The sequence below is a fragment of the Listeria rocourtiae FSL F6-920 genome (genome assembly GCF_000525975.1).
Lineage (GTDB): Bacteria > Bacillota > Bacilli > Lactobacillales > Listeriaceae > Listeria_A > Listeria_A rocourtiae.
In genome coordinates this window covers 1-57,120 of sequence record NZ_AODK01000005.1, presented here as the reverse complement: position 1 = coordinate 57,120, position 57,120 = coordinate 1, and the positions used below count along the sequence as shown (strand labels likewise).

57 protein-coding genes and 15 pseudogenes are annotated in these 57,120 nt (G+C 39.8%); 61 read left to right on the top strand and 11 right to left on the bottom strand.

What is annotated here, in order from left to right:
• Positions 1-180 precede the first annotated feature (180 nt).
• The 3 genes from greA (at position 181) to mtnN (ending at position 2,320) form a co-directional block, all read left to right on the top strand.
• On the top strand, positions 181-657 hold the full coding sequence (greA, locus tag PROCOU_RS01745; protein ID WP_036069267.1) for a transcription elongation factor GreA: 477 nt from the start codon (positions 181-183) through the stop codon (positions 655-657).
• 252 nt (positions 658-909) lie between these two features.
• Positions 910-1,545 carry a DUF1510 family protein gene (locus PROCOU_RS01740; protein WP_036069266.1) on the top strand — a complete coding sequence of 212 codons (636 nt, stop codon included), beginning with the start codon at positions 910-912 and terminating at the stop codon, positions 1,543-1,545.
• Positions 1,546-1,609: 64 nt separating this feature from the next.
• Positions 1,610-2,320, top strand: coding sequence for a 5'-methylthioadenosine/S-adenosylhomocysteine nucleosidase (gene mtnN / locus PROCOU_RS01735; RefSeq protein ID WP_036069265.1), 711 nt, complete (start codon positions 1,610-1,612; stop codon positions 2,318-2,320).
• Between the two features lie 34 nt (positions 2,321-2,354).
• Here the strand turns inward: mtnN and PROCOU_RS01730 are convergent, their stop codons facing one another.
• Positions 2,355-4,160, bottom strand: a complete 1,806-nt coding sequence (locus PROCOU_RS01730) for a M3 family oligoendopeptidase (RefSeq protein ID WP_077913288.1) — start codon at positions 4,158-4,160, stop codon at positions 2,355-2,357.
• A 169-nt stretch (positions 4,161-4,329) separates the two neighbouring features.
• On the opposite strand from PROCOU_RS01730, the gene PROCOU_RS01725 reads away from it, so the two are divergent.
• The 13 genes and pseudogenes from PROCOU_RS01725 to holA all read left to right on the top strand — a co-directional run bounded on the left by PROCOU_RS01725 (position 4,330) and on the right by holA (position 14,484).
• Positions 4,330-4,851, top strand: a complete 522-nt coding sequence (locus tag PROCOU_RS01725) for a YqeG family HAD IIIA-type phosphatase (RefSeq protein WP_036069262.1) — start codon at positions 4,330-4,332, stop codon at positions 4,849-4,851.
• A pseudogene (gene yqeH, locus PROCOU_RS01720) lies at positions 4,848-5,949 on the top strand (ribosome biogenesis GTPase YqeH). The gene PROCOU_RS01725 and the pseudogene yqeH overlap by 4 nt, the downstream one beginning before the upstream one ends.
• Before the next feature lie 19 nt (positions 5,950-5,968).
• Positions 5,969-6,791 (top strand): annotated as a pseudogene (gene aroE / locus PROCOU_RS01715) (shikimate dehydrogenase).
• Positions 6,791-7,081, top strand: a complete 291-nt coding sequence (yhbY, locus tag PROCOU_RS01710; RefSeq protein ID WP_036069260.1) for a ribosome assembly RNA-binding protein YhbY — start codon at positions 6,791-6,793, stop codon at positions 7,079-7,081. The pseudogene aroE and the gene yhbY overlap by 1 nt, the downstream one beginning before the upstream one ends.
• A gap of 15 nt (positions 7,082-7,096) precedes the next feature.
• Positions 7,097-7,666 carry a nicotinate-nucleotide adenylyltransferase gene (locus PROCOU_RS01705; RefSeq protein WP_036069259.1) on the top strand — a complete coding sequence of 190 codons (570 nt, stop codon included), beginning with the start codon at positions 7,097-7,099 and terminating at the stop codon, positions 7,664-7,666.
• The gene (gene yqeK, locus PROCOU_RS01700) at positions 7,659-8,234 is read left to right on the top strand and encodes a bis(5'-nucleosyl)-tetraphosphatase (symmetrical) YqeK (protein WP_036069258.1); all 576 of its coding nucleotides are present in this window, start codon (positions 7,659-7,661) and stop codon (positions 8,232-8,234) included. The genes PROCOU_RS01705 and yqeK overlap by 8 nt, the downstream gene beginning before the upstream one ends.
• A gap of 3 nt (positions 8,235-8,237) precedes the next feature.
• Complete coding sequence (gene rsfS / locus PROCOU_RS01695) at positions 8,238-8,594, top strand: ribosome silencing factor (RefSeq protein ID WP_036069257.1); 357 nt, start codon at positions 8,238-8,240, stop codon at positions 8,592-8,594.
• Positions 8,595-9,023: 429 nt separating this feature from the next.
• On the top strand, positions 9,024-9,755 hold the full coding sequence (locus tag PROCOU_RS01690; RefSeq protein WP_036069256.1) for a class I SAM-dependent DNA methyltransferase: 732 nt from the start codon (positions 9,024-9,026) through the stop codon (positions 9,753-9,755).
• Between the two features lie 104 nt (positions 9,756-9,859).
• Entirely contained in the window at positions 9,860-10,474 is a 615-nt protein-coding gene (locus PROCOU_RS01685) for a helix-hairpin-helix domain-containing protein (RefSeq protein ID WP_036069255.1), read from the top strand.
• A gap of 69 nt (positions 10,475-10,543) precedes the next feature.
• Positions 10,544-11,107, top strand: coding sequence for a ComE operon protein 2 (locus PROCOU_RS01680; RefSeq protein ID WP_036069252.1), 564 nt, complete (start codon positions 10,544-10,546; stop codon positions 11,105-11,107).
• Positions 11,108-11,432: 325 nt separating this feature from the next.
• The gene (locus PROCOU_RS16265) at positions 11,433-12,269 is read left to right on the top strand and encodes a ComEC/Rec2 family competence protein (protein WP_051994088.1); all 837 of its coding nucleotides are present in this window, start codon (positions 11,433-11,435) and stop codon (positions 12,267-12,269) included.
• A gap of 31 nt (positions 12,270-12,300) precedes the next feature.
• On the top strand, positions 12,301-13,377 hold the full coding sequence (locus PROCOU_RS16970) for a ComEC/Rec2 family competence protein (protein WP_244266206.1): 1,077 nt from the start codon (positions 12,301-12,303) through the stop codon (positions 13,375-13,377).
• Positions 13,378-13,448: 71 nt separating this feature from the next.
• A pseudogene (gene holA / locus PROCOU_RS01670) lies at positions 13,449-14,484 on the top strand (DNA polymerase III subunit delta).
• A 150-nt stretch (positions 14,485-14,634) separates the two neighbouring features.
• Here holA and rpsT read toward each other — a convergent pair.
• Positions 14,635-14,891: pseudogene (rpsT, locus tag PROCOU_RS01665) on the bottom strand (30S ribosomal protein S20).
• Between the two features lie 241 nt (positions 14,892-15,132).
• Here rpsT and lepA point away from each other — a divergent pair.
• The 16 genes and pseudogenes from lepA (at position 15,133) to era (ending at position 31,260) form a co-directional block, all read left to right on the top strand.
• Positions 15,133-16,958, top strand: a pseudogene (gene lepA / locus PROCOU_RS01660) (translation elongation factor 4).
• 85 nt (positions 16,959-17,043) lie between these two features.
• The gene (hemW, locus tag PROCOU_RS01655; RefSeq protein WP_036069251.1) at positions 17,044-18,171 is read left to right on the top strand and encodes a radical SAM family heme chaperone HemW; all 1,128 of its coding nucleotides are present in this window, start codon (positions 17,044-17,046) and stop codon (positions 18,169-18,171) included.
• A 135-nt stretch (positions 18,172-18,306) separates the two neighbouring features.
• Positions 18,307-19,344, top strand: a complete 1,038-nt coding sequence (hrcA, locus tag PROCOU_RS01650) for a heat-inducible transcriptional repressor HrcA (RefSeq protein WP_036069249.1) — start codon at positions 18,307-18,309, stop codon at positions 19,342-19,344.
• Positions 19,345-19,358: 14 nt separating this feature from the next.
• Positions 19,359-19,943: a nucleotide exchange factor GrpE gene (gene grpE, locus PROCOU_RS01645; protein WP_036069247.1), complete on the top strand. Its 585-nt coding sequence runs from the start codon at positions 19,359-19,361 to the stop codon at positions 19,941-19,943.
• Positions 19,944-19,996: 53 nt separating this feature from the next.
• Positions 19,997-21,839: pseudogene (gene dnaK / locus PROCOU_RS01640) on the top strand (molecular chaperone DnaK).
• 145 nt (positions 21,840-21,984) lie between these two features.
• Positions 21,985-23,126 (top strand): annotated as a pseudogene (gene dnaJ / locus PROCOU_RS01635) (molecular chaperone DnaJ).
• A gap of 74 nt (positions 23,127-23,200) precedes the next feature.
• On the top strand, positions 23,201-24,142 hold the full coding sequence (gene prmA, locus PROCOU_RS01630; RefSeq protein ID WP_036069246.1) for a 50S ribosomal protein L11 methyltransferase: 942 nt from the start codon (positions 23,201-23,203) through the stop codon (positions 24,140-24,142).
• A gap of 4 nt (positions 24,143-24,146) precedes the next feature.
• Positions 24,147-24,890: a 16S rRNA (uracil(1498)-N(3))-methyltransferase gene (locus PROCOU_RS01625; protein WP_036069245.1), complete on the top strand. Its 744-nt coding sequence runs from the start codon at positions 24,147-24,149 to the stop codon at positions 24,888-24,890.
• Between the two features lie 223 nt (positions 24,891-25,113).
• Positions 25,114-25,287, top strand: coding sequence for a 30S ribosomal protein S21 (rpsU, locus tag PROCOU_RS01620; RefSeq protein WP_036061859.1), 174 nt, complete (start codon positions 25,114-25,116; stop codon positions 25,285-25,287).
• A 20-nt stretch (positions 25,288-25,307) separates the two neighbouring features.
• On the top strand, positions 25,308-25,754 hold the full coding sequence (locus PROCOU_RS01615; protein WP_036069244.1) for a GatB/YqeY domain-containing protein: 447 nt from the start codon (positions 25,308-25,310) through the stop codon (positions 25,752-25,754).
• 227 nt (positions 25,755-25,981) lie between these two features.
• Positions 25,982-26,917: a PhoH family protein gene (locus PROCOU_RS01610; protein WP_376700382.1), complete on the top strand. Its 936-nt coding sequence runs from the start codon at positions 25,982-25,984 to the stop codon at positions 26,915-26,917.
• Positions 26,918-26,949: 32 nt separating this feature from the next.
• The gene (locus PROCOU_RS01605; RefSeq protein ID WP_036069242.1) at positions 26,950-29,085 is read left to right on the top strand and encodes an HD family phosphohydrolase; all 2,136 of its coding nucleotides are present in this window, start codon (positions 26,950-26,952) and stop codon (positions 29,083-29,085) included.
• 13 nt (positions 29,086-29,098) lie between these two features.
• A pseudogene (gene ybeY / locus PROCOU_RS01600) lies at positions 29,099-29,579 on the top strand (rRNA maturation RNase YbeY).
• Positions 29,563-29,943, top strand: coding sequence for a diacylglycerol kinase family protein (locus tag PROCOU_RS01595; protein ID WP_036069241.1), 381 nt, complete (start codon positions 29,563-29,565; stop codon positions 29,941-29,943). Before ybeY ends, PROCOU_RS01595 begins: the two are co-directional and overlap by 17 nt.
• A 13-nt stretch (positions 29,944-29,956) precedes the next feature.
• Complete coding sequence (locus tag PROCOU_RS01590; RefSeq protein ID WP_036069240.1) at positions 29,957-30,355, top strand: cytidine deaminase; 399 nt, start codon at positions 29,957-29,959, stop codon at positions 30,353-30,355.
• A complete protein-coding gene (gene era / locus PROCOU_RS01585) occupies positions 30,352-31,260 on the top strand; it encodes a GTPase Era (RefSeq protein WP_036069239.1) in 909 nt (302 codons plus the stop codon). Before PROCOU_RS01590 ends, era begins: the two co-directional genes overlap by 4 nt.
• 53 nt (positions 31,261-31,313) lie before the next feature.
• Here the strand turns inward: era and PROCOU_RS01580 are convergent, their stop codons facing one another.
• Complete coding sequence (locus PROCOU_RS01580; protein WP_077913286.1) at positions 31,314-32,015, bottom strand: DUF4352 domain-containing protein; 702 nt, start codon at positions 32,013-32,015, stop codon at positions 31,314-31,316.
• A 123-nt stretch (positions 32,016-32,138) separates the two neighbouring features.
• Here PROCOU_RS01580 and recO point away from each other — a divergent pair.
• The 9 genes and pseudogenes from recO (at position 32,139) to PROCOU_RS01530 (ending at position 42,690) form a co-directional block, all read left to right on the top strand.
• A pseudogene (gene recO / locus PROCOU_RS01575) lies at positions 32,139-32,919 on the top strand (DNA repair protein RecO).
• A 385-nt stretch (positions 32,920-33,304) separates the two neighbouring features.
• Positions 33,305-34,196, top strand: a pseudogene (glyQ, locus tag PROCOU_RS01570) (glycine--tRNA ligase subunit alpha).
• Positions 34,189-36,256 (top strand): annotated as a pseudogene (gene glyS / locus PROCOU_RS01560) (glycine--tRNA ligase subunit beta). Before glyQ ends, glyS begins: the two co-directional pseudogenes overlap by 8 nt.
• A gap of 14 nt (positions 36,257-36,270) precedes the next feature.
• A complete protein-coding gene (locus PROCOU_RS01555) occupies positions 36,271-37,095 on the top strand; it encodes a pyruvate, water dikinase regulatory protein (RefSeq protein WP_036069233.1) in 825 nt (274 codons plus the stop codon).
• Between the two features lie 139 nt (positions 37,096-37,234).
• Entirely contained in the window at positions 37,235-37,678 is a 444-nt protein-coding gene (locus tag PROCOU_RS01550; RefSeq protein WP_036069231.1) for a YaiI/YqxD family protein, read from the top strand.
• Between the two features lie 6 nt (positions 37,679-37,684).
• Positions 37,685-39,571, top strand: a complete 1,887-nt coding sequence (gene dnaG / locus PROCOU_RS01545; protein ID WP_036069361.1) for a DNA primase — start codon at positions 37,685-37,687, stop codon at positions 39,569-39,571.
• Positions 39,572-39,694: 123 nt separating this feature from the next.
• Positions 39,695-40,816 (top strand): RNA polymerase sigma factor RpoD, encoded by a 1,122-nt coding sequence (rpoD, locus tag PROCOU_RS01540; RefSeq protein WP_036069230.1) that lies wholly within the window; start codon positions 39,695-39,697, stop codon positions 40,814-40,816.
• 60 nt (positions 40,817-40,876) lie between these two features.
• Positions 40,877-41,572 carry a tRNA (adenine(22)-N(1))-methyltransferase gene (locus PROCOU_RS01535; RefSeq protein ID WP_036069359.1) on the top strand — a complete coding sequence of 232 codons (696 nt, stop codon included), beginning with the start codon at positions 40,877-40,879 and terminating at the stop codon, positions 41,570-41,572.
• Complete coding sequence (locus PROCOU_RS01530) at positions 41,569-42,690, top strand: Nif3-like dinuclear metal center hexameric protein (protein WP_036069229.1); 1,122 nt, start codon at positions 41,569-41,571, stop codon at positions 42,688-42,690. Before PROCOU_RS01535 ends, PROCOU_RS01530 begins: the two co-directional genes overlap by 4 nt.
• 244 nt (positions 42,691-42,934) lie before the next feature.
• Here PROCOU_RS01530 and PROCOU_RS01525 read toward each other — a convergent pair.
• A pseudogene (locus tag PROCOU_RS01525) lies at positions 42,935-43,931 on the bottom strand (4-hydroxy-3-methylbut-2-enyl diphosphate reductase).
• Positions 43,932-44,158: 227 nt separating this feature from the next.
• On the opposite strand from PROCOU_RS01525, the gene PROCOU_RS19185 reads away from it, so the two are divergent.
• Positions 44,159-44,422, top strand: a complete 264-nt coding sequence (locus tag PROCOU_RS19185; protein ID WP_036069227.1) for a DUF3116 family protein — start codon at positions 44,159-44,161, stop codon at positions 44,420-44,422.
• Positions 44,423-44,550: 128 nt separating this feature from the next.
• Here the strand turns inward: PROCOU_RS19185 and PROCOU_RS19180 are convergent.
• The 5 genes and pseudogenes from PROCOU_RS19180 to PROCOU_RS01500 form a co-directional block, all read right to left on the bottom strand.
• A pseudogene (locus PROCOU_RS19180) lies at positions 44,551-44,838 on the bottom strand (tyrosine-type recombinase/integrase); the annotation flags it as partial.
• A 47-nt stretch (positions 44,839-44,885) separates the two neighbouring features.
• Entirely contained in the window at positions 44,886-45,746 is an 861-nt protein-coding gene (locus PROCOU_RS01515) for a tyrosine-type recombinase/integrase (RefSeq protein ID WP_077913284.1), read from the bottom strand.
• Positions 45,747-45,823: 77 nt separating this feature from the next.
• On the bottom strand, positions 45,824-46,567 hold the full coding sequence (locus PROCOU_RS16255) for a hypothetical protein (protein WP_051994084.1): 744 nt from the start codon (positions 46,565-46,567) through the stop codon (positions 45,824-45,826).
• 1 nt (position 46,568) lies between these two features.
• Positions 46,569-46,775 carry a hypothetical protein gene (locus PROCOU_RS01505; protein WP_149023600.1) on the bottom strand — a complete coding sequence of 69 codons (207 nt, stop codon included), beginning with the start codon at positions 46,773-46,775 and terminating at the stop codon, positions 46,569-46,571.
• A 69-nt stretch (positions 46,776-46,844) separates the two neighbouring features.
• Complete coding sequence (locus tag PROCOU_RS01500) at positions 46,845-47,756, bottom strand: helix-turn-helix domain-containing protein (RefSeq protein WP_036069224.1); 912 nt, start codon at positions 47,754-47,756, stop codon at positions 46,845-46,847.
• Positions 47,757-48,113: 357 nt separating this feature from the next.
• Here PROCOU_RS01500 and PROCOU_RS01495 point away from each other — a divergent pair, with 357 nt between their 5' ends.
• Entirely contained in the window at positions 48,114-48,302 is a 189-nt protein-coding gene (locus PROCOU_RS01495) for a hypothetical protein (RefSeq protein ID WP_036069223.1), read from the top strand.
• A gap of 43 nt (positions 48,303-48,345) precedes the next feature.
• Here the strand turns inward: PROCOU_RS01495 and PROCOU_RS01490 are convergent, their stop codons facing one another.
• On the bottom strand, positions 48,346-48,603 hold the full coding sequence (locus PROCOU_RS01490; RefSeq protein WP_244266204.1) for a helix-turn-helix domain-containing protein: 258 nt from the start codon (positions 48,601-48,603) through the stop codon (positions 48,346-48,348).
• Positions 48,604-48,928: 325 nt separating this feature from the next.
• On the opposite strand from PROCOU_RS01490, the gene PROCOU_RS01485 reads away from it, so the two are divergent.
• Genes PROCOU_RS01485 through PROCOU_RS17660 form a run of 7 tightly spaced genes read left to right on the top strand, consistent with a single transcriptional unit; the run spans position 48,929 to position 50,725 of the window.
• Complete coding sequence (locus tag PROCOU_RS01485; protein WP_036069222.1) at positions 48,929-49,126, top strand: helix-turn-helix domain-containing protein; 198 nt, start codon at positions 48,929-48,931, stop codon at positions 49,124-49,126.
• Positions 49,123-49,560, top strand: a complete 438-nt coding sequence (locus PROCOU_RS16250) for a Rha family transcriptional regulator (protein ID WP_051994082.1) — start codon at positions 49,123-49,125, stop codon at positions 49,558-49,560. The genes PROCOU_RS01485 and PROCOU_RS16250 overlap by 4 nt, the downstream gene beginning before the upstream one ends.
• A gap of 28 nt (positions 49,561-49,588) precedes the next feature.
• Complete coding sequence (locus PROCOU_RS16245; protein WP_149023599.1) at positions 49,589-49,894, top strand: hypothetical protein; 306 nt, start codon at positions 49,589-49,591, stop codon at positions 49,892-49,894.
• Between the two features lie 32 nt (positions 49,895-49,926).
• A complete protein-coding gene (locus PROCOU_RS01475; protein WP_036069221.1) occupies positions 49,927-50,247 on the top strand; it encodes a DUF771 domain-containing protein in 321 nt (106 codons plus the stop codon).
• Positions 50,240-50,374, top strand: coding sequence for a hypothetical protein (locus tag PROCOU_RS18745; protein WP_279586576.1), 135 nt, complete (start codon positions 50,240-50,242; stop codon positions 50,372-50,374). Before PROCOU_RS01475 ends, PROCOU_RS18745 begins: the two co-directional genes overlap by 8 nt.
• Entirely contained in the window at positions 50,340-50,543 is a 204-nt protein-coding gene (locus PROCOU_RS17395; RefSeq protein WP_133620437.1) for a hypothetical protein, read from the top strand. The genes PROCOU_RS18745 and PROCOU_RS17395 overlap by 35 nt, the downstream gene beginning before the upstream one ends.
• 20 nt (positions 50,544-50,563) lie before the next feature.
• A complete protein-coding gene (locus PROCOU_RS17660) occupies positions 50,564-50,725 on the top strand; it encodes a hypothetical protein (protein ID WP_159101170.1) in 162 nt (53 codons plus the stop codon).
• Positions 50,726-50,842: 117 nt separating this feature from the next.
• Here the strand turns inward: PROCOU_RS17660 and PROCOU_RS01470 are convergent, their stop codons facing one another.
• Complete coding sequence (locus PROCOU_RS01470; protein WP_036069220.1) at positions 50,843-51,346, bottom strand: hypothetical protein; 504 nt, start codon at positions 51,344-51,346, stop codon at positions 50,843-50,845.
• A 246-nt stretch (positions 51,347-51,592) separates the two neighbouring features.
• Between PROCOU_RS01470 and PROCOU_RS18740 the strand changes: the two genes are divergently transcribed.
• The 11 genes and pseudogenes from PROCOU_RS18740 to PROCOU_RS01420 all read left to right on the top strand — a co-directional run.
• Positions 51,593-51,727, top strand: coding sequence for a hypothetical protein (locus PROCOU_RS18740; RefSeq protein WP_279586577.1), 135 nt, complete (start codon positions 51,593-51,595; stop codon positions 51,725-51,727).
• Positions 51,728-51,832: 105 nt separating this feature from the next.
• Positions 51,833-52,770, top strand: a pseudogene (locus PROCOU_RS01465) (YqaJ viral recombinase family nuclease).
• A gap of 1 nt (position 52,771) precedes the next feature.
• Complete coding sequence (locus PROCOU_RS01460) at positions 52,772-53,599, top strand: recombinase RecT (protein ID WP_036069219.1); 828 nt, start codon at positions 52,772-52,774, stop codon at positions 53,597-53,599.
• Between the two features lie 22 nt (positions 53,600-53,621).
• Positions 53,622-54,563, top strand: a complete 942-nt coding sequence (locus PROCOU_RS16240; protein WP_051994078.1) for a DnaD domain protein — start codon at positions 53,622-53,624, stop codon at positions 54,561-54,563.
• A 32-nt stretch (positions 54,564-54,595) separates the two neighbouring features.
• The gene (locus tag PROCOU_RS01450) at positions 54,596-55,012 is read left to right on the top strand and encodes a TRM11 family methyltransferase (protein ID WP_133620447.1); all 417 of its coding nucleotides are present in this window, start codon (positions 54,596-54,598) and stop codon (positions 55,010-55,012) included.
• A gap of 10 nt (positions 55,013-55,022) precedes the next feature.
• Positions 55,023-55,307, top strand: a complete 285-nt coding sequence (locus PROCOU_RS01445) for a hypothetical protein (protein ID WP_036069217.1) — start codon at positions 55,023-55,025, stop codon at positions 55,305-55,307.
• 133 nt (positions 55,308-55,440) lie between these two features.
• Positions 55,441-55,773 carry a hypothetical protein gene (locus PROCOU_RS01440; protein ID WP_036069216.1) on the top strand — a complete coding sequence of 111 codons (333 nt, stop codon included), beginning with the start codon at positions 55,441-55,443 and terminating at the stop codon, positions 55,771-55,773.
• A gap of 225 nt (positions 55,774-55,998) precedes the next feature.
• Positions 55,999-56,235 (top strand): hypothetical protein, encoded by a 237-nt coding sequence (locus PROCOU_RS01435; RefSeq protein ID WP_036069214.1) that lies wholly within the window; start codon positions 55,999-56,001, stop codon positions 56,233-56,235.
• The gene (locus PROCOU_RS01430; protein WP_036069213.1) at positions 56,232-56,420 is read left to right on the top strand and encodes a hypothetical protein; all 189 of its coding nucleotides are present in this window, start codon (positions 56,232-56,234) and stop codon (positions 56,418-56,420) included. The genes PROCOU_RS01435 and PROCOU_RS01430 overlap by 4 nt, the downstream gene beginning before the upstream one ends.
• A gap of 33 nt (positions 56,421-56,453) precedes the next feature.
• On the top strand, positions 56,454-56,639 hold the full coding sequence (locus tag PROCOU_RS01425; RefSeq protein WP_036069211.1) for a hypothetical protein: 186 nt from the start codon (positions 56,454-56,456) through the stop codon (positions 56,637-56,639).
• Positions 56,626-57,120 (top strand): annotated as a pseudogene (locus tag PROCOU_RS01420) (site-specific integrase); the annotation flags it as partial. The gene PROCOU_RS01425 and the pseudogene PROCOU_RS01420, both read left to right, overlap by 14 nt.

Below are 57,120 nucleotides of genomic sequence, written 5' to 3'. Positions count from 1 at the left end.
CTACGACTTGTAATTACACGCAAATTAAGATAAAATTTCACTATTGGACAAAAATTTGCTGGACATTCCCTGAGAATCGTGGTAATCTTTCAGGCGTAAAGTAAATACATGTTGAGGCGCGGAAAAGGAAACAGACTTCCGTGCTTTTCAAATAACATAACGATGAAGGAGAGAAAGAATTTGGCTACAGAAAAAGTATTCCCAATGACACTAGAAGGTAAAGCAAAGCTAGAAAATGAACTAAATGAACTAAAAACTGTGAAGCGCAAGGAAGTCGTAGAACGTATTAAAATTGCCCGTAGTTTCGGTGATCTTTCGGAAAACTCCGAGTACGATTCTGCTAAAGACGAGCAAGCTTTTGTCGAAGGGCGCATTACAACACTTGAGAACATGATTCGCAACGCACAAATCATCGATGCTAGCGCAATGAGCGGTGAAGTTGCGCTTGGAAATACGGTGACTTTCATAGAACTACCAAATGGTGATGAAGAAAGTTATACGATTGTAGGAAGTGCTGAAGCAGACCCATTCGAAGGTTTAATTTCCAATGATTCACCGATTGCGAAAGCTTTGTTAGGTTGCAAAGAAGGCGATGAAGTATCGATTCAAACCCCAGGCGGCGAAATGAACGTCAAAATTACGAAAATCAGCGCGTAATAGAATATAATAAATCATTTGAAGAAAATAAAGCAAAACCTCAGCGAAGCAAAAAAGGTTTATATTCTGGGAAAAGGGCAGTACCAGGTGCGGAGCGTATTTGCGTACGTTGACTGAAAACAGGGAGGAAGTAATATTCTGACCATGTGAGAAGTTATGCGAAACGTAGAGTAGAAGAGCACTGGAACGGAGCCTTTAACGACGAAGATAAACCGTTTTCGCTTCGCCGAGCTAGGTAAGGTGGTGGCATATATGGACAAGAAAACACAAAAAGAAGAGCAGCGACGCAGTGCCCAGAACCAAGTGGAAGCATCTCGCTCTAAGCAAAATAGTAAACATAAAAGAACGAGTATCACTTTAAACGTATTGATCATAATTATGAGTTTAGCAATTGTTGCTGTTTTATGGCTTGTTTTTTTTTTAACGGCTGAGGATTCGGCAGATAAAGTGGAAAAAGAGCCGAAAACGGAGCAAACGCAAAAAGCAGATGATACGAAAAAGGATGACTCTAAAGCAAAGGACACCGAGAAGCCGAAAGAGCAAACGACGGAAACCAGCGATGATCCTAATGTGTCGAAAGTGATTACGAAAGATTGGAAACCAGTCGGAACAGAACAAAAAGGTGATCATGTGAATTCCTATGAAATGGGGAGCCAGGATTGGGAAGAGAAAGTGAACGCATTTTCTGAGGCGACAGGTATTGATAATGGTGACATGACCATCTGGTATGTTGGTCGTGGAGAAGACCCAGCAACGCAATCTATTGGTACGGTTACATCAAAATCAGAGCCAGACAACGCTTTTCGAGTGTATATTACTTGGATTGACGGATCAGGATGGCAACCGATAAAAGTAGAAGTATTGAAAACAAATGATAAGAAAAACTGATAAGACTGTGTTTCGATTGGATTATCCCTTTCGAACGCAGTTTTTTTAAAGGGAAGGACGATGAATGGTGGGTAAAATCGCAATTATTGGTGCAATGGAAGAAGAAGTGACAATTTTACGTGAACAAATGGTTGGCTTGGAGGAAACGACTATAGCCGGTGCAGTTTTTTATACAGGTAAATTAGGCGGCAGCGAGATTGTTTTGCTTAAATCTGGTATTGGAAAGGTAAATGCAGCGTTATCGACGGCATTGCTATGCGATCATTATGATATTTCATTGATAATAAATACTGGTTCTGCGGGTGGGATTGGCGCGGAGTTAGAAGTGGGGGATGTCATTATTTCAGACCATTTGGCGTATGGGGATGTTGATGCGACAGCTTTTGGCTATACATATGGTCAAGTGCCACAAATGCCTGCGCTTTATCAAGGCGATGAGGAGGCAATGCGCTTGGCACAGCAAATCTATCAGGATAGCTTTTCGGAAGGGAATAAAGCAGTTTATGGGCTTGTCGTGACGACGGATTCTTTTATTCACCGACCAGATCAGCGGGAATTGATTACAACTTTCTTCCCAGAGGTCAAAGCAGTGGAAATGGAAGCTTGCGCTATTGCTCAAGTGGCGCACCAATTTGAAGTACCATTTTTAATTATTCGAGCACTTTCTGATGTTGCCGATAGTGAAGCAAGTGTTTCTTTTGATGAGTTTTTGGTGACGGCTGCAAAGAATTCGTCAGCGTGTGTTGTGAAGCTGGTCGAACAGCTATCGTATTGAAAAGCGCCCGCTAATAGAGAAGCGGGCGTTACTATTATACTAAATCATTTGTTAAATCTAGGAACTCTTCTACATCACCCACTGCAATTGCCAGTGCGCTTTCCCAGAAATCTGGTTTTGTTAAGTCGATATTTAGATGTTTTTGTGCGAGCTGTTCGGTTGTCATGGCGCCGGTATCTTGTAGTAAGGCGATGTATTTGTCTTCATAGCCACTTCCTTCTACGATAGCTTGGTGATAAATTCCTAATGAGAAGAGGTAACCAAATGTGTAAGGGAAGTTGTAAAATGGAACATCTGCAATGTAAAAATGTAATTTTGAAGACCAGAATTGTGGATGATATTCAGATAATGCATCTTGGTACGCTTCTCGTTGTGCTTCCTTCATTATTTCGTTAAGGCGATCCGCGGAAACAATTCCTTTCTTGCGTGCTTCATAAAAGCGGGTTTCAAACAGGAAACGAGCTCGAATGTCCATAAAAAATGCGATGCTACGACCAATTTTATCTTCCAATAAGATGATTTTCTCTTCTTTTGTAGCGGCTTCTTTAACGGAGGCGTCTGCGATAATCATTTCGGCGAATGTCGATGCAGTTTCAGCTACATTCATCGCGTAATTCGTATTTTCGAATGGTTCTTCGCGGATGACGTGAGAGTGAAAAGCGTGCCCTAGTTCGTGTGCAAGTGTTGCGACGGTTCCAGGAGCGCCATCATATGTCATAAAAATTCGGCTTTCTTTCTCCATTGGAATATCAGTGCAAAAGCCACCAGGACGCTTGTTATCACGATCTTCAGCTTCAATCCATTGTTGTTCAAACGCATGCTTTGCAAAACTAGCCATTTTCGGACTGAACTTCGCGAATTGCGTTAGAATAAAATCGGCACCTTCTTGATACGTGTATTTCTTCGGTTCAGAATCAAGTGTTAATGGGGCAAAAACATCATGGAAGCTTAATTTTTCTATGTCGAATAGTTGTGCTTTGCGATTTAGAAACGCAACGAATGTTGTTTTATGTTTTTCAATTACTTCCCACATCGTTGCTAAGGTTTTTTCATCTAAACGATTGATTGCAAGTGGTTCGGCGAGAACGTCATCCCACTTACGAGCCCGGTAAACAGCAAGGCGGAAACCAGCTAAATGGTTTAATGTATCACTGAACAATTGCGATTGCTCTTGCCACGCTTTTCCATAGGCTTCAAAGACTGCGACACGAACAGTCCGGTCTGGATGGCTCAACAAATTTAAGGCTTGGCCAGCAGATACTTGCTTTTCTTCGCCATCTATTACTACAGGGATGCGGATTGTTGCCACGACGGTATCGTAATGATCTGACCAGCCACGATAACCATCGACGCTTAAAGCATTGATAACAGCTTCTTCTTCCCGTGTTCCTTTTTTCTTGCGATTGTCGCGCGCTTCATTTAACACAAAGGCGATTTCACTCAAACCATTTTCTGTAAGGAGGGAAGTCCACAGCGCATCAGGAACTAAGGCAAATTTTTCATGCCATTCATTTTCGATTGTTTCTAGTTCTGACAATTGTTGATAGACACTGCCAGTTAATTCTACTGCTTTCAAATCCCGTGTGTCAGCAGAGGATAGACATTCTAGAAAAGCTGCTGCGTTCATGAGTTGTTTTGTAATATCTGCATTTTGGTTAATTAAAAGTAAAAATTCACTGACATCTTCTTTACTCCCTGGAATCGGCCAATTGCTAACCGCTTGTTTAAATAACGCAATTTCGTTCGCTGTTTCAGAAAGCGCTGTAGCTAACTCTTCGGAGCCACTGCCACCTGAATAAATCGAATCTAAATCCCAAATTAATGTATAGTTTTTTGACATCATAATCCCCCTATATTTCCGTATTTTCCATTTCATTATAGCACTTATCTCAGATTTTTTTGTAAAATACGCGGAAAGATGTTAAAATTTATAAGGATTACATGTACGCGTGATTGTTTGGCCTGCCAAAACTCGTATAAACTAATTAAATAATAAAGAGGTGCCTATTTTGCTAAAAAATTTCTCACCGGATAGAATGTTAACAACGCCTTTTGGTATCACCGCGGACCAATTGCGAAAAATGGGGAAAACGACGGTACTAACAGATTTAGACAATACGTTACTAGCTTGGGATCAACTGGACGCGACCGACGAGATTTACAACTGGTTCCGTGTGTTGGAAGAAGCGGGTATCAAAGTAATGATTGTGTCTAATAATAATGAAGAGCGTGTGAAGCGCGTTGCTGTGGCTACAAAAATTCCATACTTGGCGAAAGCGAAAAAGCCATTGGCAGCCTCATTCCAAAAAGCGCTCGCGGATCTTGGCTCAACGCCAGAAGAGACAGTGATGATTGGCGACCAAATTATGACCGATATTTTCGGTGGGAACCGCCAAAAATTGACGACTATCTTTGTTCGCCCAGTGAAGGATACAGATGGTTTTGCAACGAAGTTTAATCGATTTATGGAACGTATTATTTTGAAGCAATTAGCTAAAAAATCAGAATTAAAATGGGAGGATTCTCTGTGACCGAAGAATTAAGATGTATTGGCTGTGGAGCCGTTATTCAAACTACCGATAAAACCCAACCAGGATACGCACCAGAATCAAGCTTAGAAAAAGAAGATATTATTTGCCAGCGTTGTTTTCGCTTGAAACATTATAATGAGATTCAAGATGTACCGTTAACCGATGATGATTTCTTAAAAATCTTGAATCAGCTTGGTACGAAGCAAGCGCTGATTGTCTATGTTGTTGATATTTTCGATTTTGACGGTAGCTGGTTACCAGGTCTACATCGTTTTGTTGGAAATAACCCGGTACTGCTTGTCGGAAACAAAGCCGATTTGCTACCTAAATCATTGAAACGCGAACGCTTGACGCAATGGATGCGGGGGCGTGCTCGTGAACTTGGCCTAGCACCAACTGATTGTGTTTTAGTCAGCGCTGAAAAAGGTCACTCTTTTGATGCTTTGCTTGAAAAAATGGAAGAAGAACGCGCTGGCCGCGATGTGTTTGTTGTTGGGTGTACAAACGTTGGGAAATCAACACTTATCAATCGAATTATTAAAGTAGCCACTGGTGAAAATGATGTTATTACAACCTCCCAATTTCCAGGTACGACGCTTGATAAAATCGAAATCCCGCTTTCAGACGGTAGCGTTCTTGTTGATACGCCAGGGATTATCAATCACCATCAAATCGCGCATGTGATTGACGCTAAAACGCTAAAACTCGTATCACCAAAAAAAAGAAATCAAACCGGTAACCTACCAGCTGAACGAGGAACAGACCTTATTTTTCGGCGCGCTAGCTCGATTTGATTATACAAGTGGTGGTAGAAGATCGTTCGTTGTTTATACGTCAAATAACTTGATGATTCATCGCACGAAGCTTGAAAAAGCCGATAACCTATATGCAACACAAGCTGGAAAGCTGTTGCAACCGCCCGGTGAAATGGGTATAGAAACATTGCCGAAGTTGGTACCGTACCAGTTTGCGATTAAAGAAAAGGCGGATATTGTATTCTCAGGACTCGGCTGGATTACTGTTTTAGAAGGTGGCGCAAAAGTGACCGCTTGGGTTCCTGAAGGCGTGAGCGTAACAGTTCGTCGCTCGATTGTATAGTTAGGAGGCGATTTTGCCAATGAAAGAATTATACTGTGTTATCGGAAATCCAATCGCCCATTCGTTATCTCCAGCAATGCACACAGCATTATTGGAGCAGAATAAATTAGATGCGAGCTATGTTCCTTTTTTACTAAATGAGGCGTCCTTCACACCCGCCATAGAAGGACTTAAAGCTCTAGGTGTTAGTGGGTTCAATGTTACGAGCCCTTTTAAAGAAGCCATTCGCCCTTTTTTAGATCAATTAGATTCAGAAGCTGCGGCTTGCGGTGCTGTGAATACAGTCGTAGTTAAAGAAGGACAATGGATAGGTTATAATACAGATGGTGTTGGCTACTTGCAAGGTTTACAAAGCATTCGTCCTATCACAGAAAACGACCAAATATTAGTTCTTGGTGCGGGTGGTGCGAGCAAAGCGATTTACCATGCCCTTAAGCATCATACGAAAGCGAGTCTGACTGTCGCCAACCGGACGCTTGAAAAAGCTATGAAAATGGTGGAAGGTACGGAGCATCGGGCTATGAGTTTAGTTGAAGCGGAGTCGCAAATTGCTAAGTTTACAATCGTTATTCAAACAACATCAGCCGGACTTACGAAAGAAAATGCAGAATTACCAATCAGATTGCATGACTTAACTGCAGGCACCATTGTTTCTGATATTATCTATAATCCTGCCGAAACGCCTTTTTTTAAAAGAGGCAAAAATTTATGGAGCCATTACGCAAAACGGTTTACCTATGTTTGTCAACCAAGCAGCGATTGCTTTCCAATTATGGACAGGAATAGAAGCAGACCGTGAACTCATGCGAAACACTGTACTGAAACAATTAGGAGGAAAATAATGTTAACGAATATTCAAAAGCGTTTTTTACGCAAAGAAGCCCATGATATCGATGCCATTTTTCAAGTTGGAAAAGGTGGGGTATCTCCACATTTGATTAAGCACATTGTCGAAGCTATTGAAGTTCGCGAGCTAATCAAGGTTTCGATTTTACAAAATTGTGAGCAACCAAAAGAAGAAGTGGCGGAAATGATTAGTTCGCGCTCAGGATCAGAGCTTGTGCAAGTTATTGGCCGTACAATTATCCTTTATAAAGAATCGAAAAACAAGAAACAAATCCAATTACCATAAGAAGGTGTATCTGATTTGAAAGCGAAAATCGGCATTTTAGGTGGTACGTTTGACCCGCCACATCATGCGCATTTAATTATTGCCAATGAGGCACGTATTAAACTAGGGCTTGAAAAAATTATTTTCCTGCCTAATGCTATTCCACCACACAAAAAAGAAAGTGGGCTAGCAAGCAATGCTGATCGCCTAAAAATGATTGAACTTGCCATCTCGGACAATCCCTTTTTTGAGGTAGATGACCGTGAAATGCATCGATTTGGCAAGTCTTATACGTATGATACGATGATTGAAATGACAAAGGAGTTTCCAAATGCCTCTTTTTCCTTTATAATTGGCGGAGACATGGTTGAATATTTACCGAAGTGGTATCATATTAATGAACTGATAAAACTTGTGAACTTTGTTGGCGTTAATCGACCACATTACGATGGGGGAACAGCTTACGACATTGACACGATTGAAGTTCCAGCTATGGACATCTCGTCTTCGATGTTAAGAGAACGTTTAGCCACAGGATTACCAATCGATTATTATGTTCCCAATGAGGTTAGCGAGTATATAAAGGAGCATCATTTATATGAATAGAGAAGAAATCTTGGAAGCAGTCAAAGAAGCGATGCCTGAAAAACGTTTTATTCACACACTTGGCGTTGAAAAAACAGCGCTCGAGCTTGCGGATCATTATAAATTAGACCGAGGGCAAGTGAGCTTAGCTGCCTTGTTGCATGATTACGCGAAGTATATGGATAAAGAAGCAATGATGGCGGTTATGGTTGAGCAAAAAATGGATCCCAAATTATTCACATACAACGAAGAACTTTGGCATGCACCTATTGGGGCCTATTTTGCAGAAACGAAATTTGGTGTAGAAGATGAAACGGTTTTAAAAGCCATTGCTTGCCACACAACCGGGAATGCCGCGATGAGTATGATGGATAAAGTTATCTATCTTGCCGATTACACTGAACCGAACCGTTCATTTCCAGGCGTTTATAAGGCTCGTCGTCTCTCTTTTGACTCTTTAGATAAGGCTATGTTGTTTGCTTTGTCCAACACAATTACGTTTTTAATTACGAAAAGACAACCCATTTTTCCCGATACATTTGAAGCTTACAACTATTTTGCACGTTTACAAATTGAAGGTGAGGTATAACTATTGAAAAGTCATGATTTATTAATGTTAACCGCAAAAGCAGCGGACGATAAACGAGCAGAGGATATTATAGCGCTGAATATGCAAGGGTTATCCGCATTTGCTGATTACTTCGTCATTTGCCACGGTAACTCTGACAAACAAGTACAAGCCATTGCACAAGAAATTAAAGAACAAGCTAATAAAAATGAGGTAGAAGTGAAGCGTTTAGAGGGTTTTGATGCAGCCAAATGGATTTTAATCGATTTAGGAGACGTTATCGTTCATGTCTTCCATAAAGATGAACGTAGCTACTATAATCTTGAAAAACTCTGGGGAGATGCGCCACTTGAAGATGTCCGCGCGGCTTTCACCGTCTAATAAAAAACGATGAGGTTGAGACATAACCCAGATAAATAGGCTTTCAAGCGCTCGCATTGTTGGGGCTGTTCGAATAAAATGAATGACAGCCCCAATATGCCTATGAGCATCGCGAAAAGGCGTTCTTTCAGGATTATTTAGAATAAGGATGAAGAACAATCGAGTGGTTCTGCTGCATGCAAGAAGTTACGCTTAACTTCTTGCATGGTCGAGGAAACTACCCTCCCCCTGCTTTCAGTCATCATGTAAAGTCCCAATATACATGTGAGCGGAGCGAATATGTAATCCTTCAAAATCCCTTGAATACAAAGCTTTCGCTCGATTTGTATGAAACAAAATTTTCGTCCTACCCAAAAAAAGTGGGTAGGGCGATTTTTATCTCGTTTGGAGTTTGTCCCAAACTTTTTTATGGAAAGAGGTTGAAGTGATATGAGTTATGAATATTTTCCGAATTTCTATGATGCTCTCATGGACGAGGAGCTTTACGATAACTGGTTTTCGTTCGCCAAGCCCTATTTGCCTGAGGGTGGTGGAAAAGTGCTTGATGTTGCTTGTGGGACCGCTGAGCTTGCTGTTCGGTTGGCTAAGCGAGGATTTGAGGTTACTGGCATTGATTTGTCGGAAGAAATGCTGAGTGTGGCTAGTGAAAAAGCATTCCAAGAAGAAGTTTCATTACTATTGTTACAACAAGACATGTCCCAAATGGAGCAGTTAGGTGCATTTGATTTAGTCACTTGTTTTTGTGATTCGCTCAATTACTTAGAAACAGAAGAACAAGTTTACGGCGCATTTCACAGTGTCTATTCAAATTTGAGAGCGGACGGTGTCTTTTTGTTCGATGTCCATTCCGTATACAAAATCGATGTACTGTTCAAAGATTACAGCTATGGTGATAGCGATGAGGAAATTTCGTGTATTTGGAATTCTTTTGAAGGAGAGTATCCGCATTCTGTGGAGCATGAGCTAACTTTTTTCAAGCAAAACCAAGATGGCTGTTACGATCGCTATGATGAGCTACATAAAGAGCGTACTTTCCCAGTTGAGTGGTACAAAAAAGCGATAACCGCAGCAGGATTTCGTAAAATAAAAATTTGTGCTGATTTTACGGATTTTGAGCCTACTAAAACCAGTGAAAGAATCTTTTTCATATGTGAGAAATGACTTTTAGCAGTCGTTTCTCTTTTTTTATGTTTTGGGGTTTCGCAAGTGAATAAAGGAGAAATGAAGCGGAGGACGAATATAAATATTAAAGGCAGGTGATTAGAATGTTAGGTAAATGGCAAGCATACAAGAAGTACATTATCGGTGTAGTGGCCATAGTCGCGGCGATAGTGATCTTTTTCTTCACCCAAAATCAAGAGGAAGTCGTTCCTTCCACACCAGTTGTTGCAAAAGAAGAAGCCACAAAAAACGATGCAAAAGAGCAGGAAGTGGTGTCTACAAAGATGTTAATTGTTGATGTGAAAGGTGCGGTTAATAAACCAGGCGTGTATGAACTAGCACCAGATAGTCGAGTAAAGGACGCGATTATAAAAGCAGGTGGATTATCCGTAGAGGCAGATGTGAAACTCCTAAACATGGCGCAAAAAGTCACTGATGAAATGGTTGTTTACGCTGGAAAGGCTGGTGAAGAAGGGATGGTACCAGTCGTCACAAATGGCTCAGAAACTGCAAGTGTAGACCATGCCAAAGTCAATATTAATACAGCTGATGTAGCAACTTTGCAGACTATTCCTGGAATTGGGGCTACGAAGGCCCAAGCTATCATTGACTATCGTGAAAAAGAGGGCTTATTTACAACAAATGCTGACCTTTCCAAAGTCTCGGGTATCGGAGCTAAAACAGTAGAGCGATTAAGTGAACATATTACAGTGGAGTAATAAGCTATTGACGAAGCGAATTCGAAAAGCATATACTAAAAGCATCAATTTCTTAAAGGAGCGACAAATATGCAAAGAATAGCTTGGGATCAATTCTTTTTGGCGCAAAGCCATCTAATATCTTCTAGGAGTACATGTACACGACTTATGGTTGGGGCTACAATTGTTCGAGATAAACGTATTATTGCAGGCGGATATAATGGCTCCATAGCTGGGGGAGACCATTGCGATGAGGAAGGATGTTATGTTGTAGAAGGACATTGCATACGTACAATTCATGCTGAAATGAATGCTATTTTGCAATGCGCGAAATTTGGTGCCTCAACGGATAATGCAGAAATGTATGTTACGCATTTTCCGTGTATAGCATGTTGTAAATCAATTATTCAAGCAGGTATTAAAGCGGTGTATTACGCAAAAGATTATAAAAATCATCCGTATGCCATTGAACTTTTTGAACGCGCTAATGTTATTATCAAGAAGGTACCTTTTGATGAGCATGTTCTGAACAATACTGCCCAAATCGAGCAAACAGTTATCCAAACTGTGCAAGAAGTATTGCAACAAGAAACAATACCCGCAGAAACTATTGCTCGTCTAGAGGATAAATTGCGACAACAGTTTTTAAAATAAAGTGGGGTGAGGACTATAGAGCGTCTAGCATTGACGATTGCTGTAGCCATTATTCTCGCTGTAATGTGTGTCCTTATCTCAATGAAGATCTTTCTGTTACTAGGTGTTTTACTGGTTCTTGCGTTTCTGTTTAAATCAACGAAGTCAGTCGCATTTTTCAGTCTGACTCTTGTAGCAGGAGTTTTTTTTCTGGTTCTTTGATAATCAAAATCACTCACAGTTTCAGGTAGGTGGTCTAGAAGGAGCTGTTACGTTAAACGAGGGAATTGTTGTTGATGGGAACACTTTTCGGGCGCAAGTTTTGTATCAAGGAGAACGGTTCCAGATGAGTTACAAGCTTACTAGCGAACAAGAGCAGAAACAATTTATGCGATTAAACTATGGAGATAAATTAAATGTGAATGGCGAATTAGAAATACCCGGAAAAAATCGCAATAAAGATCAATTTAATTATCAAGATTTTCTATATCGGAAGCAAATACATTGGTTGTTAAAGGTCAATGCTATCGAGCCCCTATCTGAGAACGATGCTTCGTGGCTGCATAGAATAAAGAATTTTCGGAAATCGCAATTAGAGAAAATAGATACAGAACTAGATTCTCAAATAGCGCCATATGTAGCATCATTGATTTATGGAGACCGAACGACTATAGAAAGTTCAGTTTACGAAAGTTATCAGCGTCTAGGAGTCGTTCATTTACTAGCCATTTCGGGATTACATGTAAATTTGATTATTGCCGGTTTTCTATTATTGTTTAGGCGCCTGGGCTTTCAAATCGAAAAGACTGCAATAATCATGATAACCATGTTACCATTGTATTGTTTAATGACAGGAGCCAATGCGCCAGTTGTTCGAGCTGTGATTATGGCAATATGTTTGACGGGAGGAAGATTATTACCGATACGTGTGACATCTCTTCAAGCGCTATGTTTTAGTTTTGTTGTTGTGTTTGTATTTAATCCTTATGCTATCCTAGAAATCGGTTTTCAACTATCTTATGCGGTTTCATTCGCGATTATTCTATCTGGTCGAAAAATCTTACGGAAAGTTTCTTCTAATCTACTAAGTGCCCTTTATATTTCCCTCATTTCCACCATTTCGGGAATTGCCATCATGAGCTATCACTTCTATGAATTTTCTGTTGTAGGTGTTTTTTTTTAACATTATATATGTACCGTTATTCACTTTTATAATGTTACCGCTTAGTTTCTTAACCATCTTCCTTTTGAACCTATTACCCGCTTTGCTGTCCATCCCTTCGGTTGTTATGAAAATGGCTGTAAACATGTCGGAAGCGCTCGCCCTCATGCTACAAAAAATGCCGTTTACAACCTGGGTAACTGGTCGCCCCGGCCCCATTTTATTAATAAGTCTACTGATACTAGTTCTCTATTTTTTCTATTACTGGGAGAGAACAGGAAAAGTATGTCGCTATTTAATTCCAATCTGTCTATGTCTGTTTATAGGGACCGTTAACCTTAGTGGGAAAGTATCTATAATTGATGTAGGACAAGGTGATAGTATTCTTATTCAGTTGCCATGGAATAAGGGGGTCTATGTGATTGATGTCGGTGGGCAAATTTTTTTGGAAAAAGAGGAATGGAAAAAGCGTAAGGAGCCATTTTCTGTGGGCAAAAATATCGTTACACCTGTTTTGAAAGCTAAGGGGATTTCACAGATAGATAAATTGATTGTGACGCATAGTCATGCAGACCATATGGAGGGACTTGTCGATGTAAATAAAATGATTCGCATTAAAGAACTTATTTATGCAGAAGGTGGCGAAACAAAAGATATTATGAAAAAAGCACTACAAGCTCTTTCGAATGTGCCAACCAGAGCGGTACTAGCGGGCTACAGCTGGGTGAAAGGCGATGCTACCTTTCAAGTTATTAGTCCAGTTGAAAGGGGGGAGGGTCAGAATAATGACTCTATTGTCATCTCTGCTTTATTAGATGGGAAAAGGTGGCTATTCACAGGAGATATTGAGAAAGAGACGGAACTAGCCTTACTTGAAAATCCACTTATAGAAGCCGACATTTTAAAAGTTGGACATCATGGCAGTAAAAGCTCTACAACCCAAGATTTTGTTGATAAAGTAAAACCCGCAATATCTCTTATTTCATGTGGTGTTGGCAATCGTTTTGGACACCCTCGAAAAGAAACGTTAGACACGCTTGAATCAGCAGGAAGCCAGATTTATCGCACGGATCAGCGAGGCGAAATAATCTATACTTTCTCAAAAGGGTTTTCCTTTGGTTTAGAATGACCTTTTCCACTTGCACAAAGCCTTGTCATGATTTACGATAGGAGAGAGACGTGGAAAGGAGAGGGCTATTCATGATTTCAGAATGGAAAAAGATAGAGAAGAAAGAATTTGCACCAATTTATCTAATTATAGGGACAGAGGATTATATTATAAATGAAACAAAGAAGCGCCTAGTTGCAGGTGTTTTAGGTGAGGAAGATACTGATTTCAATTACGCTAATTTTGATTTAGATGAAACGGCAATTGAACAAGTTGTGGAAGAAGCAGAAACAATTCCTTTCTTTGGTGATCGTCGTTTAATTATTGCTTCCAACCCATCCTTTCTAACAACAGAGAAGACAAAAAGTAAAATGGAGCATCGAACGACGCGTTTAGAGGATTATTTGAAAGAGCCGGTGGAATATTCCATCTTAGTTTTTATTGCTCACGTAGATAAATTAGATGAGCGTAAAAAATTGACTAAATTGATAAAAAAGCAGGCAACGATAATCGATGCGAAAAGGCCAAACGAGGCAGAGATGCAAAAGTGGCTTCAAGCGATAAGCAATTTTAACGAATTCAAAATGGATAATTCTGCGACCGATAGGCTTATAGAGCTAACGGGTGGGCAACTAACGACCGCTATGAATGAGTTGGATAAATTAATGCTCTATAAACTAGAGGAGCGCGTTATTCTTTCATCAGATATAGAAAGTCTTGTAGTCAGGTCGCTTGAGCAAAATATTTTCTTGTTGCTGGACAAGATGATTGCTTTAGATGTTAGCGGTGCGTTAAGTATTTACTATGATTTGTTGAAGCAAAAAGAAGAGCCAATAAAAAATTTTGGCACTTATTGCAAGCCAGTTCCGATTGCTGACTCAGATTAAATTGTTAGAAAAGCAAGGATTTAGTCAACAGCAAGTAGCTCAGAAATTAAAAGTACATCCATTCAGAGTCAAGCTAGGGGCGAGACAAGCTAAAAGTTTTGCTTATCATGAGTTAACAGCAATTCTGGAAAGGCTGGCGCAAATGGATTTTGAAATGAAGACAGGTTATGGGGATAAGGCGCAGAAATTGGAATGGTTTTTATTCTCTTTGCAAGATCAGAGAAAGGTGCAAAAGTTGTAAGGGGTTAAGGTGAGGAGGTTGGTTGTGGTGGTATAGGGAGTTACTGCACACTTTGTTCTCGCTTAATGGTTGGAGCTCACTTCAATTTCGAATAGCCGTAACAAAAAAACATCGCACATTAAGTGCGATGTTTTGCGATTAAGAATCGTATTATTTAGCTAATTTTTTAGCTAAGCGAGATTTATTGCGAGCTGCATTGTTTTTATGAATTAGACCTTTGCTTACCGCGCTATCTAATTTTTTTACTAGCTTCAACATATAGTTCTTTCGCGTTGTCTGCATTGTTTTCTGCAGCTTGTTCGAATTTTTTTAACAGCTGTACGCATTGCAGTACGTTGAGATGTGTTACGGCTATTGCGAGTGTCAGTTGTTTTTACACGTTTGATTGCTGATTTAATATTTGGCATTTCATTCACCTCCGCCCAAAATTATGAGGTAGTATCTATTATATACCATACCTTCAAATTTACACTAGAACAAATGCTATTATACCTAAACACAGCGCATATTGCAATATTACTTTACTAATTTATTTATTTTTTAACGAAAAAAGTTGGAAGTGATTGAAAATAGCGAGCTCTACTGATATAATCTATCTTAGCTTACCATCGTTTTAATAAGATGAGTTCGAATTCGGGAGCTGGAGAAATGAAGAAGGAAGAAATGCTAGAAAGACAGAAGAAAATAAGAAATTTTTCGATAATAGCGCATATTGACCACGGTAAATCAACGCTTGCCGATCGTATTCTTGAAATGACGAATGCACTGACGCATCGTGAAATGAAGGCGCAATTGCTCGATTCGATGGATTTAGAGCGTGAGCGTGGCATCACTATTAAGTTGAATGCGGTGGAATTATCGTATACTGCCAAAGATGGCGAAACATATATTTTTCACTTGATTGATACGCCGGGACATGTCGATTTTACGTATGAGGTTTCGCGTAGTTTGGCAGCTTGTGAGGGTGCGATTTTGGTTGTGGATGCAGCGCAAGGGATTGAAGCCCAAACACTTGCCAATGTTTACTTGGCGCTAGATAATGATTTGGAAATTATGCCCGTTATTAATAAAATTGATTTGCCAGCTGCGGAGCCGGAGCGTGTTCGGTCGGAGATTGAGGATGTTATTGGTTTAGATGCATCGGATGCAGTACTTGCTTCTGCGAAATCTGGAATTGGGATTGAAGATATTCTGGAACAAGTAGTTTCGAAAATTCCTGCGCCGACTGGTGATGTGGATGCACCGCTAAAGGCGCTCATCTTTGACTCCGTTTTTGATGCATATCGTGGTGTTATTGCCAATATTCGTATTATGGAAGGAACGGTGAAGGCGGGAGATAAGATTCGCATGATGGCTAATGGTCGTGAATTTGAAGTGACGGAGGTTGGTGTGTTTACGCCGAAATCGACACCGCGCGATCAGTTAATGGTTGGAGACGTTGGTTATTTAACCGCTGCAATAAAAAAAACGTAAGCGATACGAGTGTTGGGGATACTATCACACTTGCGAATAATCCAGCGGCAGAAGCTTTACCAGGATATCGTAAATTGAATCCAATGGTTTATTGTGGGTTATATCCAATCGATTCCGCGAAATATAATGATTTGCGTGATGCGCTTGAGAAGCTAGAGTTAAATGATTCCGCGCTTCAATATGAGGCTGAGACGTCCCAAGCGCTTGGATTTGGCTTCCGCTGTGGGTTCCTCGGCTTGCTTCATATGGAAATTATTCAAGAACGCATCGAACGTGAATTTAATATTGACTTAATCACAACAGCGCCGAGTGTTATTTACCATGTGAATTTAACAGATGGTACTATGGTAGTTGTGGATAACCCTGCTGAGATGCCTGAACAGGGTGTAATTGATTCCGTTGAAGAGCCGTATGTAAAAGCAACAATTATGGTGCCAAACGATTACGTCGGTGCAGTCATGGAACTTGCACAAAATAAGCGTGGTAACTTTATGACAATGGAATATTTAGATGATATCCGTGTGAGTGTTATTTATGAAATGCCACTTTCAGAAATTGTTTATGACTTTTTCGATCAATTGAAATCAGGCACGAAAGGCTATGCTTCATTTGATTACGAACTAATTGGTTACCGTGAGTCGAAACTTGTGAAAATGGATATTGTGTTGAATAACGAGAAAGTTGATGCGCTTAGTTTTATTGTCCATCGTGACTTCTCTTATGAACGTGGAAAAATTATCGTTGAAAAACTAAAAGAATTGATTCCAAGACAGCAATTTGAAGTACCGATTCAGGCGGCAATCAGTACAAAAATTGTTGCGCGCTCAACAATCAAAGCACTTCGTAAAAACGTTTTAGCTAAGTGTTATGGTGGGGATGTGTCGCGAAAAAGAAAGCTGTTAGAGAAGCAAAAAGAAGGTAAGAAACGTATGAAATCCATTGGTTCTGTTGAAGTGCCACAAGAAGCTTTCATGGCCATCTTAAAAATGGATGATAAATAAAGGGTTAGTGAAAAAGCGACTTTATCTTGTTCTTGGTGAACGGAGAAGCTCGCTTTTTCTCCTTAAGGAAATGAGTGTATGAGAGATGACTGCGATTTATATTCACATCCCATTTTGCGAACATATTTGTTACTATTGCGATTTTAATAAGGTTTTTCTAGAAGGTCAACCGGTCGATAAATATGTTGATTTGCTGATTAAAGAGATGGAAATGGTGACTGAAAAGCAGGTTATGAAGCCGGTAGAGACGATTTTTGTTGGTGGGGGAACACCGACGACTTTGACAGAAGCACAGTTGACAAGGCTTTGCTCGGCTGTTCAGAGGCTGTTTCCAATCGCTAAAGAGGCTGAATTTAGTTTTGAAGCTAATCCTGGAGACCTGTCAGTAAGTAAGTTGCAGGTGATGAAAGACCATGGTGTGAACCGTTTGAGTATGGGGGTCCAAAGCTTTAATAATGAGTTATTGAAAAAAATTGGGCGTATTCATACGGTGGATGATGTGTATCAGTCCGTAAATAATGCGAAACAGGTCGGTTTTGAGAATGTAAGTATTGATCTTATTTTCAGTTTACCCGGCCAGACGGAGGCGGATTTTGAGGATACATTAACAAAAGCGTTAAATCTTGATTTGCCACATTACTCTGCGTATTCGCTTATCATTGAGCCAAAGACAATTTTTTATAATTTAATGCAAAAAGGGAAATTGCTGCTTCCAGGGGAAGATGCAGAGGCAAACATGTATGAAATGTTGATGAGTACGATGGAAAAGCATGGTCGTAGGCAGTATGAAATCAGCAATTTTGCTAAGCCAGGCTTTGAAAGCAGACACAATATTGTTTATTGGAGCAATGAGCATTATTTTGGCTTCGGTGCTGGGGCGCATGGTTATGTTGGTGAAACACGTTACGCAAATTATGGCCCACTGAAAAAATACATGCAACCGCTTGAAAAGAATGAGCTACCGATTTTTCAGCAAAAAGAGCTGACATTAAAGGAAAAGATGGAAGAAGAGATGTTCCTTGGTTTGAGAAAAGTGGTGGGTGTTGATAAAGCCCAATTTCAAGCTAAGTTTGGACAGCCTCTCGACACGACTTTTGCACGTGCAATTGAGAAAACAACTGAAAAAGGTTGGTTGGAATCTACGCAAGGAAGCATTCGGCTTACACGGCGTGGACGTTTTTTAGGGAATAATGTTTTTCAGGAATTTTTATAAAGACATTCGATTTCAGCTAATTACTACTTTAGTCTGAAATCGAGTGTTTTTTGTTGACAGCAGACGGTCAGAGTGGTAAATTTATAATTGTATTTAGCACTTAAACCTATCGAGTGCTAAAAAGAGGTGATAGATATGTTAACCGAGAGGCAATTGCTAATCTTTCGTGCCATTATCGACCATTTCATCGAGACTGTGCAGCCAGTTGGATCTAAGAATCTACTAAAGGAAAACAACTTGTCATTTAGCTCAGCCACGATTCGTAATGAGATGAGCGTGCTAGAGGAATATGGATTTATTGAAAAGACACATTCTTCATCAGGCCGGATTCCTTCTGAGAAGGGTTACCGTTTTTATGTGGATTATTTACTTGAGCCACAGAAACTGAAGAAGCAGGATATTATGTCTGTTCAATCGCTTTTTTCCGAGACTTACTTTGAAGTGGAGCAACTTATTCAAAAATCTGCGTTGATGTTGTCAGATTTGACGAATTATACTTCGATTTTACTTGGCCCGGCTTCTAAACAAAACCGATTGAGTGGTTTCCGTTTTGTACCAATTAATAGAAACCAAGCGATGCTAATTCTGATTACGGATCAAGGCCACATTGATAATCATGTCGTGACGATTCCAGAAACGATGACGCCGAGTGATATGGAGCGGGTTGTCAATATTTTAAATGAGCGCTTGGTGGGTATTCCGATTGATCAAATGAACGCGATGATTCCAGCAGAGGTATCTGATTTACTTCGTAGCAATATGGTCAATCACGAGTTAATGTTGTCGATTTTGAAAGATTCCTTCCAGCAGATTAGTAAGGAGAAAGTGTATTTTGGTGGCAAAACGAACATTTTGAATCAACCAGAATTTCATGATTTTGCCAAAGTTCGCGAATTGCTGCGGTTGATGGATCAGGAGAAGGACGTTTACCAGCTTTTCTCTGATATCCCTCAAGGCCTTCATGTTAAAATTGGTACCGAGATTAATAACCATTTGATGGAAGATTGTAGTATCATTACTGCGACATACAGCATTGCCAATGAACATGTGGGAGGTATTGTCCTCCTTGGCCCGACACGGATGGAATACGACCGCATGATGGGCTTGGTTGATTTAGTAAGTCGGGATTTAACAACCGTATTAACAAAGCTTTATCATGATAATCAAAAATAGAAGAGGTGACAAACGTGTCTGAACAAAAAAAACAAAAAAAGAAAAAAGTTGAGCAAGAAATCGAAAAAGAAGCTACTGAGGAATTGAACATCGTAGAAGAGGAGATGGAAGCTCACAATGAGCAAGTAGAGATTGAGTTAACTGAAAATGAGAAGCGTTTGCTTGAATTAGAAGAGAAATTAGCCGTATCTGAGGATCGTTATTTGCGTCTGCAAGCCGATTTTGAAAATGTGAAAAAACGCAATATTGCTGAACGTGCCGCGACTCAAAAGTATCGTTCGCAAACAATAGCGGAAGAACTTTTGCCAGCGCTCGATGCTTTCCAAAAAGCGCTTGATACGCAAAGTGATTCAGAGCAAATGGAAGCACTTTTGACGGGCATGAAAATGGTTTATAGTCAAATCAAAGTAGCGCTAGAAAAGGAAGGCATTGAAGAAATTCCTGCATTGGGTGAGCAATTTGATCCGAATTTCCATCAAGCAGTGATGCAAGACAGCGATGATTCGAAAGAAAGTAATGAAATCACGATGGAATTGCAAAAAGGATACAAGCTGAAAGACCGTGTTATCCGTCCATCGATGGTAAAAGTGAACCAATAAAACAAGAATCCAGACGTTTTCACGTGACTGGTAACAATAGGAGGAAATAAATTATGAGTAAAATTATCGGTATTGACTTAGGAACTACTAACTCAGCAGTAGCAGTATTAGAAGGTGGAGAAGCGAAAATTATTCCAAATCCAGAAGGCGCGCGTACAACACCATCTGTTGTCGGTTTTAAAAACGGTGAGCGTCAAGTTGGGGAAGTTGCGAAACGTGCAGCGATTACAAATCCGAATACAGTAGCATCAATTAAACGCCACATGGGTACGGATTACAAAGAAACAGTAGAAGGCAAAGATTACTCACCACAAGAAATCAGCGCTATCATTCTGCAATATTTAAAAGGTTACGCAGAAGACTATCTTGGTGAAACAGTTGATAAAGCGGTTATTACAGTCCCAGCTTATTTCAACGATGCACAGCGTCAAGCAACAAAAGATGCTGGTAAAATTGCCGGTCTTGAAGTAGAGCGTATTATTAACGAACCTACTGCAGCAGCACTTGCTTATGGTATGGATAAAATTGAAAAAGACCAAACAATCCTCGTTTTTGACTTAGGTGGCGGGACGTTTTGACGTTTCTATTCTAGAGCTTGGTGATGGCGTATTTGAAGTTCATTCCACTGCTGGTGATAACTTGTTGGGTGGGGATGATTTTGACCAAAAAATTATCGATTTCTTAGTTGCTGAATTTAAACGCGACAACGGTATTGATCTTTCGCAAGATAAAATGGCGTTACAACGTTTGAAAGATGCTGCTGAAAAAGCGAAAAAAGATCTTTCTGGTGTTACTAGTACACAAATTTCACTACCATTTATCACAGCTGGCGAAGCTGGACCACTTCATTTGGAAGTAACGCTTACTCGTGCTAAATTTGACGAATTAACTCATGATTTAGTAGATCGTACTATCGCTCCAACACGTCAAGCTTTGAAAGATGCTGGACTTTCTGCTAAAGATATCGATGAAGTTATTTTAGTTGGTGGCTCGACTCGTATCCCAGCAGTTCAAGAAGCAATCAAAAAAGAATTAGGCAAAGAGCCACATAAAGGTGTAAACCCAGATGAAGTTGTAGCGATGGGTGCTGCAATTCAAGGTGGTGTAATCACTGGTGATGTGAAAGATGTAGTACTTCTAGACGTAACGCCACTTTCACTAGGAATTGAAACAATGGGTGGTGTGATGACTCCACTTATCGAGCGTAATACAACGATTCCAACTTCGAAATCACAAACGTTCTCAACAGCGGCTGATAACCAGCCAGCAGTAGATATTCACGTATTGCAAGGTGAGCGTCCGATGTCTAAAGATAACAAAACACTTGGTCGTTTCCAATTAACGGACTTACCACCAGCACCACGTGGAATTCCGCAAATCGAAGTTTCTTTTGATATTGATAAAAATGGTATCGTAACAGTTCGTGCGAAAGACCTTGGAACTGGTAAGGAGCAAAACATTGTTATCAAATCTTCATCAGGTTTAACAGAGGAAGAGATTGAAAAAATGGTGAAAGACGCAGAACTAAATGCGGAAGAAGATAAGAAAAACAAAGAAAACGCAGAACTTCGTAACAATGCCGATCAATTAGTATTTACTGTTGACAAAACATTGAAAGAGCTAGAAGGTAAAGTAGACGAAGAAGAAGTGAAAAAAGCAGAAGCTGCTCGTGATGAGTTATCAGAGGCGCTTAAAGGTGAAGACTTTGACGTAATTAAAGAGAAAACAGAAGCATTAAACGAAATTGTTCAAGCTCTTTCCATGAAATTGTACGAGCAAGCAGCGGCGGAACAACAAGCGGCCCAAGGTGAAAATCCTGAAGCTGGTGCAGCGAATGACGATGTTGTAGACGCAGAATTTGAAGAAGTAAACGATGACAATCAAGAGAAAAAATAAAGATTTACTTGCGGGAAGGGAGTCAAAGTCTAACTGGCTTTGGCTTTTTCTCGATTTTTACAAGAAATCACAGTTTTACTTCGCTAAAACATGTGTTACAATACGTTAAGAGAAATACGAGAGAACAAGGAGTGAGACGCAAAAAATGGCAAAACGTGATTATTATGAAGTGCTTGGCGTTTCCAAAGGCGCCTCGGCTGATGAGATAAAAAAAAGCATATCGTAAACTATCGAAGCAATATCATCCGGATATTAACAAAGATGCTGGCGCTGATGAGAAATTCAAAGAAATATCTGAAGCATATGAGATTTTAAGTGATGAATCAAAACGAGCGCAATATGACCAATACGGACATGTCGATCCAAATCAAGGTTTTGGAGGTGGCGGTTCTTACGGAGGCGGCGGTTTTGGCGGTCAAGGCTTTGGAGGATTTGAAGATATTTTTGATACATTCTTCGGAGGTGGCGGTTCGTCTCGTCAAGATCCTAATGCACCGCGTCAAGGTAGTGATATGCAGTATACGATGCGTTTGAAATTTAAAGAAGCGATTTTTGGTAAAGAAGCTGAAATCGAAATTCCACGTGAAGAAAGTTGTGATACGTGTGATGGAAGTGGCGCAAAACCAGGAACGCACCCAGAAAAATGTTCGCATTGTGGTGGTAAAGGCTCAATTAATGTGGAGCAAAACACACCATTTGGCCGTATTGTAAACAAGCGTACATGTCAATACTGTAATGGAACTGGTAAAGAAATTAAGGAGAAATGTGATACGTGTCATGGTTCAGGCCGTGTAACGAAAACGAAAAAAAATCAAACTTAAAGTACCTGCTGGTGTCGATGATGGACAACAAATGCGCGTTGCTGGTGAAGGTGAAGGCGGTGTAAACGGCGGACCAAACGGTGATTTATATGTTGTTTTTGTTGTCGCACGCGATGAATTCTTTGAACGCGAAGGTACCGATATTTACGTCGAAGTTCCATTAACATTTGTTCAGGCGGCTCTCGGTGATGAAGTTGATGTTCCGACAGTTCACGGTAAAATTCGTTTAAAAATCCCTGCTGGCACACAAACTGGCACGACATTCCGCCTACGTAATAAGGGTGTTCCGCATCTTCGTGGTAATGGGACAGGCGATCAGCACGTTGTTGTTAAAGTTATCGTTCCGAAAAAATTGGATGAGAAACAAAAAGATATATTGCGTGAATTCGCGACAACAACTGGTGATAAAGTGGATGAAAATAGTGAAGGCTTCTTCGATAAAATGAAGCGGGCTTTTAAAGGTTAATAAAATAGTGAAAAGGGCTCAAGTATTGCATTTCTAGTCATACTGAGCCTTCTTTCTTGAAATGAGGCGAAAAAATGAAGTGGTCAGAAATTGAGATTCATTCTATAAATGAGGCGGTAGAGCCGATTACATATGCTTTAAACGATTCAGGAGCGAGCGGTGTATCGATTGAGGATTCGGCCGATTTAACACGCGAGCATGAAGATCGCTTTGGCGAAATTTATGATTTGCAAGTAGCAGATTATCCAGCAGAAGGCGTTATTATTAAGGCCTATTTTTTAACGACAGATGATTTTTTAGAGATGGTACCGGCGATTGAGGCGCGGATTCGTGGTTTAGTGGAATTTGATATTCCGTTAGGGGATTTGACTTTTCAGGTCAATGAGGTGAATGACGAAGAGTGGGCGACTGCGTGGAAGAAATACTATCATCCGGTCAAAATAACGGATCGGATTACGGTTGTGCCGACTTGGGAAGATTATACGCCAGAAAACGAGAATGAAATGATTATTGAGCTTGATCCTGGGATGGCATTCGGAACGGGAACACATCCAACGACGCAGCTGTGCGTGCAGGCGCTTGAAAAAATCGTCAAGCCCGGTGATGAAGTGATTGACGTTGGTACAGGGTCAGGAGTGCTTAGTATAGCTAGTGCAAAACTTGGTGCGAAAAGCGTTTTGGCGACAGATTTAGATGAAGTGGCAGTTCGTGCAGCTCGAGAAAATATTGCGCAAAATCATTGCGAAGATATCGTGACAATTCAGCAAAACGACTTACTAAAAGGCATTAATCAAAAAGCGGATATCGTTGTGGCTAATATTTTAGCGGAAGTCATTTTGATGTTTCCAAAAGATGTGTATGCTACGCTCAAACCAAATGGCATTTTTATCGCGTCAGGAATTATTGAACCAAAACGAGAAGTGGTGAAAGAAGCGTTGATCGAAGCTGGATTGACAGTGTATCATGTAGAGCAAATTACAGATTGGGTAGCCATTTACGCCAAGCGAGGTGAATAAAACGATGCAGCGATATTTTATTGACGAAATAAAGGGTGATACGGTACTTATAACGGATGATCATTTCCATCATATTGTTCGTGTGATGCGCATGAAGCTGGATGACCAAGTGTATCTTGTGACCCCAGATGAGCGTACGGCGATTGCTGGAATTAGTGAACTTGGAGAGGACTTTGTTCGTTTGACGGTTTTATCATGGAAGAGTGAATCTACAGAACTTCCTATCAATATCACGATTGCGAGTGGCCTACCAAAAGGGGATAAACTAGAGCTAATTACCCAAAAAGGAACAGAGCTTGGCGCGAAACATTTTTTATCGTTTCCTGCTAAACGTTCGATTTCCAAGTGGGACGCTAAAAAAGCGAAGAAAAAAGTAGAGCGCTTGGATAAAATTGCTTTGGAAGCTGCAGAGCAATCGCATCGTAGTTTTGTGCCAAATTTTCAACATTTGGATTCTTTTCAAGCGCTAATACAGACAATTCCCAATTATGATTATGTCATCGTTGCTTATGAGGAGAGTGCCAAAGAGGGGGAGGCTACTGCTTTAGCTACACTTTTTAAACAGGTGAGACATGGGGAATCGTTGCTTGCCATTTTTGGCCCAGAGGGTGGATTCTCGGTGGGGGAGATTGAGCAATTGGAATCAAATAAGGCGCTCAAAGTAGGTCTAGGACCGCGAATTCTGCGTACAGAAACAGCACCATTTTATTTTCTGGCGGCGGCTTCTTTCGCGTTTGAACTTTCTTGAAATGGGTATAGGAGAATAAATCGCCGACTGTTCTGAAAATAAATTCGTGAAAGTTAGCGATTTCATATTGACTCGCCCAGTGGATTAGTTTATAATTTTTAGTGAGTGAATGCAAATAGTATGTGCATTACTTTGGAATCATTCACAGGCTAGTCTTGTGCGAGGTTTCCAAATAGCTTAGGGCATCCTTGTCCATTTAAGTGTCGGAGGGAGGGAAAGAGAGATGTCAAAAACAGTAGTTCGTAAAAACGAATCGCTTGAAGATGCTCTTCGTCGCTTTAAACGTACTGTTTCCAAAACAGGTACAATGCAAGAAGTTAGAAAGCGCGAATTTTATGAAAAACCAAGCGTAAAACGTAAAAAGAAATCAGAAGCAGCTAGAAAACGCAAATTCTAATCGAAGGGACGAAATCAAGCATGAGTCTCCTTGACCAACTGAATGAGGATATGAAACAAGCGATGCGTGCGAAAGAGAAAGAAAAACTTTCCGTTATCCGCATGTTAAAGGCGGCTTTGCAAAATGAAGCTATTCGTCTAGGGACAGATGACATATCGCCTGAGGACGAAGTTACCATTCTTTCACGTGAAATGAAGCAACGTCGTGATTCTTTAGCTGAATTCAAAAAGGCAGATAGAGCTGACCTTGTTGAGAAGCTGGAAGATGAAATGGTGATTGTGCAAAGTTATTTGCCGAAGCAACTTTCCGAGGAAGAAGTCGCTGAAATTGTAAAGGTTACGATCGAAGAAGTTGGTGCTTCATCCCAAGCTGATTTCGGTAAGGTGATGGCCGCTGTAATGCCGAAACTAAAAGGCAAAACAGATGGAAATGTCGTTAACAAATTCGTGAAACAATATCTTTCATAAACAAAATCAAAAGAGTCAGCTTGCTGGCTCTTTTTTTGCTGGGAAGGACCGTTCACAACTTTTCGGCTGAGGCTGGCATTTGGTATTTATCTTCCCAATAATATCAAACTACATAACCACGTTGAATAATACCAAAATCCTGCGCTTTCGTGTATAATATAAACACACGAACTTAATTTTAGAGTGAAGGGGTTATTTGGATGCCAGCAGATCATGAGAATATAAAAATGGATTTAGCGGAAGGTTTTGACGCTAGAGAACTGTTTGGGAATAACGATGCACATATTGCTTTAATTGAAGACGCGTTCGAATTGCAGATTATCACTCGCGGGGAATCGATAACGTTGCAAGGAACAGAGATAAATGAGGTGCACGGGGCTGCGGTTTTAGAAGCATTAATTAGTGTCATTTTAAAAGATATCCATGTAGACGAAAGGGACGTTACACAAGCGATAAAAATGGAACAAAACGGGACAGTTGAATATTTTGCTAGTCTCTATGACGAAGAAATTACGGTCAATGCAAAAGGCAAGATGATTCGCCCAAAAACATTTGGACAGCGTAAATATGTGCGTACGATTGATAAATATGATGTTGTATTTGGAATTGGACCGGCGGGTACAGGGAAAACTTATTTGGCGGTCGTGAAGGCTGTTGCAGCTTGGAAAAAGGGCACAGTCAATAAGATTATTTTAACACGTCCTGCTGTAGAAGCTGGAGAAAGCTTAGGTTTCTTACCAGGCGATTTGAAAGAGAAGGTAGATCCTTATCTGCGTCCAGTATACGACGCTTTGTATGACATTTTCGGTGTGGAGCATACGACGAGATTGATGGATCGTGGTGTGATTGAGATTGCGCCACTTGCCTATATGCGTGGTCGGACGCTGGATAATGCGTTTGTTATTTTGGATGAGGCGCAAAATACGACAGTGGCGCAAATGAAGATGTTTTTAACACGTCTTGGTTTTGAGTCTAAGATGATTGTAAATGGCGATACAACGCAAATAGATTTACCAAAAGGTGCAACGAGTGGACTTGTAAACGCGGAGACAGTTTTACGGGATGTCAAAAATATTGGTTTTGTTTATTTTGAGCATTTTGATGTAGTGCGTCATCCACTCGTTGCTGAAATTATTAAAGCGTATGAAGGTAAGTTGAAGTAAGTGGTTAAGGCCACAAGGAAATGAGGGTACATATGAAACCTACGAAAAAATGGATGGATTGGTATTACAAAACAGGGAAAAAGTATGTAACACCAGTTATTTTAATCGTCTTTTTCATTGTTGCCTTCGTGCTTATTTGCCAAATGGTGAAACCGGAATCATATAATGTGAAATTATTTGAAGTGGCGCAGAAAACGATTCGTTCGCCACAGACGATTGAGGATACGCAAAAAACAGCGGAAGAGCAAGCGAAGGCTGCAGCTGCTGTGGAAGATGTGTATGTTTTCAATCGTGAAACAGCGCAAAATAGGGAGTCTCTTGTTCGTTCTCTATTTGCCTACGTTACCGAGGTGAACCGGGAAGCGGCATTAAACGATGCAAAAAATGATAAAATGACCTCGATTGATCAGAAACTGGATTCTTTGAAGGGAAAGCTATCAAAAAATGTGTCGGAGGATATAACAGAAGGTGTTAATGCAGCAATGCTAACAATACTTATCCAGATGAACGTGAAGGATTTACAGCAGGTTGAGAAGGAAGTTGTTAGTGCTCTTGATGTCGCAATGGGACAAAGCGTGCGTAAAGATAATATGACTGATATTAAAGTTAGCGCGCGTGACACGATTGAATTGTCTAATCTTCCTGCAAATTATAAAGGTGTTGCTAAAACAATTCTTTCTTATGCGATTGTACCCAATGAAGTGTACAATGCTGCACAGACGGAAGATCGTCGTAAGGAAGCTTCTGCCAATGTAATTCCTGTTAAAATTTTACAAGGTCAAGTTGTTGTACAAGAAGGACAGATTATTGATCGGGAAATTTACCGTCAATTGGCATTGCTGCATTTGTTGGATCAAAAAATGCCGATTAAGCAGTACGCAGGATTTGGATTACTACTGCTATCGCTAGGTATCATGCTTTATTTCTTCACAAACAAGCAGAAAAACCTAAATAAAGCACGGAAAAATCAGTATGCACTTGTATTTTCATCAGTGTATATTGCTATTTTACTGATGTTGATGATTATTCGCTTTCTAGAAGGCGCTGACATTAGTAATATTTCGTTTTTATTTCCAGCTGCATTTGGACCGATGATTATCAAGATTCTGCTCAATGAAAAATTTGCCTTTATGATGACAATTTTTACTTCGGTAACCAGTTTCTTTGTTTTTCAAAGTGATGCGACAGCCGCTGTGAATGTTACGGTTTCAACGTTTATTTTGCTCAGTGGACTGGCGAGCATTGTCGTTTTACGGGATTATAGTCGTCGCTCTGCGATTTTATTGTCGGGCTTCATAGTTGGACTGGCGAACATGGCTTTTGTTTTCTTGCTTTTATTGATTAGTAATACAGGGCTACTAACGCTTGCATTTTGGATTCCAGTTGGCTACGCTTTTTTAGGTGGGATTGGATCATTTGTGCTTGGAATTGGCGTGATTCCAATTTTTGAGACGGTGTTTGGAATACTTACGACAAGTCGGCTAGTAGAGCTTGCGAACCCGAATCATCCATTACTAAAGAAAATTATGATGAAAGCGCCTGGAACCTATCATCATAGCTTGATGGTGGCCAATCTTGCGGAATCCTGTACAGATGCGATTGGTGGCAATAGTTTACTCGTGCGAGTAGGTTGTTTTTATCATGATATTGGTAAAACAATCAGGCCTCCATACTTTGTGGAGAATCAGTTACATGGGATTAATCCGCACGACCGATTGACGCCAGAGCAGAGTCGCGATATTATTCTTGCACATACGACGGATGGTGCGGCGATTTTACGAGATAATCATTTTCCGCAGCCGATTATTGACATTGCGTTGGAGCATCATGGGACGACGCTTGTAAAGTATTTCTATTACAAGGCAAAAGAGAAAAATCCAGACGTATCTGAAGCTGATTTCCGCTATTCAGGACCGAAACCACAGACGAAAGAAATAGCGATCATCAATATCTCTGATAGTGTTGAGGCTGCTGTTCGTTCTTGTGACGCACCGACGAAGGAAAAAATTAAAGCGATTGTAGATAATATTATTGATGATAGGATGCAAGATAAGCAATTTGTAGCGTGTGATATTACATTTCAAGAGATAGAAACGATTCGTGCGACGCTTTGTGCAACACTTAATGGTATTTATCATCAACGAATTCAATATCCTGATGATAAGTAAGGAGGGGAAGTTAATGATTTTAGAGCTAGATTTAATAGATGAAACAGAAAAGTTGGAGCGAGCTGCCCTTGATTTGGTAGAAGGTTTGCTACAGTTTGCTGCAAAAAAAACTTGATATTCAAGAAGGTAGCGAGTTAGCAGTTACATTCGTTGATAATGCACGGATTCGGGAGATTAATCGTGACTACCGTGATAAAGACCAACCGACTGACGTTATTTCATTTGCGTTAGAAGAGATGGGCGATGGCGAAACAGAGATTGCTTGGGATGAAGATATGGAGGCGCCACGCATTTTGGGAGATATCATTATTTCCACGGAGAGAGCGCTAGAGCAAGCGGACGAGTACGGGCATGGATTCGACCGTGAACTTGGTTTTTTGGCGTTACATGGACTGCTTCACCTTCTAGGTTATGATCATATGGAACCTGAGGATGAAGATGTGATGTTTTCATTACAAAGAGAAGTGTTGACGGCTTATGGACTCGAAAGATAAAATCAAAGTTAAGAGCAACCGACGCTTCAGAAAATCATTTACCCATGCCGTTACGGGTGTTAAAACAGCCATTTTAGAAGAACGTCATATGCGTGTCCACATTGCTGCTGGAATGATTGTTATTATGTGTGGTGTTTTTTTCAGAGTAACAAAGATAGAGTGGCTATTTTTGATTTTTTCTATTTTTAATGTATTGACATTTGAGATGATTAATACAGCGATTGAGCGTGCGGTGGATGTCGCGACAGAAGATTTTCATCCATATGCAAAAAAAGCGAAAGATGTTGCAGCTGGAGCGGTTTTATTGGCTTCGATTTGCTCAGCGATTATTGGTCTTTTAATTTTTGTACCAAAAATATTTTAAAGGAGTTTTTTAGATGAAAGAGAATAACTTAATTGACCTAGCGAAACAGGTGCGCGAAAATGCCTATGTGCCGTATTCCAAATTTAAAGTAGGTGCTGCTTTGGTGACGACCAATGATGAGGTCGTGCTTGGCTGTAATGTCGAGAATGCTTCTTATGGTTTGACGAATTGCGCAGAGAGAACGGCAATTTTTAAAGCTGTTTCAGAAGGAAAGCATGACTTTAAAAAACTAGTGATTGTGGCGGATACAGAAGGACCGGTAGCTCCATGTGGCGCTTGCCGTCAAGTAATTAGCGAATTCTGTGCACCAGAAATGCCAGTAGTTTTAACAAATATGAAAGGCGATACTGTGGAAGTAACTGTTGGTGAATTACTGCCAGGCGCCTTTACACCGGGGGATCTTAAAAAATGAGTGATGTTTTCAAATCAGGTTTTGTGGCGATTGTAGGTCGCCCAAACGTAGGTAAATCGACTTTATTAAACCAAATCATCGGGCAAAAAGTCGCGATTATGAGTGATAAAGCTCAAACAACGCGTAATAAAATTCAAGGTGTGTATACAACGAATGATGCACAAGTGGTGTTCATTGATACGCCAGGAATCCACAAACCAAAGCATAAACTTGGTGATTTTATGGTGAAAGTGGCGTTAAATACGTTCCGTGAAGTAGACATGATTTTCTTTGTGATTGATGCGGATGCAGGATATGGTCGTGGTGATGAGTTCATCATTGAGAAATTGAAGCGAGTAGAGGAGACACCAGTTTTCTTATTGATTAATAAAATTGATTTGGTAGAACCAGAGGCGTTACTTGATTTGATTGCAAAATATAGTGAATTGCTTGATTTTGAGGAGATTATTCCGATTTCGGCGCTTCAAGGAAATAATTTGGGTACGTTACTTGAGGAGACGACGAAACATTTGAATGAAGGTCCAATGTATTATCCTGCTGACCAAGTAACAGACCACCCAGAGCGGTTCATCATTTCGGAATTGATTCGTGAGCAAGTATTGAAGTTCACGCATGAAGAAGTACCTCATTCTGTTGCCGTGGTGATTGAAGGAATTGAAGTAAATCCTGAGACGCATAAGCTACACATTATGGCCCAAATTGTCGTGGAACGGAGCACACAAAAAGGTATTTTGATTGGTAAACAGGGCCAAATGCTAAAACAAATCGGCATGCGCGCGCGTAAGGAAATTGAACTTTTGCTAGGTTCAAAGGTATATTTAGAAATTTGGGTGAAAGTACAAAAAGGTTGGCGTGATAAGGAACATTTCTTGAATGACTACGGCTTTGATCATGACGAATATTAATAGACGCAAAAACAGAACCGACTGAGCAAAAGTCCGTTCTGTTTTTTTATCGCTTATTTGATATTGCCACTCCAAGAGGCATCATAGCATGCTATATGGAAAGGCCCATCACCGTATACATCAAAATAAATCTCTTTTGTCACTTTAGTATTGGGCTTTACAACAACGCGCCAATCTTCTTTATACGCATTATCACCTTCTAAGCCATCATTATCATAAATTAGGAAATCATCGGCGTAATAGGTAGTGGAGCGGGAAGCTTTGTTTTCAATCGTTACAGTCGCTTTCACATAATAACCAGCCATGGGACTATTGAATTCTTTGTCGCCAGCCCATTTCTCCATCTTTGTGATATTGATGAACACATTATCTTCTACCTCTGCAGCTTGTCCCACTTTGTATTGGGTATAGTCATCTGAAAAATATTCATAATCTTCGTCTTCATCATAATATTCATCGTAATCGTTATATGGATCGTCCTCACCACCTGTATCATCATAGGTTGAACCATCCATTAAATCGTCATACATCATAGGATGATCTCGCATCATTGACATTCCTGGGAAGCCACTGCTTAAAATCATACTACTAACTAAAACTCCACAAAAAATAATGCCGAGAAAAGCTGAGGAAGATGTCATAATCGCCCCAAGCATCTTATTTCTTCTAACTATTAGCAGAATAATACCAACAATCAGGGCAATTAAACATAGAAATAAGAAAAACACGGAAAATAAAATTAGTGCTATCATCATGTGAAAAACGCTCCCTTTATATTATAATACTACAATTGTACAACAGTGTGATGATTAAATAAATAAAAATCTGCCATTTTTTCAAATCGATGTTGTATAATGGATGGTGAGGAGTGAACCAAGATGGAAAAATGTGAAGGAATCGTCATTCGAACGACTAATTATCGGGAATCTGATAAAATTGTTGTCATTTATTCGAGAGAGTATGGGAAAATTGGACTAGTCGCTCGTGGTGCGAAAAAAACAAAGAGTAGACTAGCTGCTGTGACGCAACTTTTTACAAATGGCGTTTTCACTTTTTATCCGAATCGTGGCTTAGGAACGTTACAACAGGGTGAAGCGATTGCCTCTTTTTCATCGATTCAAACAGATATATTTCTAACCGCTTATGCGACTTATGCGTGTGAATTGCTTGATAAGGCCACTGAGGAACAACAGGCGAGTGAACCGCTTTATAATCCTTTTTTATCAAATTATTCATCATATCGATGAGGGATACGATCCGCAAGTGTTAACACAGATTTTTGAGATGAAAATGCTCTCCGTATTGGGTTTATACCCTACGATGGACCGGTGTGCTATTTGTGGTCAGCCAGAAGGGCGCTTTGATTTTTCAGCGTATACGAATGGAATTGTATGTCATCGTTGTTTTGAGCGAGATAAATATCGGCTACATTTAACGGAGAAATCGGTGAAATTGTTGCGCCTATTTTATATCTTTCAGTTGGACCGGCTGGGTAACATCGATGTGAAGCAGGAGACAAAAGATGAGATTCAGCGTGCGATAGACACGTATTATGAGCAATATTCAGGGCTTTATTTGAAGAGTAAAAAATTCCTAAATAATATGAAGAACTGGGATGATGTTTTAAAAGATCGTCCTAAAAAAGAAGATGGTGATTGACTTTCTTCCTAAAATGCGGTAAATTTTAATGTATGAATGAATAGGTGCGATGATGGAAAAATAGTATTAAAAAGCTCTTTTCTAAGCGAGTTCGGAGACGGTGTGAGCCGAACGTGAATCTTTTTAAGAAGGCCTTCCTGAGCACAAACGAAATCAAGGTGGGATTTGAGAATACCCTTTCGTGAAAGCCATAACGCCAGACCGTTCTTTTTAAGTGGGTAGGCGCCTGTGACTTAACATAAATCGAGTGCTTGTCGCCGATTTACATCGGGTATGCTCTATCCAAGTAGGGTGGAACCGCGAGAGTACTCTCGTCCCTATGCTTTTCTTTTAGAGGCATAGAGACGAGGGTTTTTATATGCCTAATTTTACGGAGGTGGATTGGATGAATTTACAAAAAATGATTCGAACATTGCAAGATTATTGGTCTGAGCAAGGTTGTATTATGTTGCAGTCATATGATGTAGAAAAAGGTGCAGGAACGATGAGCCCTTACACATTTTTAAAAGCAATTGGACCTGAGCCATGGAAAGCTGGTTATGTGGAGCCTTCACGTCGTCCTGCTGATGGTCGTTACGGGGAAAATCCAAACCGTTTATTCCAGCATCATCAATTTCAAGTTGTGATGAAGCCATCGCCAGACAATATCCAAGAGCTTTATTTGGGATCACTTGAAAAACTAGGTATCAATGCACTAGAGCATGATATTCGCTTTGTTGAGGATAACTGGGAAAATCCATCGCTTGGTTGCGCTGGGCTTGGATGGGAAGTTTGGCTAGATGGAATGGAAATTACGCAATTTACTTATTTCCAACAAGTTGGTGGTTTGGAGTGTTCACCAGTAACGTCGGAAATCACGTATGGCTTGGAGCGCTTGGCTTCATATATTCAAGAAAAAGAGAATGTATTTGATCTGGAGTGGACAGAAGGGATCTCGTATCGTGATATTTTTTATCAGGCAGAGTATGAGAATTCGAAATATGCATTTGAAACATCAAGTGGTGATATGCTGTTATCGCTTTTTGATACGTATGAGCGTGAGGCCGGTCGTCAAATGGAGGAAGGGCTTGTTTTTCCAGCGTATGATTATGTATTGAAATGTTCGCATACGTTTAATCTATTGGATGCAAAAGGTGTTGTTTCGGTGACGGAGCGCGCGCAATATATTGCTAGGATTCGGAATTTAGCCCGTCGCATAGCCAAAACATTTTATAATGAGCGTGAAAAAATTGGGGTTCCCGCTGTTGAAAGAAAAGGAGGGCGCAGATCATGAGTAAAGATTTTCTGTTAGAAATTGGTTTAGAGGAAATGCCTGCGAAATATATTACTGCGTCTGTGAGACAATTACAAGAACGCGTGGAAAAGTGGCTTGTAGAAAATGATTTAGAGTACACAGCAACAGAAGTTTACTCAAGTCCTCGCCGTTTATCTGTCATCGTAAAAGATTTGGCTGAAAAACAAGCAGATCGCGTGGAAGAATCAAAAGGTCCAGCTAAAAAAAATTGCAAAAGATGCAGCTGGTAACTGGTCGAAAGCGGCTCAAGGTTTTGCTAGAGGACAAGGTGTTGATCCTGAAACGCTTGAATTCCGCGAAATTAATGGTGTAGAGTACATTTATTTGACGAAAGAAGTGCAAGGTGCGGCGACGGTTGATTTATTACCACAAATGCGCCAAATTGTGACTTCAATGACTTTCCCTGTAAGCATGCACTGGTCGGCCTATGATTTAAAATATATTCGTCCGATTAAATGGCTGATTGCGTTATTTGGCAATACAGTTATTCCCTTTGAGATTACGAATGTAACGACTGGAAATGAAACACGTGGACATCGCTTTTTGGGCAATTCTGCGACGGTTTCAGCCCCTGCTGACTATGAGGAAACGCTATTGAGCCAGTTTGTGGTAGCGGATGCGTCCAAAAGAAAAGCCGCGATTTTGACTCAAATTGAAGAAATTGAAGCGGTAGAAAATTGGAAGATTCCTGTGGATGAGGATCTTTTGGAAGAGGTTAATAATTTAGTAGAATATCCTACAGTTCTTCACGGCACATTTGACGAGACTTATTTGGAGTTACCAGAAGAAGTGCTCGTTACAACGATGAAGGAGCATCAACGTTATTTCCCGGTCGTGGACGATGCTAGCAAATTGAGACCTTACTTTATCACAGTTCGAAATGGGAATCATGAAAATTTAGAAACCGTGGCAAAAGGCAATGAAAAGGTACTTCGAGCACGGCTTTCGGATGCGGACTTCTTTTATCAAGAAGATTTGAAAATAACAATCGATGAGGCCGTTGCGAAATTGAATAATATCGTTTTCCATGAAAAATTAGGAACACTAACGGAGAAAATGGTTCGTGTGAAAAAAGTAGCGCTAATCATCGCGGAACAGTTGCAGATGACCGAGGCACAAAAAGCGAAAATCGCGCGTGCTGCGGATATTTATAAATTTGACTTGGTGACTAATTTAGTCGGTGAATTTCCCGAATTACAAGGAATCATGGGCGAGAAATATGCATTATTACAAGGTGAAGATGCGGAAGTGGCAACAGCGATTCGAGAGCATTATATGCCAACCTCAGCAGATGGTGAGTTACCACAAAGCGATATCGGTGCCTTGCTTGCGGTTGCGGACAAATTGGAAACCTTAACTGGATTTTTCTGTGTGAACATCGTGCCGACTGGTTCGGCTGATCCGTTTAGCTTACGTCGTAGTGCGCTGGGGATTATGCGCATTATTCAAGCGAAAAATTGGGATATTCAATTGCTTAGCGTTTTAGCAGATACAGTAGAAATCGAGCGAGCAGAAGGCTTAAATACACTCCCAAGTGAGGAAGTTTTTGAACAGGTAGAGCTATTCTTGCAAAATCGATTGCGCGCGATTCTTTCGGATCAGCAAATTCGACATGACATTATCGATGCGGTTGTTAGCACTGGAAGCAATGTTGTACCGGAGCTGATTGAACGAGCAGAACTACTAAATAAAAACCGCGATGCCGAGTGGTTCCGTCCAACAATGGAGGCTCTTGCACGTGTTATCAATATTTCCAAGAAGCATCAAGGTGATATAACCGTTAATCCAGGGCTTTTTGAAAATGAATCGGAGCAACAGCTTTTTGATGCGGTTCAAAAATTAAAACACGATTACCCGACGCTTATCATTGTGGATCGGTTGCGTGCATTTGCAGCGTTACGTACAGCGATTGATGCTTATTTTGAAAATACACTTGTCATGAGTGATGATGAAGTTGTTCGAAACAACCGTTTAGCGCTATTATTTGAACTAGCAAGTTTTATTAAGGAGTTCGCCCAAATCGAAGAAATAAACGTGAAATAAAGGAGCTAATGATTATGACGCAACCAGCAGTGTACGTCGTTTCAGATTCAACGGGAGAAACAGCAGAACTTGTAACGCGCGCAGCTTTGATGCAATTTGGTAAAAGTCAACAGTTTATTCACCGTTTTCATCATGTAGATACGCCCGATATGATTGAGGAAATTGTGGACCTAGTAGCAGTTAATAATGGGATTATCGTGCATACCATCGTTGTCGAGGAAGTGCGTGAGGAATTGAATAAAACTGCGAAAAAATTTGGAGTACCGATTATTGATATTTTCGGACCACTTTTGGCGCAATTGGAAGAAACGTATCAAATTAAGCCGCTTTCGGAGCCTGGAATGGTTCGCTCACTTGATGAAGCCTATTTCCGTAAAGTTGCTGCGATTGAGTTTGCCGTGGAAAACGATGATGGGCGTAATCCGAGGGGGCTTTTGCAAGCGGATTATGTGTTAATTGGAATTTCTCGAACATCCAAAACACCATTATCTCAATATTTGGCGCTAAAAGGATTGAAAGTAGCGAACGTGCCAATCGTTCCAGAAGCACAGGTTCCAGAAGAATTGTTCGAGATTGATCCAAATAAAATTATTGGATTAAAAATTAGCAAAGAAAAATTGAACCAGATTCGTGAAAAACGTTTGGCTTCAATTGGTCTTAGCGGTGTTGGTAATTATGCTAGTCATGACCGGATTGATGCAGAGCTGGAGATATTTACGGAGCTTACGAATAAATTAGGGTGTTATGTGTTGGATGTTACGAATAAAGCGATTGAAGAGACGGCAAACGACATTTTAATGCATATTGGCGAAATTGCTGATGAAAATTTAGAATTATAGAAGGAAAATCAGATTTTATGGCGAATATATATATTATAGCGGTTAAAACGATGGAAATTCTGGTTTTAATCGCCTATAATATATTTTTATGTATGGGTTATGCGTTTTCTCCAACCATGAAAATGAGGAGGGAAAGAGCATGAAGATATTTATTGATGCAGATGCTTGTCCTGTGAAGGATGAGATACGTGATTTGGCGAAGAAGTATGGTTTGCCGATGACTTTTGTGGCGTCTTATAATCATTATTCTGTGCATTTACCTGTGGGTGAAGTATGGATTTTTGTCGACACGGATAAGGAATCTGCGGACATGCGTATACTGAATTTAGCCAAGTCTGGCGATATTGTCGTGACACAAGATATTGGACTGGCTAGTATGCTAATTGCTAAAGACGTCGCTACCTTTTCAAATCGCGGGGAAAAATACCGTGAAAGTGAGATGGCGATGATGCTTGATATGCGCTATTTGCATGCAAAAGAACGCAGACAAGGAAAATACAGTAAAGGTCCACTAGCGATGAGTTCTGCGGACAATGCGAATTTCTTGCATAAACTGGATACGTTTATAAAAGCGAGGTTATAATTGAAGATGCAACGGATTCCAGAAGAAAAAATTGATGAGATACGTTCCCAAGCAGATATTGTAGATGTTGTTGGAAATTATGTTCAACTTAAGAAGCAAGGACGTAATTACACGGGGCTTTGTCCTTTTCATGGCGAGAAGACACCATCCTTTTCTGTGTCACCTGAAAAACAGATTTTTCATTGTTTTGGGTGTGGAAAAGGAGGCAATATTTTTTCCTTTTTAATGCAGATTGATGGTCTTTCATTTGTCGAATCGGTGAAAAAAGTAGCCGATATGACGCATATTCCGCTAGACATTGAGATAGCTAGCGGAGATGGGGCGCCTACTAACAAGCCTGATAGTCAAGAAGGTAAAATGATAGAAATCCATCAATTGACGAGTAAGTTATACCATTATTTGTTGATGGAGACCGAGGAAGGGCAAGAGGCGTTGCAATACTTGCTTGATCGGGGGATGTCAGAACAAGAATTAGATCATTTTGAAATTGGCTTTGCACCAGCTGATGCGTTGACGGTAACTACATTTTTAAAGAAGCGAGAAGTTGATTTACCGCTTGCTGTGGAATGTGGCTTGCTTACTGAACGTGATGATGGTAATATAGTAGACCGGTTCCGCAATCGAATTATGTTTCCGATTAAGAATGACCGCGGACAATTAGTCGGTTTTTCAGGACGTCTTTTTAATCAAGAGGATGGACCGAAATATTTGAACAGTCCGGAGACACCAATTTTTAATAAGCGCAATATTTTATATCATTTTTCTGATGCGAGACAGGAAATTCGTAAAAAAGAGGAAATCTTGCTGTTGGAAGGGTATATGGATGTTATTTCGGGAGTTTCAGCTGAATTTAGCAATGGTGTAGCGTCTATGGGAACATCGCTTACCGAGGAACATGTGCAGATGATTCGGCGTGTTACTAATAGAGCGGTCATTTGTTATGATGGTGACCGTGCTGGCATTGAGGCGAGCTTCAAGGCTGGGACATTGCTAGCAGAACAACATCGACTCGAAGTCTTTGTAGTGCAGTTGCCAAACGGAAAAGATCCAGATGATTTTATTCGTTCAGAAGGTGCAGAGAAATTTGCTGAAATATACGCACATCAACGGCTAAGCTGGACGGCTTTTAAGTTGCAATTTTTGAGGCGGAATCGTAATCTTCAGAATGAAACGGATAAAATTGCTTACTTGGGCGAAGCCTTGGTTGAAATCGGGAAGCTAGATCAAGCTGTGGAGCGAGAGCTTTACTTAAAGCAGCTAGGCTCGGAATTTGAACTGTCGATGGAAGCTTTGAAGCAGCAGTTGCAACAATCTGTAGCGAACACTGTGAAACCGAAGATTCATGATTATGGTGGCCCTCCACCGGAAGAGTTTGGTGAATATCCGGTGTATGACAGTGGCGGTCGGCCTGTTTATGAGAAGTTCAGTTTTCAGCAGCCCAATTTAGCGCCATCTGCGGGCTTGATTTCTGAGAAGCGACTTTTGAAATACATGTTAGAAGATCGCGATGCCTTTATTCAAATTAGGAGCATGATGCAGGAGCAGGGAATTGAATTTTATCATGATAACTATCAAGCGTTGTACACACATTTAATTGGATTTTATGCTTCTGGGAATGACGCTAATCCGCTCGCGTTGATGGACCAACTTCCTAATGAAGCATCGCGGAATCTAGTAAGTGAACTCGAAATGATGGTTGTAAACACCGAAGTTACGAATGAAGAGTATCAAGATTACATTTTTAGCTTAAGAAAAGCCGGCATTGAACGGGACATTAAAGAAAAAGAACAACAATTACAAATAGCATCACAACAAGGAGAGATAGAAGTAGCTTTGGAGCTGGCCAGAACTATCATGACAATGCGAGCTAATCTTAAGAACAACTTGTTGTAAGCAACTCACTTAAAGCAAAAGACACAGGCACCAAAGTGCAGTGGCATGAATGGTGTTTAGAAACTGGGCAATGAGGTAAGGTATATCATTGACGGTTATTTTGGAAGGAGGACGTGGCAGACTATGGCTAAAAAACCGCAAGAAACAAAACCAGAAGATTTAAACCTAGATAAGGCAAAAGAATTATTAATTGAAGATGGCAAGAAGAAGGGGTCTTTGACGTATGCTGAGATCGCTGCCAAACTTGCGCCATTTACTTTAGATAGCGATCAAATGGATGAATTTTTAGAATTGCTTTCGGTATTAACAATTGAGGTTTCGGATGACGACGAAGACGATGATCCGAACGAAGCAGAGCTAATCAAGGAAGAGACAGAAGAAATTGATTTAAACGATTTGAGTGTTCCTCCGGGCGTAAAAATCAATGATCCAGTTCGGATGTATTTGAAGGAAATAGGTCGTGTCAATCTACTTTCTGCAGACGAAGAAATTGCTTTGGCTAAACGTATCGAACAAGGAGATGTGGAAGCGAAAGGACGATTGGCAGAAGCTAACTTACGTCTCGTTGTCAGCATTGCAAAGCGCTACGTTGGTCGTGGGATGTTGTTTCTTGATTTGATTCAAGAAGGTAACATGGGGTTAATGAAAGCTGTTGAGAAGTTCGACTTTAACAAAGGATTCAAATTTAGTACGTATGCAACATGGTGGATTCGTCAAGCGATTACACGTGCCATTGCCGATCAAGCGCGTACGATTCGTATCCCAGTTCACATGGTCGAAACGATTAACAAATTAATCCGCGTGCAACGTTCTTTACTGCAAGATTTAGGACGTGATCCCTCACCTGAAGAAATCGGTGAGGAGATGGATTTACCAACAGAAAAAGTTCGTGAGATTTTGAAAATCGCGCAAGAACCTGTGTCGCTTGAAACACCAATTGGCGAAGAAGATGATTCGCACCTTGGTGATTTCATTGAGGACCAGGAAGCGACTTCACCATCGGATCATGCGGCATATGAATTGCTGAAAGAGCAACTAGAGGACGTACTGGACACATTAACAGACCGCGAAGAAAATGTACTGCGTTTGCGTTTTGGTTTAGATGATGGTCGTACGCGTACGCTTGAAGAAGTTGGCCGTGTATTCGGTGTGACGCGCGAACGTATTCGTCAAATCGAAGCGAAGGCACTTCGGAAACTAAGACACCCAAGTCGTAGTAAACAACTAAAGGATTTCTTAGAATAAAAATTTCAGAGGAGAGTGCGTAACAAGCGCGCTCTCTTTTTTACAAGAAGGATGATTTTTTTGAATGAACAACAATTGTCAAAACGATTAGAAAAGGTAGTATCTTATATTCCAATAGGGTCAAAAATTGCAGATATCGGTAGTGACCATGCTTATTTGCCGTGTTATGCAGTTCAAAAAGGACAAGTTGCGTTTGCGATTGCTGGGGAAGTAGTGGAAGGCCCTTTTCAATCAGCGACGAAGCAAGTGAAAAGTCTGGAACTAACAAAAGAAATAGCTGTTCGTAAAGGCGATGGTTTAGCGGTTATCGAGTTGGAAGATGCGATAGATGTTATAGTCATTGCTGGGATGGGCGGGGCACTAATTCGCTCGATTTTGGAAGCGGGCTCTGCAAGATTAGTAGGTGTTAAACGCTTGATTTTGCAACCGAATATTGCGGCACATCAATTGCGCGAGTGGGCAGAAATCAATCAATGGGCTCTTGTTTCGGAAGCGATTTTACGTGAAGATAATAAGACATATGAGATATTGGTTTTGGAACCAAGCGAGGAAGTAGTGGTTTATTCAGATGGGGAGCGTTTGCTAGGTCCATTTTTGATGAGAGAAAAATCGTTAGTTTTTCAGACGAAATGGGAGCACGAGTTGAGCAATTGGAAAGGAATTCAGGCTAAAATTGATGCGGGAAATACAAAAAATAAAGCAAAATTAGCAGAATTGGACGCTAAAATACGAACAATTGAGGATGTGTTACGATGAAAGTAGCAAATGGTTATGAGTACGTTGCTGTTTTAGAAGGAATTGCACCGAAGAAATACGCAATGGAAGGTGATCCAATCGGGCTTCAAATTGGTGATTTGGCTCGTAAAGTTCGTAAAATTATGTTCACGCTTGATGTGCTGGAAAACGTGGTGGATGAAGCGATTGAGAAGGGTGTCGACATGATTATCGCGCATCACCCGCTTTTATTTAGACCACTTAAAAAGATAGATTTTGCAACATCTCAAGGCAGAATTGTGAAAAAAATAATTAAGCATGATATTATCGTTTATGCGGCACACACGAATCTGGATATTGCGGATGGCGGTGTAAATGATGTAATTAGTGAGTTGTTAGGCTTGATGGATACTGAAATTATTGTGCCTACATACACAGAAAAGTATGGTAAGATCGCAGTATACACACCTGATTTTGCGGAAGAATCGATTCGATTGGCATTGGTAAACAATGGGGCTGGACAGTTTTCTGATCGTTATTCGGAATGTTCTTTTTCGGTGGAAGGTACTGGACATTTCTTGCCTAATGTTGAGGCGAATCCGACAATAGGCAAACCAGGGGATTTGGAAACGGTCCGGGAAATAAGAATTGAAGCAATTTTTCCGCGTTCAAAAATGGATCAAATCGTGAAGGCGGTTAAGCTAGCGCATCCTTACGAGGTTCCGGCGATAGATGTTTATCCGATTGAGAATGTGGCAACAGAAATGGGGCTTGGTCGAATCGGAAACTTACCAAAAACTGTTGATTTAGCGGCATTTATTGGTTTTGTTAAGGAGAAACTTTCCATTGAAAATGTGCGTGTTATTGGCGATTCAGATCGCCCTGTACGTAAAGTTGGAATTATAGGTGGGGATGGTAACAAGTTTATTCATGATGTGAAGCGTGCAGGAGCAGATGTGTATATTACTGGGGATATTTATTATCATACGGGGCACGATTTATTAGCGATTGATTTGCCAACGGTTGATGCTGGACATTATATCGAGAAGGTTATGAAAGCAAGCCTTTTGAAGCAATTTGAAGAGGCCAGTCAATTGCATGGTTATGAAGTTGACCTTATCGTATCGGAAAGAAATACAAACCCATTTACATTCTATTAAATAAAGGGTCTGGGACAAAATATATTTCTAACCAAAAATAAGCAAGATATCACGATTCCCTTTTTCGGGTAAGACGTGAATCTTGCTTCACACAAATCGAGCGAAAGCGTTTGTATTCAAGGGATTTGGCGGAATCCGGAAGCGGAGCATACTTGTGTATGTGAGAACCGGAAGTTTGCCAAATCCCTTGAATGCGAGCGCTTGTCGCCGATTTATCGGGGTTATGTCCCAGCCCCTTTTTAGGCTACTTACCGCCATTTTTGAGGTGCTCCAAACGGGCAGCACGTTGTTTTTCGATATTTTTCTTGCGAGCACGTGGTAAAATGCTGACTGGGTCAACATCATGCTTACGTTCCCATGTGGTTGCATCGTCTGGGTCATAGGAATCTAAGAATACAAGCACTTCTCGAATAATTTGAGTTGGCGTGCTAGCACCAGCCGTTACAGCCACTTTCTTTGCGTCTTTGATCCAATCTAGATTCAGCTCTTCAATGTTGGCGATTCTATGTGCTGGAACTCCGGCTTTTTCTTCGGATACTTGCGCCAAACGGTTACTGTTGTTACTTCTAGGATCGCCGACAACAATGGTAACATCCGCACCTTTCGCTTGTGTAGCAACCGCTTCTTGACGAACTTGAGTTGCCATGCAAATCTCTTGATGCTGTTCAGATTGTGGATAAACAGACTGGATATAATCCATCAAGTCCATCACGTCCCACTGGCTCATTGTTGTTTGATTTGTAACAAAAATTTTCTCATCGGTGAGTGCTAGGGAATCAATATCTTCCATCGTTTCAACGAGGTGCACAATATCGGGGGCTACACCAACGGCACCTTCTGGTTCTGGGTGGCCTTTTTTACCGATATAAATAACGTGAAAACCTTCGTGCTTTTTTTTCTAAAATTAAATCGTACGTTCGTGTCACATCCGGGCATGTTGCATCAAGCGTTGTGAGGCCTTTTTCTTTCGCACGTTTCTTTACGGCCGGTGAGACACCGTGTGCCGTAAAGATGACAGTACCACTATTGATTTGGTCTAGAATTGCTTCTCGATTTGGCCCATCCAGTGTGACGATACCAACATCTTCAAATGCTTCTGTGACATGTTGATTATGAACAATCATGCCAAGTATATGAATTGGGCGAGGTAGATTTGGATCAAGCGAAGCGTTGCGTGCAATCACCATCGCATCCACCACGCCGTAACAATAACCACGAGGGGCAATCTTAATAATTTCCAATGTTAAACCTCCTATATTTCTCAAGGTGTAGCAATAGTTGGGCAGGACAGCAGAAACACCAACTACTTTTCTATTATAAGCCAGATTCAGTAAGGTTTCAACTGGCTGAATTTTAAAATTGTGAAGCAATAGAGTTGCTTGAAACACAGAATCATTGTAACATGCTATATATTCGGAAAGTTTTCATTCATTTATAAAAATACAACAAAGGAGCGTGCATCGTAAAAATGCTTGATCCCAGCCGAGAAGCAATAAAGGAAACATTGCATTTAATCATGTATGAAGAGGATTTTACGATCTTAAAATTACAGCACAGAGAATTCCTTGAAAACTCGAAAAGTTTGAATAAGAACACGCTCATGCGAACAATCTATTGGCTAGAAATGCATGGACATGTGAAGCGGGGACCTCTCAGATTTGCAAATAAAAAATTATACCATGCGACTCCACAAGGTGAGGTTTTCTATAGATCAATCATGAAGGAATCATAATCCAATTTTTCTAGTGACTAGAGATGGTTTTATATGATATACTAACGGTTTATAACATGAAACCGCTGAAAAGGCTTGGTACAACAAGTATCAGCGGTTTCACTTTGCCTTTGCCCCTAGGTTTGCCCCTAGTTGCTAGCAGAGATAAATTTTTCGTACTGCTCGATGGTCACTTTAGCCATTTTCTCATCCGCGTGCATATAAGATTTAGTGACTACTGAATTTTTACTATGGCCGATCCGTTGCTGGATTGATATCTCTGGCACGCCAGATTCGACCAACTTTTTCACATGCGTATGTCTTAAGGCATGAATGGCATGTTTTTTATGATAGTGTACACCAGATTCTTTACATACTTTTTCGATAAATACCCGAAACTGCTCTTTATAGATATGCCGTCCGCGGTAACTGAATAAAAATAGGTGCTCTTTTTTTTAACTCAGGATGTTTCATTCTATGCTCTTTATTTTTTAAAATACGTTTTTTTCAGCATAGCGCTGGTTCTGTTATCTAGGAAAACATCCCGATTTGATGTACTTGTTTTTACAGGCACAAGAAGGGGATTACTTAGAGTTGAAAAGCTAGACAATTGTTTATCAATTGACACCTTATTATGAGTTTCTGTGTAATCCGACTCGAGCAAACCGAGTGCTTCACTGATTCTTAGCCCAGAATTGGGTAAAAAACGCAATAAGTCAGCCAATGAGGCTTTATCTGGTGCCTTTAATATTATTTTGTCTGCAGCTATAAACATCGCTTTCAAATCTTCGTCTGTGTAAAATTTATTCTTTTCCTCAGAGTTATCAAGTGATTTCTTAACAGGGATATTAATTTTCTTTGCTGGGTTATAGTCAATCAAACGTAAATCGTGTATTGCGAATTCTAAGCAACTGACCACCAAGGAGTTTATTAGCCTGATTGTCCCTTTAGTGTACATCTGCGACACTAGTTTGTTAATAAATTTTTGATAAAAAACACGATTCAATTTTGTTACTTGCACTGATCCGATTTCCGGGATAATGTGCTTTTTCATATTCCCTTCATAAGTGACGATGCTTTTGCGGGACAGAGAGCTTCTTTTACAGGTGTTAAACCATTCTATCATCAAATCCCCCAAAGTAATCTTTTTGTCGATAACGAGCATGTCTCTGGACTTTTCTTTGACTAGTTTCGCATAAACCTGAGAGCCTTCGAGTTCCGCATCGATTCGATCATTCGCTGAACCTGATTTTTCGTGCTGTTTTCCATTGAACGAGACGCGAGCGCGCCAAACCCATTTATTTCTCTTTTCATTAAACTTAACAGTGAATCCCATAATATCCATCCTTTTCCTCGGCGAAGGGGCGTAAATGGATATATTATGTTGCTTACTGTTGCATCACCTCCTAAACAATCGTGGGGTTATTGTAAATTAATAACGATGTCGTGTTCTTTTGTATCATGAGCGTTTTGGTCGCTAGATAACCATTTTAATCTCAATTCTTTTATGTTGTTAACATCATTTATTTCGGGTACAAAAAAATGGATATCACCTTCTTTTTTCACACCTTTATAAATTGAACCGCCGATGTGATCGCTGTTGTTTAAATCAGCATCTACTTGTTGACTATCGACCACCAATTCTGCTTGGTCAGGAAAAGTAGTGAAGTCGTGGGTAGAGGTGTTATCGATTGAAAAATGTACGCTCACTAAACCGTTTGTAGTTAAGTTGTTTTCGTCCATAAATTTTTGGGTAGCCTTTGCAATTAGTACATGACTAATCGTAAAATTCAAGCCGTTATAATTTTCTTTTATATTGGTATCAAATTCCTTTCTTTGTTCAGCGACCTCAGAATCATCATTTGTTGTAGCTTCATCGGATTTATTAAAAAATGATTCTGCCGATTCGGGAAGTTTACCATCAAAGTAATTATCAGATATACTTCTCATTAATTCACCAGCTTTTTTCGATAACTCACCGGCTTCTTCAGCTTTTGAAAAACCATTTTCCACTAAAATACTAAATGCTTGGGTAATTGCCTTATTATAGTCAAGTAGCGCTGCTGTAAGTTCAGGGTTAGAATTATTTTCAGCCAGTTCTTTTTTACTTGTTTCAAATAATTTAATGGACTCATTCAGCTTATTTACAATCTCGTCATCTGTCATATTATTTTCTTTTTTGATTTGTCATTAAACTGATTTTATCGAAGTAAAACTCACTATTAATCGAGTATATTTTCCAAAGATCATCTTTAGATAGTTTAGTCTCACTATTTTCATTTTGAGTACTATTTCCTTTAGCCGAGTTGTTACATCCAGCTATCCCCATGCTTAAGACCAATAAAACCCCTAGAACGATAATTATTTTCTTCACTTCAATCTCTCCCTTATCTGTATTGTCAAACATCCCAATTATACAATTTCCAATATAAAACAGCAATTGTCATTTGCTTTTGTTTTGTTCCGCTAAAAAATTCTCCCAATCTCTCAAATGATCTTTAGCTATTCTTCCGTACCTGGGGATATCATTTTTATTTTTATCTTTTAGCTCTAAACTTTCTAATGATAAATAGATACTCGTTGTACGATCGACTCTTTCCTGAGCCTGTTCATGTTCTCCCTCGATGTAATCGGAATACGCAAGCAAAAAATGAGAAGCTAGACGAAGAGTAACTTCTTGGTGATCATTCGCTAGCCTTTCAGCTGCGATTAGATGAGGTTTGCTTTTGAGATATTGACCTTCAAGGATATAGTGTCGCGAACAATTGATGAAAAATGCAATTTTGAAAAAGTGGATGTGAGGATAGTTATTATACTTTTCCAGTTGTCTTACAGCTTTTCCGATAACGTTATCTATTTGATCCACCGGGAAAATATAAAATATTTTCGTTAGCATGTAAATATCATTGTGGTACCATACCTTACGATTAGCAATTTCATTCCATTTATCATAAGCTTCCTGGTGGGTTATCTTAAAAGATTGTCTCACATTAATTTCACGATAAACATCTAACACATCTCGCAAAGACCGAATGAATGGGTCGTCTGTATTAGTTAGATATTCATCGTACGTATCTTGTAGCATTTTCATATACTCAACGTCTAGGGAGCTTTTCTGTTCGCGAAACAGCTTAAAGAGGTGATCGCGTTCGGGTAATTTAAAATTGTTTTGTATATAAAAGAATTCCAGCATTTCTATATCGAGCTCTTTTAAAATATTAATGAATAATTCAATAGAAGGTATACGGCCTTTTTCAATCGCTGATAAAGAGCTTTGCGATACGCTTTTCATATCCTCTTGCTTAATCCTCTTATTTTTACGAATTTCACGTATTGTATCACCAATTGTTTTCATGTAAAATTCTCCTTTATATCCGATATCGGGTATTTTTTTAAGGTTCCCTAGATTATCCTGTATAATAGTAGGTATATCAAACAGAAGGGAGGTACATAATATGAAGAAATCTAATGTTCTGACAGTTTTCACTGCGTTAGTAGTAACTATCGCGCCTATGATTCACCTTATTACTGGCGGTTGATTGTAAGCGTAAACTAAAAAAGCCGAAGCCTGCGCTCTCCCCAATCCCGACGATTGTGCGAAGAAAGCGTAAGCCTCGAACACACAACTAGTCTAACATAAAAATACAAAAAAATTAAAAAAGAAAAAAACGAGCAGTGAATGAACGTAATAAGATTTAGGAGTGAATAAGGGATGGAAGAAGAACATAGAATAATTTTAGAACATGCAAAAGATAACAAAGATCATTACAAAAAAATAATCGAGATGATAGATAAAGATAGAGATAGCAGGCTTGAATTAATAGCGTCTGGTTATACAGAAGATGAGGCCTTTAAAACACTGTTTATTATAAACGGTGAGTTCCTATCTACTTTGGTATAGAAAATATAAATTTGACCACCTTTTAAGGTGGTTTTTTTATTTGTCACTTTTTTTTGTTTTCAACTGTTTGAATCAAGTGTCTAATTGATTCTGCAAAGTCACTATTCTGCTCAATGTAATCAATGATATCTTGAACAGCAGGTGAGTGACTTTTTTCTGGATTGGGATTGTCTGATCTGCCTAAAAGATAATCAGTAGTAACATTAAGATAATCCGCAACTGCCTTAAGCTTGTCGCTTGTGGGCGCTTTCGTTTTCCATGCATATATTGAATTTTCACCAATATTTACACTACGAGCCAAATCTTGAAGAGAAATACCTCTATCTTTACATAATTTTTTTAATCCGTTCGAACGTTGTCATGTTAACCACCTTAGTAGCTTTAAAAAACTTTTTTATTAAATTGTATAAAAAAACTTGATTTTTATTAAATTTAATGATAAAGTATAAATAAGCTGATTTATCCGCTTATAAAGACCTCAAATAAATGTCCAATTTTCTCGTTCCCCAACGTTATTTGGCATTACTGTAGGCTTATTAAGCTATGGATTCATTTTATCAAATTTAATAAAAAAAGTCAATATCAGCGGATAAATTAGCGGATTTCATAAAAAGGAGGCACAAACGATGACCTTGGATCAAGCTTTTGCAGGGATTGTTCGTACAAAGTTAAGGGTGTTGGGAATCAAACAATACGAATTGGCAGAAATGCTAGAAATAAAACCTCAATATCTTTCGGACATTCTGAATAATAATCGTAAAGGAGAAGAGCATAAAGCTAAAATTCGTGAAATTTTGGATATTAAGGAGGCGGATTACAAATGAATAATTTAGTAATTTCGAGAAATGAGAAAGTAGTCACCTCATCAATACAGGTTGCAGAAAATTTCGATAAAAGGCATGACCATATTTTAAGGGATATTAGTTCATTAAAAAAAGATGTCCCCAATTTTGGGGTGATGTTTTATGAAGCGATGGAACCGGATGCCTATGGCCGTAATCGAAAAATAATTTTAATGAACCGTGATGGCTTTACACTATTAGCTATGGGATTTACAGGAAAGAAGGCGTTAGATTTCAAGATCAAGTATATTGAGGCGTTCAACGAAATGGAAAAAGTTATAAGACAACAACATGACACCTCAAACTTAAGCCCAGAGTTACAAATGGTTAACGGACTATTCAAAGCCATAGCCAATCAAGAATTAGCAACAAAAAAAGCTAGAAACAAAGGTAGAGAGTATGAAAGAAATCCTTAGCGTAAATTCCAACGAGTGGCGCGAGAAGGTGAATTCTATCTTAAAACGTATCGCTAACAACATGGGCGGTACAGAACCTTATAGAAGTACCGTAAACATGAGTTATGAGCGATTAGAAAAACGTGCGCATTGTGATTTAAACAGGCGATTAGAAAATCGTCAAACGAAAATGGCAGCAAAAGGATTGAGTAAGACATCTATTCAGAAACTGAACAAACTTGATTGTATATCAGAGGATAAGCGACTTATTGAAATCTATTTATCAGTCGTACAGCAGATGGCTATCCAGTTTGGTATCGATACGGAAGATCTAGAAGGATTGAAAGTAGTATAAAAAATAAAAAACGGCGAAGGGGCGTGCTGGACATGTCGCTTATTGAAATTAATAAGAATGAAGTAAGAAAAATATTGAAAGAAATACTAAAAGAGATTTTAGAAGAAGAGGGGCTAATAGGGCTGATTTGGAAAATGGAACGCATGCAACTAGAATGCGGTGGACAAAGTAAGGATTGGATTGTGGATCATATATGTCACCACCCTTATGTTGTAAGGCATGAACTGGCCTCGAAAGACGGGAAAAGTTGGATTTTCAAAGCGAAACGAATGGATGAATTTATTGATATGTACTTTCCAGAACTGCATATCAATCACAAAAATGAACAAAAAAGAGGTGTAAAAAATGCTTAACGGTTTAGTATGTTTTATCGCAGGTTTTGCGCTAGCGTCGATTTACGGCAATATCTTTGTAAGTGAAAAGGCGAAAAGGAAGGCGGCAAATTATGAGTATGACGAAGTTGAAGAGGAGAACATTTAAGCGTCATCACGACATAGGCGATATAACAATCGTGTTGAACTATGTAACTGGAACTGTAGCACTTAGTGATATGTCTAGTGAGTTTCCGCTTATGGTAACAGGCTTTCATACGTTTCGAGACTATGCGAAGTATCTGGACGAGCAAGGTTATGAGGAAATAAAAACGTAATTTTGTCGAGGAGGTCAAGTATGAAAAAAATAATTCCATTTTGGTTACGAAATTGGTATTTAACAAAGATAAAACGCCCACCCTGCATCATGTGTGACAGAATAGGCGAATTAGAGCTGGAAGATGGCACATATATTTGCGGTATATGCGCACAAATCCAAGGTGAGTTAGCAGATGACTAGATTTGTTTCCAAATATCTAATAACGTTCCTGCTTCAATTTTTAATTCTAACACATCTGAGTCTACAAGAGGAGTAGACTCGTGAAGTTCTCCTTTTTGTAGATTAATTACAGCGAATTTAGTGTCTGGTGGAATCTCGAAATCTAGCAGAGATAATTCCATCATGGTTAGAGTTGTGGATATGCTCTTTTTTAGTTACCTTGGTATTATTATTGTTCTTTTTATACCAGTTTTTCACTAAGTAATTTTGACCGTTGATACGTAAACCTAATTCAGGAGTAGTTCTAACGTTTAGTTCGTCATATTGCCAAAAAGCCTTACCTGTATTAAAAAATTCAACATTGTGTTTTTTTATAAATTTGACATAGTTTCGAATATTTTTGGCATAGTTATCTTTTTTGTTGTCGGAAACTCGGTCAGAGAGGCTATAAAGTTCTTCGATAGGTAGCCCTCTTTCATGTATTCGTTTGATTTCTGCGCGTAGTTGTTTCCAGTAATCAGTCGCAGGAGTGTAATCAGGATCAGCTTTAACTTTCTTAATGAAATTAATCCTAGCGGTAGTACTAACCTTTGTTGAAAAATCAATAAATTGAGTTAAAGAAATACTCGTTGCATCATTCATGTTATTTGTCACCTCGCTTTCTACTACGAGTATACCAAAAATAAACTGGAAATGTTAGGAGGGATTTGTATGATTTCAGCACTGCTAAACATTTTCTTTTGTGGCCACGAGGACGAGAACGGAGAAATTAAGCTGACAAAAGGAACGAAATTCTGGTTGTTATTGTTTTCCAGCGGAGTATTACTCGCCTTTATCTTAATAATAACTATGACAGTGTTAAATTACAGAATGTGAGGTGAAACAGACATGTGGGAAGAATCAGTAGAAAATTTAATGGCAAATGAGGAGTATTGGGCATTGCGCGGGCAGAATAGCCAAGCTTGGCATAACGAGTATATGGAAGATTTGAAAGCGCGTGAAGAAGAGGAAGAGCAGGCATAAAAAAAGCTCACTTTACAGAGTGAGCGAACACATACAGGGAGTATGTAAGGGATAGATAACCTTATTATACATATTCCCGCACAAAATTGCAATGGAGGGGTTTAAATGCAGGCAGTGATTAACACGAAAGATATGCAACATACCGACTGGCTATTGGCTCGTAGAGAAGGCATAGGAGGCAGTGACGCGAGCATTGTCATGGGGCTGAATAAATATAAAACAGCATTTGAGCTATGGCTAGATAAAACAGGACAAGTCATGCCTGATGATGAAGCTGGAGAAGCGGCATACTGGGGAAATCAAATGGAAGAAGTTGTGGCGAAAGAGTTTGAGAAGCGAACAGGGAAGAAGGTCCGTCGTAGCAATATGATGTATCGGCATGGTGATTATCCATTTATGATTGCTAACGTGGATCGCTTTGTAGTTGGCGAGGACGCGATTTTGGAATGTAAAACAGCCTCAGCTTATCTTGCGAAAGAATGGGAATCCGAGGAGGTTCCAGCGACGTATTTAGTTCAAATTCAGCATTATATGGCGGTTACAGGAAAAAACAAGGCGTATTTAGCAGTGCTAATCGGTGGCAATAAATTTATTTGGAAAGAGGTACCTCGTGATAACGATCTGATTTCTCAAATCATCGCTTTTGAATTGAACTTTTGGGAAAGTCATGTACTCGGTGGTATCGCCCCAGCTTTGGATGGATCAAGCGCAGCGGAACAATATCTAAAAGAACGATTCGCGGAGTCAGAGGAGCGAAAAGTAATGTTGCCAGCAAAGTATAAAGGATATTTGGAAGAGCGCGAAATTTTAGATACAGACATAAAAAATACTACAAACACGAAAAAAAAGAAATAGATAATCATATAAAAAAAGAGATGGAAACGGCAGATACAGCATTGGTTGATGATTATGCTGTCAGTTGGAAATCTCAAACACAACAAAGAGTAAGCACGGATAAGTTAAGAAGTGAGTTTCCAGATGTATATCAAAAAGTATTGACAGAAAGCAGTTTCAGAAAATTCATGGTGAAGGAGATTAAATAATATGGCAACAAATAATTCTTTAAAAAATCAATTAGCAAACAAACAGGAAGGTAACCAAGTAGGAACGGCGCAATCGTTAGGACTTAAAGGATTAGTAAACGCCCCGACTATGAAAGGGAAGTTTGAGGAAGTGTTGGATAAGCGAGCGCCGCAGTTTTTAGCCTCGTTACTGAATTTGTACAATAGCGAAAGCGGGCTTCAAAAAGCAGAACCAATGTCAATTATCATGTCGGCCCTCGTAGCGGCGACCCTTGATTTGCCGATCGATAAAAATTTGGGATATGCCTGGATTGTTCCCTATAGCGGGAAGGCGCAATTCCAACTTGGATATAAAGGATATATCCAGTTAGCGCTTCGGACTGGGCAATATAAAGCCATTAACGTTATCGAAGTTAGAGAAGGAGAGTTAGTAAGCTGGAATCGCCTTACAGAAGAACTAGAACTAAATTTAGATGGGGCAGAGAGCGATAAAGTTATTGGGTATTGTGGTTATTTCCGATTAATAAACGGGTTCGAAAAAACAGTTTATTGGACCAAGGCGGAAGTTGAATTTCATAAGAATAAATTTAGTAAATCCAATTTTGGTTGGGGCAAAGATTGGGATGCGATGGCTAAGAAAACAGTACTCCGCAACATGTTAAGTAAATGGGGCATCCTATCAATCGACATGCAAAAAGGCATCACGGAGGACGGAAACGAGCAGAAAGGGCGGATTGATATTACAGAAGATATTGGAGTTAATTTAGATATCATTGATCCGGCAGAAGAACCAAAAAAACCATCGGACACCTTGCCGGAAGGAACGGCTGTTCAAGGTAGTATTGTTTAATACTTTTTAGGAGGAAAATTAGATGGCTCAAAGAAGAATGTTCAGCAAAAATATTACAGATACGGACGCATTTGTAGATATGCCGTTATCATCACAGTGCTTATATTTCCATCTAAACATGAGCGCTGATGATGACGGCTTTGTAGACAGTGTGAAGAAAATAAAACGTGTCATTGGCGCTAGCGATGATGATTTAAAGATATTAATGGCTAAGCAATTTTTGATTCCATTTGACACTGGAATTGTCGTTATAAGGGATTGGAAAATACACAATTATATTCGTGGTGATCGATATCGTGAAACAGTACACCAAGAAGAAAAAAGCCAATTAGCGATGGATAGTAGCAAACGCTATACCAAAGTGGCAGAACAGGTTCAACCGCATGTCATACCACCTGACATACCAAATGTAGACCAGTGGGAGACGCAGGTTAGGTTAGGTAAGGATAGGTTAGGTAAGGATAGCATAGGTAAGATTAGTATAGATTACGAAGAAGAGAAAACCATTCATAATAATAATCCTGATTATTCCAGTTCGATTGCTACGTGGGAAGCTGTATATGGATTTCCTAATGCAGTGGTATTAAAAGACATCCAAGAAGCGATAGACGAAACGACAGATACCCTTGTAATCGAGGCAATTCGCAGGACATCGCTTGAACAGATCGAGCGTAAAGGTGCATGGAGGTATACAAGGGCCATTTTAAACAACTGGAAACAATTAAAAATAACAACATTAGAACAAGTTCAGCAAGCTGATAGGAACTGGGAAATAGGTCAGCAAGCTAAAAATAATGGCAAGGGCTATAAAAAAGGCGGTAAACAAGAGGTAGTACCAAACTGGTTCGACAAAGACGAGGTACTACCACCGCAGCAGACGGAGCCAGAGCAGAAGGAAACGCCAGAGGAAACCGCGCGCAAAGTAGCGGAAATGAAACGGAGATTGAAGGAGGCGCGGGCGTGAAGAGAATTTTAGACGCGTGTTGCAGTGGGCGGATGTTCTGGTTTAACAAACAGCATCCAGACGCGGTTTACATGGACAATAGGGAACTCGATACTACGCTTTGTGATGGCAGGAAGTTAGTTGTAAAGCCAGATGTAGTAGGCGATTTTAGAAATATGCCATTTCCAGATGAATCGTTTTATCTCGTTGTTTTTGACCCTCCGCATTTGGTGCGGGCAGGTGACAATTCCTGGTTGGCCAAAAAATACGGAAAGCTCGGACCGCTTTGGGAACGCGATATTTCAGAGGGTTTCGATGAGTGTATGCGTGTGTTAAAACAAAATGGCACTCTCGTTTTCAAGTGGAATGAGGAGCAGATAAAACTAAGTGAGATCTTAAAAGTAATTGGTATGGAGCCGTTATTTGGCAACCGAAGAAGTAAAACGCACTGGCTAGTATTTATGAAATAGGGGTGATTACATGAGGGAAGTAAAAGTTTATTGCAGAGTTGAAAATTTTGAGTTCGCTGGATTCATACAGTCCGACAGGGTATTTCGAGTGATGGCCGAATATCTTGGCGATTATAAAGGGTTGAAAATATGTGTTAGAAAATCGCCACTTACAGAAGAGTATATCGTATTTGACGCTGGCGCTGGTGGCATGATTGAAAGAGACCTAGACAGATCACTGGCGATAGAAAGAGCGTTGCTCATGATTCAAAAGGTGCCCGATGACATGATAAAAAAAAGCAAAAGAACAACATAATTTCTACGGCATTCCAGCAATGCGAATTGGAATGAACATTATACAAATGAACACGTTGCTAGGGAATAAGCGCGCTATTAAGACTTACGAAAGACGGACTGGGAAAAAGTTTGAAATCTAGGGAGGCTAGAGCATGACTAACAAAGTTTTGCAAGAAGCAGAAGTAAAAATATGCAATATTGTGCGGGAGAAGCTGCATAACAAAAAAATTCCGTTCGCTGAAATTAACAATTTTGTTCAAGAAACAACTAAATTAGTCGAGACTATGACGGGCTTAGGTGTCAAATGGTCTACGGAAGATCACGAATTTGGCAGTAATAGACTATCACTTTACATTTGCGATATTGATTATGTTGATGAATTCATTGACGAATTGATGGATTGGAAAGTCTGCACATACTGCATAAAATACAACGCTGAACAAAATCTATTCATCGCTACAGAGGCTACTACCGAAGTTTTATAGCGTAAATATCGACGGAGGCGGTCGAATTTCGAACGAAAGCATATTTTATGAGTATTTACATGTCTGGAGAAAATAATCGCTTAAAAGGTCTTATATGAGCTCAAAACGAAGTGGTAATTTTAACGGTTCGAATGCTCGCTATAATGTTTATAAAATTAACGAATAGTCAGAATAAGTTACAATCAGAATTAAAATAATTTAGCCGAAATTGGAGGGAATAGCAATATGAGAACAAAATTTGATGATTTACAAAATTACATTAGTTTAGAGTTTAACGGAATGAAAACCGAGCTAGACTATCTTAAAAGAGTTGCAGATGAAGATGTTGAAATATTTGATGGGGACGAAATATCTGATAACGAGTCAACAAGTAGTTTTGTTTATTTGGAAGATTTTGAAGCGTTGAAAGATAGTGTTAACGATGTTCTGGAATGTTTTAATATGCGAGGTGATGAATTATGAAAACAAACGAGTTTAAGAAGGCAGTAGAGGCGTTGGGATTTGATTTAGGGCATAGTTTCGACGGCACTACGATAGACATGTTCATGGTTTACGATGAGGATAGTAATCATGTAGGTTCAGTGTACACGAAACAAAAAATTAGCGAAAGCGTGGCTGAATGTAGAAACGGAGGACATAATGCGTAAATTTATCGACTGGATAGATGGGGTGAGCGAGTGATGGAGTTGGAATATGCGTTATATCAAGGCGACACGCTGCTAAAAATCGGAACAGTAGACGAATTAGCGGCGTTCAAGAAAGTGAAGCGCAAAACGATTTTGTTTTATGCTACGCCGAGTTATCGGAAGAGGACTAGTGAAAAAGGGCTACGGACTATTAGATTGGAGGAGGATGGAATTGGCTAAGAAGAAAGGAATTTTGTTTTGCGATTATTACGATGAATGGATAGAAGTCTACAAAGTCGGCGCTATTGCGAAAATAACGCTAGATAAATATTACAACGTAGCTAAGCAACTACGTGAAATATGCCCGAAGCTCTTCATTTCAGATTTTGATAGACGTGAATATCAGCGGATTATCAATGAATATGCAAAAACGCATGAAAAACAGACTACAACGGATTTCCATCATCATGTCAAAGCTTGCATTAAAGACCTATTCCACGACGGCTTAGTTGATAAAGACCCGACCTACCGGGTCGTGATAAAAGGCTCCGAACCAAAACGAACAAAGAAACGTAAATTTCTACAAAAAGAGGAGTTAGCAAAGTTATTACAATCACTTGATACAAGTAAAGTTGGTTTTGACTGGTTCGTAATGTTGATAGCTAAAACAGGTATGCGTTATGCCGAGGCGTTAGCTGTCACTCCAAATGACTTTGACTGG

What these genes read in the sequence shown, in the direction of transcription:
- PROCOU_RS01740 (WP_036069266.1), top strand. Translation starts at nt 910, where the DNA reads ATGGACAAGAAAACACAAAAAGAAGAGCAGCGACGCAGTGCCCAGAAC.
- mtnN (WP_036069265.1), top strand. Translation starts at nt 1,610, where the DNA reads ATGGTGGGTAAAATCGCAATTATTGGTGCAATGGAAGAAGAAGTGACA.
- PROCOU_RS01730 (WP_077913288.1), bottom strand. Translation starts at nt 4,160, where the DNA reads ATGTCAAAAAACTATACATTAATTTGGGATTTAGATTCGATTTATTCA.
- yhbY (WP_036069260.1), top strand. Translation starts at nt 6,791, where the DNA reads ATGTTAACGAATATTCAAAAGCGTTTTTTACGCAAAGAAGCCCATGAT.
- yqeK (WP_036069258.1), top strand. Translation starts at nt 7,659, where the DNA reads ATGAATAGAGAAGAAATCTTGGAAGCAGTCAAAGAAGCGATGCCTGAA.
- PROCOU_RS01690 (WP_036069256.1), top strand. Translation starts at nt 9,024, where the DNA reads ATGAGTTATGAATATTTTCCGAATTTCTATGATGCTCTCATGGACGAG.
- PROCOU_RS01685 (WP_036069255.1), top strand. Translation starts at nt 9,860, where the DNA reads ATGTTAGGTAAATGGCAAGCATACAAGAAGTACATTATCGGTGTAGTG.
- PROCOU_RS01680 (WP_036069252.1), top strand. Translation starts at nt 10,544, where the DNA reads ATGCAAAGAATAGCTTGGGATCAATTCTTTTTGGCGCAAAGCCATCTA.
- PROCOU_RS16265 (WP_051994088.1), top strand. Translation starts at nt 11,433, where the DNA reads ATGAGTTACAAGCTTACTAGCGAACAAGAGCAGAAACAATTTATGCGA.
- PROCOU_RS16970 (WP_244266206.1), top strand. Translation starts at nt 12,301, where the DNA reads ATGTTACCGCTTAGTTTCTTAACCATCTTCCTTTTGAACCTATTACCC.
- hemW (WP_036069251.1), top strand. Translation starts at nt 17,044, where the DNA reads ATGACTGCGATTTATATTCACATCCCATTTTGCGAACATATTTGTTAC.
- hrcA (WP_036069249.1), top strand. Translation starts at nt 18,307, where the DNA reads ATGTTAACCGAGAGGCAATTGCTAATCTTTCGTGCCATTATCGACCAT.
- prmA (WP_036069246.1), top strand. Translation starts at nt 23,201, where the DNA reads ATGAAGTGGTCAGAAATTGAGATTCATTCTATAAATGAGGCGGTAGAG.
- PROCOU_RS01625 (WP_036069245.1), top strand. Translation starts at nt 24,147, where the DNA reads ATGCAGCGATATTTTATTGACGAAATAAAGGGTGATACGGTACTTATA.
- rpsU (WP_036061859.1), top strand. Translation starts at nt 25,114, where the DNA reads ATGTCAAAAACAGTAGTTCGTAAAAACGAATCGCTTGAAGATGCTCTT.
- PROCOU_RS01615 (WP_036069244.1), top strand. Translation starts at nt 25,308, where the DNA reads ATGAGTCTCCTTGACCAACTGAATGAGGATATGAAACAAGCGATGCGT.
- PROCOU_RS01610 (WP_376700382.1), top strand. Translation starts at nt 25,982, where the DNA reads ATGGATTTAGCGGAAGGTTTTGACGCTAGAGAACTGTTTGGGAATAAC.
- PROCOU_RS01605 (WP_036069242.1), top strand. Translation starts at nt 26,950, where the DNA reads ATGAAACCTACGAAAAAATGGATGGATTGGTATTACAAAACAGGGAAA.
- PROCOU_RS01595 (WP_036069241.1), top strand. Translation starts at nt 29,563, where the DNA reads ATGGACTCGAAAGATAAAATCAAAGTTAAGAGCAACCGACGCTTCAGA.
- PROCOU_RS01590 (WP_036069240.1), top strand. Translation starts at nt 29,957, where the DNA reads ATGAAAGAGAATAACTTAATTGACCTAGCGAAACAGGTGCGCGAAAAT.
- era (WP_036069239.1), top strand. Translation starts at nt 30,352, where the DNA reads ATGAGTGATGTTTTCAAATCAGGTTTTGTGGCGATTGTAGGTCGCCCA.
- PROCOU_RS01580 (WP_077913286.1), bottom strand. Translation starts at nt 32,015, where the DNA reads ATGATGATAGCACTAATTTTATTTTCCGTGTTTTTCTTATTTCTATGT.
- PROCOU_RS01555 (WP_036069233.1), top strand. Translation starts at nt 36,271, where the DNA reads ATGACGCAACCAGCAGTGTACGTCGTTTCAGATTCAACGGGAGAAACA.
- PROCOU_RS01550 (WP_036069231.1), top strand. Translation starts at nt 37,235, where the DNA reads ATGAAGATATTTATTGATGCAGATGCTTGTCCTGTGAAGGATGAGATA.
- dnaG (WP_036069361.1), top strand. Translation starts at nt 37,685, where the DNA reads ATGCAACGGATTCCAGAAGAAAAAATTGATGAGATACGTTCCCAAGCA.
- rpoD (WP_036069230.1), top strand. Translation starts at nt 39,695, where the DNA reads ATGGCTAAAAAACCGCAAGAAACAAAACCAGAAGATTTAAACCTAGAT.
- PROCOU_RS01530 (WP_036069229.1), top strand. Translation starts at nt 41,569, where the DNA reads ATGAAAGTAGCAAATGGTTATGAGTACGTTGCTGTTTTAGAAGGAATT.
- PROCOU_RS19185 (WP_036069227.1), top strand. Translation starts at nt 44,159, where the DNA reads ATGCTTGATCCCAGCCGAGAAGCAATAAAGGAAACATTGCATTTAATC.
- PROCOU_RS01515 (WP_077913284.1), bottom strand. Translation starts at nt 45,746, where the DNA reads ATGGATATTATGGGATTCACTGTTAAGTTTAATGAAAAGAGAAATAAA.
- PROCOU_RS16255 (WP_051994084.1), bottom strand. Translation starts at nt 46,567, where the DNA reads ATGACAGATGACGAGATTGTAAATAAGCTGAATGAGTCCATTAAATTA.
- PROCOU_RS01500 (WP_036069224.1), bottom strand. Translation starts at nt 47,756, where the DNA reads ATGAAAACAATTGGTGATACAATACGTGAAATTCGTAAAAATAAGAGG.
- PROCOU_RS01495 (WP_036069223.1), top strand. Translation starts at nt 48,114, where the DNA reads ATGGAAGAAGAACATAGAATAATTTTAGAACATGCAAAAGATAACAAA.
- PROCOU_RS01485 (WP_036069222.1), top strand. Translation starts at nt 48,929, where the DNA reads ATGACCTTGGATCAAGCTTTTGCAGGGATTGTTCGTACAAAGTTAAGG.
- PROCOU_RS16250 (WP_051994082.1), top strand. Translation starts at nt 49,123, where the DNA reads ATGAATAATTTAGTAATTTCGAGAAATGAGAAAGTAGTCACCTCATCA.
- PROCOU_RS01475 (WP_036069221.1), top strand. Translation starts at nt 49,927, where the DNA reads ATGTCGCTTATTGAAATTAATAAGAATGAAGTAAGAAAAATATTGAAA.
- PROCOU_RS18745 (WP_279586576.1), top strand. Translation starts at nt 50,240, where the DNA reads ATGCTTAACGGTTTAGTATGTTTTATCGCAGGTTTTGCGCTAGCGTCG.
- PROCOU_RS17395 (WP_133620437.1), top strand. Translation starts at nt 50,340, where the DNA reads ATGAGTATGACGAAGTTGAAGAGGAGAACATTTAAGCGTCATCACGAC.
- PROCOU_RS17660 (WP_159101170.1), top strand. Translation starts at nt 50,564, where the DNA reads ATGAAAAAAATAATTCCATTTTGGTTACGAAATTGGTATTTAACAAAG.
- PROCOU_RS01470 (WP_036069220.1), bottom strand. Translation starts at nt 51,346, where the DNA reads ATGAATGATGCAACGAGTATTTCTTTAACTCAATTTATTGATTTTTCA.
- PROCOU_RS18740 (WP_279586577.1), top strand. Translation starts at nt 51,593, where the DNA reads ATGTGGGAAGAATCAGTAGAAAATTTAATGGCAAATGAGGAGTATTGG.
- PROCOU_RS01460 (WP_036069219.1), top strand. Translation starts at nt 52,772, where the DNA reads ATGGCAACAAATAATTCTTTAAAAAATCAATTAGCAAACAAACAGGAA.
- PROCOU_RS16240 (WP_051994078.1), top strand. Translation starts at nt 53,622, where the DNA reads ATGGCTCAAAGAAGAATGTTCAGCAAAAATATTACAGATACGGACGCA.
- PROCOU_RS01450 (WP_133620447.1), top strand. Translation starts at nt 54,596, where the DNA reads ATGTTCTGGTTTAACAAACAGCATCCAGACGCGGTTTACATGGACAAT.
- PROCOU_RS01445 (WP_036069217.1), top strand. Translation starts at nt 55,023, where the DNA reads ATGAGGGAAGTAAAAGTTTATTGCAGAGTTGAAAATTTTGAGTTCGCT.
- PROCOU_RS01440 (WP_036069216.1), top strand. Translation starts at nt 55,441, where the DNA reads ATGACTAACAAAGTTTTGCAAGAAGCAGAAGTAAAAATATGCAATATT.
- PROCOU_RS01435 (WP_036069214.1), top strand. Translation starts at nt 55,999, where the DNA reads ATGAGAACAAAATTTGATGATTTACAAAATTACATTAGTTTAGAGTTT.
- PROCOU_RS01430 (WP_036069213.1), top strand. Translation starts at nt 56,232, where the DNA reads ATGAAAACAAACGAGTTTAAGAAGGCAGTAGAGGCGTTGGGATTTGAT.
- PROCOU_RS01425 (WP_036069211.1), top strand. Translation starts at nt 56,454, where the DNA reads ATGGAGTTGGAATATGCGTTATATCAAGGCGACACGCTGCTAAAAATC.